The organism is Vagococcus teuberi, from assembly GCF_001870205.1.
GTDB lineage: Bacteria > Bacillota > Bacilli > Lactobacillales > Vagococcaceae > Vagococcus > Vagococcus teuberi.
Genome location: NZ_CP017267.1, coordinates 227,844 through 285,514, shown reverse-complemented (window position 1 = coordinate 285,514; position 57,671 = coordinate 227,844). Strand labels below are relative to the sequence as shown.

The window sequence follows — 57,671 nt, the reverse complement described above, 5'->3', positions numbered from 1 at the left end:
AACCAAAGCCATACACTGTATCGCTGTAAGCACTTAGACGTAATCCCCCAATAAGTAGGTACAAAATTCCAATGACACCAATAGCTAGTGAAACGACAATGATTGACGTAATAGGACGAATACCCAACAGTTCATCAATCCGAAAAATCTTATTAAATACTAATGATCCTGAATATAATACCACGGGTAAAAAAGATGTGATGTAAGTAATAATAAATAATGCTGAAATAATTCTCTTAATTTGTGTATCATAACGTATTTCAATAAAATCAGATACGGTATTAATCCCATATTTTAAATACTTTGGTAAGAAAACGGACGCTAACATAACGATTGCGATGGCTGATGTGACTTCCCATGCCATAACTTCCATTCCTGCGACATAACTTTGTCCATTTTGGCCCACAATTTGCTCTGTTGATAAATTCGTCATAATAATCGAACCAGCAATCGGTAGGGCAGTCAAACTTCGACCACCCATAAAGAATCCTTCTGCCCCATCAACATTGACGCCACGTGAGCGTTTATAAGCAAATAACCACACACAACTAATAATGACAACAAAACTTAAAATAGAAAATAGATTCATGACCGTCTCCCTTTATTACAGTTTCGTAACTGATTTGATGTATTCACGAGCATTTTTTGCATAAATAAATGGATTAGCTTTTGCTGGATCTTGTTCTGCTTCTACGACAATCCATCCTTCATAACCATCTTTTTCAATCTCTTCCCAAATTGGTGTAAAATCAATCATGCCATCTCCTGGAACAGTGAACACGCCTTCTTTAACGCCTTTTAAGAAACTAAATGTGTTTGTTTTGACTTCTTCCATTTTTTCTTTACGGATATCTTTAAAGTGAATATGTTTAATACGGTCTTTGTGTGTTTGATACACTTCAATCGGATCTTCACCAGAGAAAACTAAGTGACCAGTATCATATAATAGTGACACTTTTTTAGGATCTGTCTCAGCCATCAAACGATTGATTTCATCAGTTGTTTGGACACCTGTCCCCATATGGTGGTGGTAAACAATAGACATGTCTTTTTCATTTGCCAACTCGCCTAATTTATCTAACCCACTTGTTAATTTTTCCCATTCATCTTCTGTAAATTCAGGTTTTTTATCAAAAACAGGTGTCTCCATTTGACCTTGTACACTATGTCCTTGTTCTGACACAACGATGACTTTTGCTCCCATCGCATGTAAAAAGTCACGATGTAACATAAAAGCCTCTTCTGTTTCTTCAAATGGTTTGGTTGTTAAAAAAGCACTAAACCATGCACTAGCTACTGATAACCCACGTGGTTCTAAGTAACTTTTTAATTCTTCTGGATTTTTCGGATATTTGTTTCCAATTTCTGTTCCTGTGTACCCTGCTAATGCCATTTCACTGATACATTGTTCAAACGTATTTTCCTTACCTAATTCCGGCATATCATCATTTGTCCAAGCGATTGGTGCAATCCCTAACTTAATAATTGTCATAGTATCCTCCTAGCTCAAAAAAGAGCGCTTTCTTTGTTTTTAAAAGAAATATAGCTAACACCTTTATTTAGCTAGCTATATTCCCAAACCTTAATACTTCCACGCTTTTTCTAACTTCTGTTCTCTTTGTTTCCATGCTTGTGTCACATTAGGATTATCTGATACTTCTGATACTCCAACATTCCACCAACCACCATATCCATCAGTCATGGTTTTTGGCAATACTTTAATGTCAATCAATGTTGACACTGTTTGTTTTTTTGCATCTTCTAATGCGGCAACAAGTTCCTCACGTGTGTTAACACGATACACTTTTGCTCCATATCCTTTTGCAACCATTGCATAATCAATTGCCATAATTTGATTATCAGCATCACGTAATTCACAATTAAAACTTCCACCACCATTAGACATTTGTAAATTATTAATACAGCCATATCCAGCGTTATCAAACAAACAAATATTAATTTTTTGTTTGTACTGTAGGGCTGTTACTAACTCTGTATGTAACATCAAGAAACTACCATCGCCTAATACGGCATACACTTCTTGATTTGGATTAGCCAATTTTGCTCCTAACGCTCCTGCTACTTCATACCCCATACATGAGTAACCATACTCTAAATGATATGTATTGACTGTATCTGTTTCCCATAATCGTTGCACATCTCCTGGTAAAGAACCCGCTGAAGCAACGACAACACTGTCATCTGCTACTGTATCATTTAGTGTGATTAACGCATTGGTTTGGGTAAATTCTGTTTGCAACACATCAGCATAATCATTCATGATTTCTTGTGAAAAATGATCCGCAATTTCTGCTTTAAATGTTTCTCTATTAAAGACAATATTATGTAAACGTTGGCGTTCTTCTTGCCATTCTTTTTGCCATTCTTCTAACTCATGACCATAACTGGCTTTATAGTCATCCAAATGTTGACTAAACCATTCTAAGCTAGCCTTCGCGTCACCCACTACTTGTAAGGCATCAAATTTATAGGCTTGTACTCGACTCACATTGATATTAATAAAACGTGTTTTATCATAATTAAATGCTGTCTTTGATGACGTAGTAAAATCGGTATAACGAGTTCCAATTCCTATCACTAAATCAGTAGACTCAATCGCTTTATTGGCAGCTGATGTTCCTAAGATACCTGTACCACCTAAGTTATAAGCAAAACTATTTGGAATAGTTGACTTACCTGCATGCGTTTCAACTAATGGGATATTATGTTGCGTTGCAATCTGTTGGATTATCTCACCAGCACCAGAATATCTCGCACCACCACCCACAATCATCACTGGACGTTTGCTTTCTTTTATTCTATCTAGTGCATCATTCAAGGCTCTTTCAACAGGACTTGTACGATCTAAATAGTGAACACGTTTTTTAAAAAATGATGCATCAAAATCAAATGCTTCCCCTTCAGTATCTTGCGGTAAACAAATCGTTGCTGGTCCTGCTGTTGCAGGGTTTGTCATCACTTCAAACGCTCGAATTAACGCTGACATCAACTGTTCGGGACGCGTCACACGATCCCAATATCGTGATACCGCTTTAAATGCATCGTTTGTTGTTAGTGAAATACTAGATTCATGCTCTAGTTGTTGCAACACTGGATCTGGTTGACGTGTTGCAAAGGTATCTGCTGGTAAAAATAAAACAGGAATATTATTAGCATGTGCTGTCGCTGCTGCTGTAATCATGTTTGCTGATCCTGGCCCAGCTGAGGCTGTTACAGCATAAATTTTTTGTCGTTTCATTTGTTTGGCATAAGCAATCGCAGCATGCGCCATCCCTTGTTCATTTTTACCTTGCATTACGTTTAAATGCCCTGGATTTTCCTCTAAAGCATGACCTAAACCTAAGACATTACCATGTCCAAAAATATTAAATACTCCTTCAACAAAAGGTGTTTCTACACCATCAACATAGATATATTGTTGATTTAAAAACTTAACTAATGCTTGTGCTGTTGTTAATCGAATTGTTTCTCTCATTAGCTTACTTCCTTTTAGTTTGATTGTTCTTCCATTAACGCTTCAATTTGTTCCACTGTTGGCATGGCTTCAGATGAGCTATGTTTACTTACCACGATGGCTGCTGAGGCACTACCATATTGCAATGCTTCTTGAATTGTTTTTCCCTTACTTAAAGCATATAAAAAGGCTGCGGCATAAGAGTCCCCTGCGCCAAATGTTTTTAATACATTTGATTTATACGCTTTACCACGGAATGTTTCGCCCTCTTTTGTATAAGCATATGACCCTTCCACACCATGTTTAATCACGATTAATTCAGGCTCATGTTGGAATAAATACGCGACTGTTTTGTCGTTATTTCCTTCTGTTACGTTTTCCAACATATTAAATTCATCACGTGTTCCAATCACGACATCTGATTGTTCAGCTACGATTGAGTAGTAAACAGATACTTCTTCTGCATTTTTCCATGTGTAAGGACGATAATCTAATTCGAAAACCACTTTAACATTATTTTTTCTCGCTAGCGCAACCGACTTCAACACTGCTTCACGGCTAGGACTTTGTGCCAATCCTGTTCCTGATACAACCAACATTTTAGCTTGTTTAATATACTCTTCATCGACTTCACTTGGCTCTAAATATAAGTCAGCCACATCATCCCGATACATTAAAATACTGCATTCTGATGGACTTAGAATTTCGGTAAACGCTAACCCTGATTTGTGTCCATTTTTATCGATTGCCATTTGACTTGTATCAATTCCAACTTCTGACATGTAATTTGAGATAAATCGACCATGTTGATCATCAGGAATTTTCCCAATAAATCCACAAGATAATCCTAATTTTGAAGCACCAATTGCAATATTCGCTGGAGATCCTCCAACATATTTACTAAATGTTTCTGTCTCTTCCATTGGACGATTGTACTCGACTGCATTTAAATCAATACACGCTCGGCCAACAGCTATTAAATCATAAGTTGTCATAGTTAAACTCCTTTTTATTAATCTCTACTTAAAATCCATTCATGATCTTTGTCATTATGAAATTGCCATTTTTTGATTGGCCCTGCCATAATATTTAAATAGTAACCATCGTATCCATCAGGGACTGATACTGGATGATAACCTTTTGGTACTAGCACCACATTTTCATGTTCTACAGTCATGGTTTCATCTAACGAACGATCATCGGTATACACTCTTTGGAATACAAATCCATGTTTAGGGGTCATTTCATGATAATAGGTTTCTTCCAAGAAGGATTCATGTGGTAAATTATTTTGATCGTGTTTATGAGGGGGATAGCTAGACCAATTACCACTATCTGTATATACTTCAACCACAATCAATTTATCTGAAATGGGACTTTGATCATCCATAATATTATGCACTGTTCGTTTATTTTGATATTTACCACGATGTTCTACTGTATTATCAGAAGCTTTAATTAAAGCTGTTGGCAATGATTTATTACTTGGAGCGTAGGCTATTAATACTCTAGCATCCTCATTGGTCATAATATCGAACGTTTTACCACTTGAAACATAGACACTATCAGTTGGAACTCTATCAAAGACATCTTGACGATTCCCAATTTGTTTAAATGACTCTTCTCCAACTGTTACATCAATTTTCCCAGTCATCACGACAATACACGCTTCTAAATTCGTTAATTCTTCTGTGTAAATACCATCTTTAGATAGGTTTAACACGCGCATTTCAATATAGCGTAATCCGTCCGCCTCACGTGTCACGTGATGGCATTCCACCACGTGTTCAGAAAGTTCTTTTTTATACGGACGTCGTTTTAACTCAACCATTTTATTTCCTCCTCTACACATCACTGCGTGCATAACGTGCTGTTACGACTTTATTCCGTGTATAGAAATCTACTCCAGCTTTCCCATTTGCTGGTAGTGTGCCGTAGAATGATGATTTCCATCCTGAGAATGGGAACATTGCCATTGGAGCAGGAACACCTAAGTTAATACCTAACATTCCAGCATCAATGTTTTCTCTAAAGTAGCGAATAGCCGAAGCATTATTTGTAAAGAGGCAAGCACCGTTAGCAAACTCTGAGGCATTCGCGATGTTAATCCCTTCTTGTAAATCTTTAATTTTCATAATAGATAATACTGGAGCAAATAATTCATCTTTCCAGATAGTCATGTCTGTTGTCACACCTTCAAAAATAGTTGGTCCAACAAAGAATCCCGCCTCATCTAGTTGCTCACGACCATCACAGATTAAATTAGCACCTGCTTCAATGCCTTGCTCGATATAGTTTAGTGTACGATCTAAGTTTTCTTGACGAATAACTGGGCCCAAGAACACGCCATCATCTAATCCATTACCCATCTTGATATCTTTTGTGGCTTTTGTTAACTCAACCATGAATTCATCATAGATACCCTCTTCTACAGTTACCACTGCAGCAGCCATACAACGCTCACCCGCTGAACCAAACGCGGCACTTACAATAGCAGGAATACTGTCTTTAAGATTGGCATCATTTAACACAATCGTATGATTTTTAGCTCCTGTTAGGGATTGAACACGTTTTAAGTTTTTAGATCCTTCAGTATAAACATATTGTCCAACTGGTTGCGACCCAACAAATGAAATCGCTTTGATATCCGGGTGTTGCAATAAACCGTTTACAACATCATGTGCTCCAAAAACTACATTAAATACTCCTTTAGGTAGACCAGCTTCTTCTAATAAGCTCACCACTTTTTCCATTAACATAGGTGCTTTTTCAGAGGGTTTCAATACTACTGTATTTCCTGTAGCAATCGCCATCGGGAACATCCAGAATGGAACCATCATTGGAAAGTTAAATGGTGTTATTCCACCAACCACTCCGATTGGGTATTTATAAACACTTGCTTCAACATCTGTTGCGATAGAAGATAAATTATCCCCCATCATTAAAGTTGGTGCTCCAGCAGCAAATTCTACGTTTTCAATACCACGTTGAACTTCACCATATGCTTCAGATAAAGCCTTTCCATTTTCTAACGTAACTAATTTTGCTAACTCATCTTTGTTTTCAATTAATAATTGATGAAATTTATATAAAATTCTTGCTCGTCTTGGTACAGCGACTTCTTTCCATATTTGAAATGCTTCATGTGCTACTGTTGCTGCATGATCTAAATCCTCACGAGTTGATAACGGAACGTCACACATTGCTTCTTTTGTTGCAGGGTTAACTACTGTTTCGTATGTGGTTGTTCGACTTTCTACCCACTCACCGTTTATATAATTTTTTAATTTTCTAATTGACATTAATACCCCTCCATAGATTTACTTAAAACATACCATTTAAATTGTTACATCTTGGTTGTTTTGGTTAACTTCGATTTAATATTACCTTTAATCTAATCAACAGTCAATGTTTTTTGACATTTTTTTCAAAAAAATTGTTAACTTATATAAAAAATGGTTAAGTATTGATTAAGTTTAATATAAATGCTATCATGAAAGAAAAGATAGTGAACGGAGAAAAGATTATGAAAGAAAAACGTTTTGAATCGATTAAACAGTATATTTTAGACCATCATCACGTTAGCCTAAAAGAACTTGAAGAAGAATTCAATGTCTCGATGAATACCATCAGACGAGATGTAAACAAAATTTTAACTGACTCACGTTTTGAAAAAGTTTATGGTGGTATCAGTGTTAAAGAAGGAACACTCGTTGATTTTGAATATCGAAACATTGAAAATAAGGAAGAAAAAAAAGCCATTGCAAAAAGGGCAGCTTCTTTTATTGAACCTGATGATTTAGTTTATATAGACTCTGGAACAACAACAAAATATATTTTGGACTATATAGATGAAGATATGCCTCTTATTATCATCACAAATAGCTTAGACGTAGTACTAAAAGCAGAAAAACTAAGAAAGGTCACTATATTTCTAATTGGGCATATCTTTAAAAAACCCACTCGTTCATTTGTTGGAGTAGAAAACGATGAGTTATCAGTGAAGTACAATATTACCAAAGCGTTTATGGCAGCTACTGCAGTTTCCATTTGGAATGGATTAATGAACTCTGATATTATGGAATATGAGATAAAACGACAAGTGATGGACAAAGCTAATATGAAATTTTTATTAGCTGATAAAACAAAATTTGATCACTCCACTCTTTTAACTTATGCCAATTTAAGTGATGTTGATACATTAATCTCAAACAAATCATTTTCAGATCCTTATACGTCATATTTTTCGGATCATAATATTAACTTTATCGAGATATAAAAAAGTGATAGGAAACCATTAATGGTCCTATCACTTTTTTATTTACCCATCATAATCTTCCATTAAATCCTTAAATAACCCATAAACAAATTGATTTGGATTAAACTCTTCTAAATCAGTGATTTTTTCACCTAAACCAACTAGTTTCACTGGTAAATGTAACTCATTTCTAATAGCTAATACAATCCCACCTTTAGCAGTTCCATCTAGCTTAGTTAAAACTATCCCTGTAACGTCTGTGGTATTTTTAAATTCTTTTGCTTGAATCAAAGCGTTTTGACCAGTTGTTGCGTCTACTACTAACAAGACTTCATGAGGAGCAGAAGGATATTCTCGTTCAATAATACGCTTCATTTTTTCTAATTCTTTCATTAAGTTGACTTTATTTTGCAAACGTCCTGCTGTATCAACTAATAGAATATCATAATGCTCGTTTTTCATTTTTTCTACTGCATCAAATACAACAGCAGCAGGATCTCCACCAGCATTATGTCTAACCACATCCACACCAGCACGTTCTCCCCAAACAACCAATTGATCAATTGCTCCGGCTCTAAAGGTATCCGCAGCAGCTAACAAGACTTTCTTACCCTCATCCTTGTAACGTTTGGCTAATTTACCAATACTTGTTGTTTTACCAACACCATTCACACCAACAAATAGCATAATAGTCGGACTATCAGTTTGGATGTTTAACTCATTATTTTCTTCAATGCCTTCTGCTTCATAAATCTCAACTAATTTTTCGATAATCGTTGCTTGAACATCTTTTTTCTTCTTCACGTTTTTTAGTTTGACTTCTTCTTGTAACTCATCAGAAATACGCATTGCCGTTTCAAATCCAACATCGGCAGAAATCAACGCTTCTTCTAAGTCTTCAAAGAACTCATCATCAACCATTCTGAAATTAGCAAATAGTTCATTCATATACTGACCAAACGAACGTCTTGATTTCTCTAATCCTTTATCATATTTTTTAATGGTTTCTTCTTTTTTCTCTTCGACTACTGGTGGTTCTGGTACCTTAACTGGCTTTTTAACCTCTGGCACTTCTTCAACGATTGTTTCTTTTATTTCCTCTTTAGGTTGTTCTTGCTCACTCACTTCAACTAATTCTTCAACAATCGTTTCTTCTTTTTCTTCTGGTTCTTCCGTTACGACAACTGTGCCATGATTTTCTTCTTGAGAGAGTTCTTCGACCGTTTCCTCTAATTCTTCAACTAGTTCTTCTTTCGGTGCTTCTTCAACTTTTTTCTCACCTAAAACGGCTTTTTTTATCTTATCAAAAAATCCCATTTAACTTCCTCCTACTATTTTGTCAGCACAAATGTTTCAACCGCATGTGCGACTCCATCTTCTTCATTACTTTTCGTGATAAATTGGGCGATGTCTTTGACTTCTTGACTTCCATTATCCATCACGACTCCCATTCCTGCATACTCAATCATCGAAAAATCGTTGGCTTCATCACCAATTGCCATCACTTCAGATTGTTTAATGCCTAAATAGTTAGCTAACTCATCAATTCCAGCTGCTTTACTTGCTTCTTTATGGATGATTTCTAATAGATTCACACGAGACTTCATGATATTAAATTCTTCCAATAATTCTTTTGGTAATTGTGCTATTTTTTCATCAAGATAGCTTGTTTCAACTGCCACCACCATTTTATTAAATAAACGATCCTTATCTAATGTTTCGAGTGTGGCATGTTCTACCTTAAGCAATGGATTCATTGATTCATAGATTGATGTATGAGGTTCTTTAGCCGTATCCAGATGAATGACTGTATCCGCAGAAATAATATCTAGTGGTAAATTTAATTTTCTCATCACTTTTGCGACACGACTCACTTCATCAAACGATAATGAATGAGCTAATAATGTCTCTGCCGTATCGTTTTTTTGCACGGAGCTACCATTAAACGTGATGCTATAATCTCCTTCATCTCTTAACTCTAATCTATCTAGATAAGGCTCAATCGCAAATAATGGTCTTCCTGTGCAAAGAACGACTTTAACACCTTGTTCTTTAGCTTTAGTTAATACTTCTTTGTTTCTATCTGAAATTTGTTTATCATCTGTTAACAATGTACCATCTAAATCAATCGCGATTAATCTAATCATACCATTCTCCCCTGTCTATTTTAGTGTCTCTTCTAGTTTTTCCATCTCTTCTAAATGTACGGACACGACTTTCGAGATACCCGACTCTTGCATCGTCACCCCATACAACATTTTAGCTGACTCCATCGTTCCTTTACGATGAGTGATTACTATAAATTGCGTGGCATCTCCAAAGTGACGCAAGTAATTTCCAAATCGGGCAACGTTTGCTTCATCTAATGCTGCTTCAACCTCATCTAAAATACAAAACGGAATTGGGCGTGCTTGAATGATAGAAAACAGCAAGGCAATCGCAGTTAACGCCCTTTCTCCACCAGACAATAAACTTAATTGTTGTAATTTTTTACCAGGTGGTTGTGCGACAATATCTATTCCAGTATGAAGTAAATCTGTTTCATCACTTAATATCAAATCAGCATGTCCACCTCCAAACATTTTAGGAAACACTTGACGAAACTCTTCACGAATATCACAAAAGACTTCATGGAACTGTTTCATCACTAACATGTCCATCTCATCCATTGTCTCTTGTAACTCATCTTTCGCTTGATTCAAATCATCTCGTTGACTCGTTAAAAAGTCATATCGTTCTAATATTTCATCATGTTGCGCAATGGCTGATATATTGACTGGCCCTAGCTCTGAAATTTTAACTTTCAAATCACGAATGACTTGGCTCACTTGTGATGCATCTTGAATATCAAATGATCTTTCTTTTGCTGCTTCAAAAGTTAAACTATATTCTTCTTGTAAATAAGTCAATAAACTATCTAATTGATTATCACAAGTTCCCTGCATGATTTCAAGCTCGGTTTTCTGATTCACAAGTTCACGAATGACTGCATAACTTTTATCGACTATTACGTCGTGTTCTTTGATTGTTTTAGCATAGTGCTCTCGTTGTTTCTTTGCTTTACTAATTTGAGTCAAGACTTCTTCTCTTTTACGAGATGCTTCGCTCATTTGTTTTGCAATGTTTTCTTCGTCTTCTTTATAATGAGAACTGTCTTCCTCATGGGATTGACTTTCCTGTAACATTTCACTCATTTTTTGATCTGCTTCTTGTAACCGAGTATTTCGTTCTAATTGTTTTTCAGCTAACTGATTTAGTTTTTCTTTTGTAACAGCCAAATCGGCCTCTTTTTGAGCGAGTTCTTTTGTTAAAGTTTCTTTTTTCTCAGAATTCGTCGCCTCTAACTGATCCACATCAGCCATTCTTTTATCTAACTCTGCAATCTTTTGAACAAGTTCTTTTTGTTGTGCTTCATAATGTTCTTTTTCTTGTTGATACTCTGTAAGAAATTGATTTAATTCACTTTGCTCATACTCTAGTATTTTCTTTTCTTTTTCTAACTGCGTCACATCTTGCGTTAAAAGAGATACTTGTGATTGTAGTTTTTGCTCTGTTAGTCTGGCTTCTTCACCCAATTTACGCAGATTTTCAAGTGAGTCATCTATTAAAGAAACTTCTTTTTGCAATTCAGTCACGTCAGTTTCTTTTTGTTTGTATAGAGTGGTCATTTGAGATAATTGCTTTTCAATATCTTGTAACTCTTTTGATTGAGAAAACCAGTGCATCGACTGACCTTTTTTGCTCATCCCACCAGTCATAGAACCACCAGGATTCATCACATCTCCATCCAATGATACCACACGATACTGAAAGTTAATTTGTTTTGCGATATGAGTGGCTGCCTCTAATGAATCCGCCACAATAGTTAAGCCTAATAAGTTCTTAACAATGGCAGAAACCTCTTCATCATAACGAACTAACTCACTAGCTACTCCCACAAACCCTGACATATTTTGTACTTTATCTAAAACATCTTGCCTAATATATCGTGCTTTAACAGTAGTCAATGGCAGAAACGTCGCACGACCTAGTCTTTGTTTCTTCAAATAAGAAATAGCTTCTCTAGCACTTTGGTCATCCTTTGTTACAACATATTGAACACTTGCTCCAAGTGCTGTTTCAAGGGCTTGTTGATAAGATGATGGTATATCAATTAATTCCGCTACAGCACCGACTATACCTGGAAACTGTTGTTTTTCTTTTAGCACCGCTCGCACACCTTGATAGAAACCTGAATAGTTATCTTGCAATTCTTTCAAGCTTTTTTGCTTAGCTTGGGCTTGTTGTAAGATTCTTAAGGCATCCATTAACTGCGTGTTTAACTTTTTTAATTCCTGACTACGTTGCTCTTTAAGTTGTCTTTTTTGCTGATAGTCTTCTAAATAGGTGACAACATTTTCTTTTTTAACGTCATACACTTTTGTTAATTCATCTAGTTCTTTTTGTTTGTTAGTTATCGTTTCAACAAGCTCTTCATACTGATTCATTTCACGCGAGTTTTTATTGGTTTCTTGGTTAAATTGTTTTTCTAAATGTTTTAACTCGTTGTTCACATGACTTTGTTGTTGCATGTATTCTAGATAATCACTTCGCATATCATCTAATTGCTCTTTAGCTGATTTGCTGTATTGAACTAGTTCTTCTCGAATGCGTGAAATCAATTTCGTAAGAGATTTCTTTTCTTCAATTAAACTATTTTCTTCCTCTTCTAAAGAATGAATTTCTTGTTTAAGTGCTTCTTTTTCCGTATCTAAGTTACGTAACGTCTTTTGTTGCGCCTCTTTTGTTTGAACAGAAAATTTTTGTTTTTCCTCTAACACTCGCTTTTGTGTTTCAAGTTGTTCATATTGCGTGCTATAGTCAAGCAGGCGTTGCTGATGGCTATCAAGCATTTGCTCAAGAGTTGCTTGCTCAGATTTTAATCGTTCAAGCTTTTCTTCTAGTTCATTTTTTTCAGTTTCTTTCTGATTTATCAACTGATTTTTTTCTTCAAGTTGTTTTTTATTATCATTCCATTTGTTTTTTGTTTCTTCAATTAAATGAGTTGTCATACTCACATCTTGCTCAGATAACTGCTCTTTTAATGCTAAATAGGTCTTCGCATTATCGCTTTGTTGTTTCAATGGTGCTAGTTGAATTTCCAGCTCATAAATAATATCTTGCACACGACTAAGGTTATCGTCTGTCTCTCCTAGATGTTTTTCTGCCTGTTTCTTGCGGTTTTTATATTTCAATACTCCAGCAGCTTCTTCAAAAATCGCACGACGTTCTTCAGGTTTACTGTTAAAAATTTCTTCTACTTTCCCTTGAGAAATAATCGAAAAAGAATCTCTACCTAAACCTGAATCCATGAATAAACTAATCACGTCTTTTAGGCGACAACGTTGTTTATTGATGAAAAAATCACTCTCGCCGTCACGTGTTAGTCGTCTTGTGACACTGACTTCAGTGTACTCAATCGGTAAAAAATGGTCCTCATTATCTAGTACTAACGTCACTTCTGCTATATTTAACGGTGAACGCGAAGAAGAGCCAGCAAAAATAACGTCTGGCATTTTCCCCCCACGTAAACTTTTTGCTGACTGCTCCCCTAAAACCCATCGAATGGCTTCTGTAATATTACTTTTTCCACTTCCATTAGGACCAACTATTGCCGTCAAGCCTTCATTAAATTCAATTACTGTTCGATCTGCAAAGGATTTAAATCCTGCAATTTCAATTCGTTTCAAATACACAAACAATAAGTCCCCTTCCTAGGATTCTTCTGCTAAAATGTTGGCTAATGCTGCTTCTGCCGCTTTTTGTTCTGCCACTTTTTTAGACTTTCCAGACCCCTTACCTAGAGGCGTTCCTCCACCACATACTTCAACATGGAAGATTCTTGCATGGGCAGGTCCTTCTTCTGCTATTAAATGATACTCAATCAAGATATCACCATTTTTTTGTAATACTTCTTGTAGAGTGGTTTTATGATCCATCTCATGTGAAAAAGCACCAGTTTCAATTTTTGCTACGACTACTTGGTAGATAAATTCTTTCGATTTTTTAGCTCCTTGATCCAAATATAGAGCTCCTAAAAAAGCTTCGAATAAATCACACAACAATGATGAACGACTTCTACCATTTGAATTTTCCTCTCCCTTACCAAGTTTAACAAATTGATCAAAACCACATTCTTTAGCAAACATTGCTAAACTATCTTCTCTAACAATTGTCGAACGTAGTTTTGTTAATTTCCCTTCTGGTAAATCTTGAAAATGACGGTATAAATAATCAGATACTTCTAACTCTAAGACAGCATCTCCTAGAAATTCTAATCGTTCATTATCTTGTAGTTCAAAATGTCGATGCTCATTCACATAGGATGAATGGGTAAACGCTTGTTCCAATAACGAGATGTCTTTAAAAATGATGTTATAGTCTGTCTTTAATAACTGTGTTAACGTTTGTTCCATTGAATGTGCCTCTCCCTTTTAACCATAGATACTCTTATTATACGTTTTTTTTGTTTGAAAGAAAACAAAAACTATCAATTTGACCAAATAGCCAAATTGATAGTCATTAATCTTTATTTTTTATCTGTTACACCAACATGAGACCATGGGTTACTTGTTACATCATAAGCCCAGTCAAATCCAGTTACTTTGTCACTCACTGGCAATACAGCGTCTCTGAATAATGTTGGAATGACAAATGCTTCGTCAGCAACATATTCTTGCCATTCTTTAAATTTATCTGTACGGTATTTACCATCAAATGATTTCTCAGAATCAATTTCGTTCAATAGCTTAGTATTTTCATCACTGACAAAACGAGTGTAGTTAAACGCTGCTTTAGGTCCGTATAATCCTGATTGAGATGGATCTGAACTTAATCCCCAAGCCGCTTGATAAACATCAACGTCTGGTGAATCATTTTTCAATTTATCATAGAATGATTGGAATTCAATTAAACGACCAGTTGATAATTTAACATCTAAACCAATTTCTTTCCAGCAGTCCATGTAGTATTCGGCTAATGGTTGGGCAGTTTCGCCACCTGACATAGAAGCAAAGTTAATTTCTAGCTTTTCACCTTTTGGATCGCGACGGAATTCTTCACCATCTTTTTTCTTGTATCCTGCTTCATCTAATAATTTATTTGCTTTATCAATATCTTGTTTAGAGTAACCAACTAAGCTCTTATCACTAAACTCATCAAAGATTGGTGGTACAATCGCATTAGCAGGTTGACGTAATCCATTGTAGAATTTGTTCGCTACAGCTGCGTTATCAATGGCATACCCCATTGCTTGACGTAATGATTTGTTTGCCATTTTTGAATCTGGATTGTAAACAGATTCACCTTTAGCACCATCCCATTTACCTAATTTGAATCCAATATAAGTATAAGCTAAATCTTGACGACCTAAGATTTCATATCCTTCTATATCTTTGTAGTTTGGATAGTTATCAGTTGGCATACTGAATACCATGTCATATTTTTTAGCTTTCAATGATTCTACAATTGAACTCGATGGTGCGACACGCATTGTGATTTTACTTAATTTGGGTTTTTCACCGTAGTAGTACTCATTTGGTGTGTACTCTACAGATTCACCTGTATTAATTTTTTCCATTTTGTATGGTCCAAAAGTCACAATATTTTTACGTACGGCATCACTTGATTCCATTCCTTTTACTGGAATATCTTTAAAGATATGAGAAGGCATTGCTGAAGTCCAAACAGTTTCACTTGTTTGTTTCATCCCTGGATTCATTTCTTTGTAAGAAATTTCGACCGTTTTGTCATCTACTTTTTTAATTCCTGAGATAGTGTCAGCTTTTCCATCATGGTACTCATCCATACCTACGATATTTTGGAAATCTTCACCATAACGGATACCTGAATAATCTTTGTTACCAATGATTAAGTATGGTTGGATAATATCATCTGCTACTAATGGTTTACCATCTGACCATTTGGCATCTTTAGTAATTGTAATTGTAATTTTCTTACCATCAACATCGATGTCTTTTTTTGCTACTCCGTCATCTGTTGTCTCAAAGTTACCATTACTTGTAAATAATGATTCATGAGATGGTTGCATAAATTGAGCATCATAGTTGTCTTCAGAAAAGGTTTCAGAGAACATTCCTTTAAACTGCGTATCCATAACAACCGCTGCTTCTAACGTTCCGCCTTCTTTGGCTTTTTCTTGATTAGACGTTTTTACTGGGAATTTTGATACATCTTCCGTTTTTTCTGTTTTCCCACCATTTGATTTTTTGTCAGATTTTCCTCCGCCACAAGCTGATAACCCGACTGTTACTGCAGCACCAAGTGCTACGACGCTAAATAATTTTTTGTACTTCATTCCTTCATCCCCCTTAGATTTTTTTATCCTAAACGTTGACGTGCATCAGCTGAACGCTTCAATGCTTGACCAACGTAGTTGATACATAACATCATGACAAGAATTAAAATAGACGCTGGCGCCCACACCCATGTCATATCTGATAAAACGACACCATTTGACGCATACCCAATCAATGTACCTAAACTTGGTGTTGATTGTGGTAATCCGAATCCTAAGTATGACAATGTTGTTTCAATCCCGATGTTGCCTGCAAAGTTCATCGTCAAATTTGTAATAATTAATGAGCTTAAGTTTGGCATTAACTCGCCAAACATAATCTTGAAGTCACTTGTTCCCAATGTTTTTGAGGCACTGATGTAATCACGACGTACTTCAGATAATGTCTTTCCTCTAAAGAGACGTGCTTTTGCGACCCAATAGAATGAACTCATAATCATAATAAAAGAAAATACATTATAGCTTGGAACAATTGTAACAAACACAATGATAATCATCATAATTGGTAAAATCATGATAAAATCAACAATTCGCATAATGATACTATCTACCATACCACCATAGTATCCTGCAACAATCCCTAATCCCACACCAATGATTGATGTCAAAATAGTAATTGAAAACCCAATAACAACAGAGTTACGAGCACCAATGATCAATTGTCCAAAAACATCACGCCCACCTTCGTCAGCACCTAGTAGGTAGCCATCTCCTGGAGCCGCGTATTTATCTAAAATACTTACTTTCATTACAGCATCTTTATCTAAAATAAGTGCTCCAATAAAAATAACTGCAAAGATAATAACTAATAACGATAATGAAAATAATGCTAATTTATCTTTTTTAAATTCTCGAGCAATCATTTTAAAACCTGTTGGTGGAACACTAACAGCTTCTACAGTTGCTTCTTTTTTTTCTTTACTCATAGCGAGTCTCCTTTCTTAATTATTGGTTTGTTACTGAATACGAATACGAGGATCGACGATACTCATGACAATATCTGAAATTAGATTCCCGATAATTGTGACAATACCTAGTATTAATACTATGGCTGTAATCACTGAGTAGTCACGTCCATTGATTGCATCAATAAACAATTTACCAATACCTGGATAAGCAAAGGTTTGTTCAATAACAACTGACCCACTAATTAAAGCAGTAATTTCATAACTTAATTGGGCTGCTATTGGTAAAGAGGCATTTCTAAAAATATGATGTGTAAAGACTTTATTAGTCGGTACACCTTTTGCTCTTGCTGTACGAACGAAATCTAATTGTTTGGCATCAATCACTTCATTACGTAAGTATTGAATCGTTACAGCTGTTGCAAGTAAGGCTTGTGTGATGGCTGGTAAAATCATATGATATAAGCGACTCATCACATATTGTAATGACCCCGGTTCTAATCCTGTTGCCACTGATCCCGTTGTTGGGAACCATTCTAAACGGTAACCAAAGACAAATAGCATCAGTAACGCGAAGATAAAGATTGGAACAGCAAAGCTGACAAAGTTATAAACGACAACTGCTTTATCAAACCAAGAGTTTTGATAACGACCTGAGACTAATCCTAAAGGTAAGGCAATTGCATATGTAATAATAACTGTTAATAATGACAAGTAAATGGTATTCCCAACACGAGAACCAATAATATCACTTACAGGTAGTTTATATAAGAAACTTTGTCCAAAATCACCTTTAAATGCATTGGTTATCCAATCAAAATACTGAATATACCAAGGATTATTTAATCCTGCTGCTTCACGCATTCGATCGATTGTCGCAGGGTCCATATTAGGATTAATTAATCCAGTAAACGGATCTCCCGGCATAGCTTTTGCTAATAAAAAGATAAACAGACTCAACACAAAAATTTGTGGAATCATTAGTAGTACACGTCTTAATATTGTTTTCCACATATCATTGTCCTCCCCCTTCAGTTGTCTTAATTGCTGCCTGATGAGTTGGACTAATAGTTTTCAAGTCATATACACGACCATTTTCATCGTAATACTGGCTGTATAAGTCTTGGAAATCTTTTTCAACTTTACGACGCTCTTCTTTATGCTGTTCACGATTTCCAACATCAATTTTAGGAATGGCAGACAGTAAGCGTTTTGTGTAAATATGTTGTGGGTTATTATAAATGTCTTCTCTTGTTCCTATTTCAACAAAACGACCATGATTCATAATCGCAATGTTATCACACATATGTTTTACCACACCTAAATCATGAGAAATAAATAAATAACTTAAATTATACTCTTCTTGAATACGTTTCATGAAGTTTAATACTTGCGCTTGAACTGATAAGTCAAGAGCAGATACTGGCTCATCAGCAATGATTAATTTAGGATTTGTCGCAACAGCTCGCGCCACTCCTAAACGTTGTCTTTGCCCACCAGAAAACTCATGTGGATACTTATACAATGCATCTGTTGGCATCCCAACAATATCTAACAAACTTTGAACACGTTTCTTTTCTTCTTGAACTGATAAGTTTTCAAAATTTCGAATAGGTTCAGCAATAATATCCAATACACGTTTTTTAGGATTTAAACTTGACATAGAATCTTGGAAAATCATTTGGACATCTTTATTATAGCCAATTGATTTTCTAGCTCTTTTCGAGATAACATTTGTATTTTCAAATAAAATTTCTCCAGCTGTGGCTTTTTCTAGCCCTACAATTGTTTTACCAATTGTTGATTTTCCAGAACCGGATTCTCCAACTAAACCGTACGTTTTTCCAGCCTCAATTTGAAAATCAACGCCATCAACAGCATAAACATAATCAACTACTTTGTTTAAAAAGCCTCCACGAATTGGGTAATGTACTTTTAAATCTTTTATTTCTATCAATCCCATTATGCGTCACCTTCTTCTCTAAAGTGGAAATGTTTGTAACATGTACATCGAACAAAGTGTCCTGGTTCGATTTCATGCAATGTTGGTTGCTCTTCATGAGCGTCTTCAGGTATCCAAGGAATACGAGCTGCAAACCGACAACCAGTTCTTGGCATATTTTTCAATGAAGGAACCACTCCCTCGATAACATGTAATTCAGAATCGTGCGCATCTTCTTGTGGAATTGAATTCAGTAACGAGCGTGTATAAGGATGTTGTGGATTAGAGAATAAAACATCAACAGGTGCTTCTTCTACAATTTGACCACCATACATAACAGCAACTCTATCTGCTGTCTCAGCTACTACACCTAAATCGTGAGTAATTAAAATAATACCGGCTTCTGTTTCCTCTTGTAAATCGCCTAATAAGTCTAAAATTTGAGCTTGAATTGTTACATCAAGTGCTGTTGTTGGCTCATCAGCGATAATAATTGGTGGTTTACAAGAAATAGCAATCGCGATAATAACACGTTGCCTCATCCCACCAGACAATTCATGTGGGTATTGCTTTGCCACACGTTCAGGATTAACAATCCCTACTTGGTTTAGCAACTCAATAGCGCGAGCAGTTCGTTGTTTTTCATCTAAATCTGTATGATAGAACAACGCTTCAGCAATTTGGTCTCCGATACGCATCAATGGATTCAACGCTGATAACGGATCTTGGAAAATCATCCCTATATCATTTCCTCTAATCTTGTTATAAAGCGTTTCAGATAGACCTACAAGATTTAAATCGTTGTAGATGATATCTCCTGTAATTCTAGTATTTTTTGGATCTTGTAATCCCATTATGGTCATTGCTAATGTACTTTTACCACAACCAGATTCTCCAACAATTGCTAAAATTTCATTTTTGTCTAATGTAATTGACACGTCATCTACTGCATCATAAAAATTGTCTTTGATTCGAAATCCAGTATGTAAATTTCTCACGTCTAATAATTTGTTGTCAACAAACAATAGAATTCTCCTTTCTTATCTTATTCCCGTACTGATTTTATTGATTCATAAAACTCTTCATTTTTAATAATATCTATATGCTTAACAGATAAAAACTATCAAGATATCTTATAATTATATTAGAAAAGAATCTATTAAGCAATAGTTTTAATAGTAACTAAATTACTTTGAGATTAAAAATAAATGGCATACATCTCATTATAAACTATAACTTCTATAAATTAAAGACATTTTATAAATCTTAGCAAACATTAATTCAATAAAACACTTTTAATATTAGATTTTCTTAATATTATTGCAAAATTTCGTTTATTTTTTTACAAAAAACACAGCTTTATTTAAAAATGTATAATAATAGAGGGGTTATTAATAGTTAATCAATTGTTTCATAAAAGTTCCCCATAATTGTTACGTTCTCAGAAATACTCACAAACGCTTTTGGATCAGCATGCTGCATTGCATGCTGCAACATCGGAATCTGATCACGGGTTAATACCGTTAGTAATACTTTTTGTTCGTTATGAGAAAACGCCCCTTCAGCATCATTTAAAATTGTAATACCTCGACGTATTCTAGACTGTAACTCATCTACTACCTTTTGTGGTTTTGTCGTGATAATCATCACTTGCATTTTCTTTTGTTTAGTATAAACCATATCAACTACTTTACCATTAACAAAAATTGAAAAAGCACTATAAAAAGAGTAAGGCCAACCAAATAAATAACCTGATGTCAAAATAATACACGCATTAAAAATAATATTTAATGAGCCTACATTTCGACCAGTTAATTTTCGAATCGTCATGCTAACGATATCCAATCCCCCTGAAGACAATCCACTACGTAATGCTAAACCAACACCAAGTCCACAAACTCCCCCGCCAAAAATGGCACAGATAATTGGGTCTGTAGATAGAACAGTAGTTGGAATAATTTGGACGAAAAAGGCTGTCATAAAGACGGATACCATAGTAAAGACTGTAAATTTTCGGCTTAGCATCTTCCACGCTAAAATAAATAATGGAATATTTAAGCAGTACAATACAACTCCCATAGGTAACTCAACGCCAGATGCTTTTTCAGCTAACGTGACGATAATTTGTCCTAGCCCTGTGATACCACTGGCATAAATATGTCCTGGTCTCCAAAATAAATTCAGTGCAATAGCTTGTAAAATGCCATTAACAACGGCCATTGAAACCTTTTCCATGTAACCGTTATCCGTCATATACTCTTTACATGTTTTTAGTTTTTCCACTGGTTGCATCTCCTCGATTTTCTTGACTACTTAACAGAAAACGATCAATCTTCTAACTCAACACTTAGCGATAATTCTTCTAATTGCTCTTTTGAAGCTATACTTGGAGCCGAAGTCATCAAATCAGCAGCTTTACTATTTTTAGGGAAAGCAATCACTTCACGGATATTATCTTTTTTCGCAAGCAACATGACTAAACGATCTAACCCTAAGGCAATTCCTCCATGTGGTGGGAATCCATAATCTAATGCATCTAAAAGAAAACCAAATTGAGATTCAGCTGATTCTTTTGTAAATCCTAATGCTTTAAACATCTTCTCCTGTAAATCTCGTTGGTAAATTCTTAAAGAGCCCCCACCAAGCTCATATCCATTTAATACCACATCATAGGCTTTGGCGTAAACTTTTTCAGGTGATGTTTCTAATAATTCAATGTCACTTTCCTTTGGCATTGTAAATGGATGATGTGCTGCGACAAAACGGTCTTCTTCTTCAGAGTATTCAAATAACGGCCAATCCACTACCCATAAGAAATTAAACTGATCTGAATCAATCAAATCTAATTCTTTCCCTAGACGATTTCTTAACGCTCCGAGTGATGCTGCGACAACTGAATCAGTATCTGCACAGAACAATAATAAATCTCCTACTTCAGCATTTGTTGTCTCAATTATTTTGTCACTTGCATCAACTAAAAACTTCGCGATTGGTCCTTTAAGACCATCTTCTTCTACTTTGACCCAAGCTAATCCTTTTGCACCAAATTGCGCTAACCACTCACCTAGCTTATCTAAATCTTTACGTGAATACTTATCTGCAGCTTGTTTAGCATTTAATACTTTGACAGCTCCACCTGAACTTAAAGCCTGTTGAAATACTTTAAACTCCACATCTTTTACTGCTTCTTTCATATCAATTAGTTCCATATCAAAACGTGTATCTGGTTTATCACTACCAAATCGAGCCATGGCATCATCATACGTCATGCGTGGAAATGGTATTGAAATATCAATTTCCATTACTTCTTTCATCACTTTCGATAACATGTTTTCAGTATACGCTTGGATGTCTTCTTCTGTTAAGAAACTTGTTTCAATATCCACTTGGGTGAATTCCGGTTGGCGATCCCCTCGTAGATCTTCATCTCTAAAACAACGAACTACCTGATAATAACGATCAATTCCAGCTCCCATTAACAATTGCTTAGTTGTTTGAGGTGATTGAGGTAACGCGTAAAAATGTCCTGGATGAACTCGTGAAGGAACCAGATAATCTCTTGCCCCTTCTGGTGTCGATTTATTTAAATAAGGTGTCTCCACATCTAAAAAGCCATTATCATTTAAAAATTCGCGAATGACACGTGTTACATGATGTCTTAATTTTAGATTATTTAACATTGATGGACGTCTAATATCCATGTAACGATATTTCATACGCACATCATCACTAATCGTTTGATCGTCTTCGATGACAAATGGTGGTGTCTTTGCTTCATTGTATACGATGATGTCTTCAGCGATAATTTCAACTTTACCTGTCTTCATTCGAGGGTTAATAGCTGAACCTGTTCTCTCTACTACCTTACCTCTCACACCAATCACGTATTCACTACGACAAGAGTCTGCAATGTTTAAAGCTTCTTGTGACACTTCAGGGTTGAAAACTACTTGAACAAGTCCTTCTCTATCTCTTAAATCGATAAAGATTAATCCTCCTAAGTCACGACGCTTTTGCACCCACCCTTTTACTACAACCTCTTGACCTAAATCTTTTTCTGATACTAGACCACAATATGTTGTTCTTTCCTGCATGATATCTATCTCCTTTTAATCATTTATTCATAAAAAAAAGCCCTTGTTAAATTATAACAAGGACGAATAATTTCTTACACGTGGTACCACCTATTTTTAAAAAGTTTCAAAAAACTTTTTCTCTAAACGATATAACGCTCGTTAGCGGGATATATTACTACCCATCTCCAGAGTGTCTGTCCTCTTTAAATGAATGATTTCACCAAATTCATTCTCTCTTTTTTGTAAAAAAGGCACGTCTCCTTCATCGATACTCATCCTTAAAATACTAAAAATTGTACAAAAAGTCAAGATATAATAGGATAACTCACTACTCAACTTCTAAAATTTTTGCTATAATATCCCTTATCAATTAATCAATGAGGTAATCCATGTGAAAAACACAAACTCAATAAATCGCACGATAAAAATGTTTATCATTAATATTTTAGTTGTTGCTTTGGTTTTTATCGGCTTTAATTATATGCGAGGGAATAGCCAAATTGCCACTGTGGGAACAATTGCTCTAAATGTCCGTGAAAAACCTGATGCGTATTCTTCTGTTATTACTCAAGTCCATAAAGAAGATAAAGTCACTATTACGGATGAAAAAAATGATTGGTACAAAATACAAACAGCTGATAAAACAGTTGGTTGGGTACCTAATTGGCTATTATTTGATGGTACTAGTGGTCCATATACTAACTTAACTGCTTCTGTTGCTAAACGAAATACAGAACTGAAAAAAGATAACTCAGAAAGCAGCAAGGTAATCAAAACGTTAAAGAAGAATGAACACGTGAACGCGACTCTTGAGCTAAACGGTTGGGTACGTGTTTATAGTGACGGAAAATACGGTTGGGTGCCAAGTGATAGCTTAATCATCCAAAAAAACCGGGACAATAAATACAAAGAAAATCAAGTGCTTCATGTTGCCACTACTTCTGCTTACTTAATGAGCAATAATTCAACATCAAGTAATAAAGGTGATTTTTTAAAATATGGTGCTACTTTAACGTATTTATCTGAGACAGAGGATGGGTGGATGAAAGTTAAAACCAAAGATGGTAAAACTGGATTCTTAAATTCTTGGCAAGTCACTTCTCGTAAGATATCTAGTAAGGAAGAAAAACCTGGTATTCCAATGCCTGAATTTACGGTTATGTTAGACCCAGGACATGGTGGAGATGACCCTGGTGCTCAAACTATTGATGGAAAAACTTTAGAAAAAGAAGTAACGCTAAAAACAGCCTTAGCAGTTCGAAAAGAACTCCAATCTCATGGGTTTAATGTTTTAATGACACGTGATAAAGATAAATTTGTTTCCTTGACTGATATAGGAAAAATAAGTTCCTCTAGTCAAGCAAATGCTTTTATCAGTTTTCATTATGATTCAAGTGCACAAGCTAATACAGCTTCTGGAACAACCACATTCTACCGAAAAGACAGTGGTAAACCACTTGCTCAAGCTATTAACGATAGTATTGCGAACATTCTGCCTCTAGAAAACAGAGGCTTTGGTAATCAAGATTATCAAGTACTGCGTGAAAATTCAAAGCCTGCTGTCTTATTAGAGTTAGGTTACATCAATAATGATTATGATGCTGCTTACATAAAAAATAAAAATTATCATCAAAAAGTAGCAGATTCTGTCTACGATGGACTAATGGTTTATATAGAAGAGAAAAGTAACAAGGGTGCCGAAAATTAAAAAAGTATCAAACAACTAAGTGTTAAAGTTGTTTGATACTTTTTGTTTTTTTATTGAATCGTTACTGTTACAGTACGTCTTCCCCAATTTCTACACTCAGTCACTGTATTAAAATGAACATCAATAATATTGCCTCTTATAGCTCCACCAGTATCTCCAGCTACCGCAAATCCATAACCAGATACTTCAACTAATGAATTTAAAGGAATCACACTTGGATCAACCGCAATCACGCGAGAATTTTTTCTTAAATCAATTCCTGTTGCTGTGTATGGTGTTAATCCACCCTCTGTATAAGAATAAGCTGTCGATTGCATCGTTAAGGTACGTCCATTACTACTTGCTGCTGGTTTCTCTGTTGAGACAGGCGTACTAACAGTTGATCCACTCGATGCTGATTGAATGTTATTTGAAGTGTTGCTACTGCCGTTAGATTCTGTTGAAACAGGGGTCGTTCCCTCTTTTTTCAATTCTTCTGCTTTTTTTGCCATCTCTTTTTCTTTCGCAGCTTGTGCTTCTTTTATCACTCGCTCTTCAGATAATTTTTTTAAAGTTGCTTCATTATTAGCTAATTCTTTCTTCAAATCACTAACTTGAGATTCTAGAGCGGCTTTATCGTTTTCAATTTTAGTTTGTTTTTCAACTAAAATTTGTTGATCCATAACTAATTCTTCTCTTAATCTCTCTAATTTATCTTTATCTGTTTCTAGGGTTTCAATTTTTGATTTTTCCGCTGTTTGTAAAACGGTCATAGCAACCGCACGATTAACAAAATCAGATACACTATTAGCATTTAACAACGTATCAACCATCGTTGTGCTTTGCTCGTTGGTTTGGATTGTTTTCATACGAGAGGCAACCATCTCTTTGCGTTTTTCCATACTGCGTTTTGTTTTTTCGATTTGTTGTTGTGTTGTTAAAATTTTTGATTCAGTATCCAACACATCTGATTTTAAATTTTCTAAATCTCTATAATTTTTATTTACATTATCAAGTGCACTATCGATTTTTTCACTAATCTCAACACTTTGTTTTTTCACGTCTTCTTCTTTCGTTGCTGCAAATAACGAAACTGGCATGCTTGTTAGCATGACAAAGCATAATAGACCAGTTATAGTTTTCCTATAATTCAACAATCGCCAACACCTTTCAATTAATAACGTTCACTTTTTATCTTTCCTAATTATACAAGAATGACTCTTGCTTAATATGACATTCTCTTTACAAATTATTACAAATTAAGGTATTGTATTATATAAATGTAATAGTAAGGAGTGGTTTGATGACAAATATATACTTTGCTAGTCCCTTATTCTCAACAATGGAAAAAAATTACAACGAGTGGCTTGTAAAACAAATCAGAGAATCTTACAAAGAGGTTTCTGTGTATTTACCTCAGGAACAAATGGAGATAAATGATAAAAATAGTTATGCAGACTCAAAAATGATAGCAACTTATGATACAAAAGCTCTATTAGATAGCGATTTAATGATTGCTATTCTTGATGGTCAAAGCATAGATGTTGGTGTAGCAACAGAAATCGGTGTGGCTTATCAAGCTGGCATACCAATAATCGGTTTGTTCACAGACAGTAGACAACAAGGTGCTGATAACCAACAAAAAATAACAGCATTGCAGGATGTAGCGGAGTCTCAATTCCCTTATGTTAACCTTTACACGATTGGGTTAATTAAACTAAATGGCGTCGTGGTTAATTCTGAAGAATTGTTATTAAAAACTGTCGCCACATACATCTAATTTAGCGAGCATCTTTTACCGTATTTAGGTATAGGATGTTCGCTAAAATCATGTTAACCTAATTAAAGAAAGGAAGTGCTTAACTTGTCTGTATTTTCTTATGCTAAAAAATATAAAAAACAATTAATACTTGGTCCTGCTTTTAAATTAATGGAAGCAATCTTCGAATTAACACTCCCACTATTTATGGCTTATTTAATTGATTCAGGGATTCGAGAAAAAAATATATCAATGGTCTACGCTGCTACTTTATACATGTTAGGTTTGTCTATACTTGGGCTTTTATGCGTCCTAGTTTGCCAATATTATGCAGCTGTTGCATCTCAAGGTTTTGGAACGGAACTACGTTTAGCTGTTGTAAAAAAAATCACGCAGTTTTCTCATACTGAAATTGATGAATTTGGATCTGACACGTTTTTAACTAGAACCATTAACGACGTCAATCAATTACAACTAGCGTTAGCCATGCTCATTCGTCTAGTTATTCGTGCACCATTTCTTAGTATCGGCTCTATCGTAATGGCCTTTACCATCAATACATCAATGGGGTTTATTTTTTTATTAACTGTTCCTATTTTTTCATTTATTCTATACATTTTAATGAGTAAAACAGTACCAAAATACCAACAAGTGTTATCATCCATCGATGAATTAAATACCATTACTAGTGAACAACTTACCGGCGTCAAAGTTATTCGTGCCTTTGCCAACGAAAAAAAAATGGAGGATAAGTCAGCTGAAGTCATTGAAAAGTTAGCCAATCGCTACATTGATATGACAAAACTATCTGCTCTTATGTCTCCTCTAACCTTATTTATGACAAATATGATTATTGCTTTAATCTTATGGGTTGGTGATATTAATGTATCTGTCGGACAACTTCAAACAGGAGATATTGTAGCTTTAATCAATTATATGCTACAACTACTAGCTGCCTTAATTGTTGTAGCAAATTTAGTGACCATTTTCGTGCGAGCTTTTTCAGCTAAAAAACGGGTCGAAGAAATACTTAATACAACACCGAAAGTTCAAACACAACCTCTAGATAAAGTATTACCATTTGAATCAGAAAACACGTTATCTTTTCAAGATGTATCCTTTCATTACCCTAGTTCATCTCAAGATGTGTTAAAAAAGATTCAATTCGATTTAAAAAAAGGGACACAACTTGGGATCGTTGGTCCTTCATCTCAAGATGTGTTAAAAAAGATTCAATTCGATTTAAAAAAAGGGACACAACTTGGGATCGTTGGTCCTACTGGAAGTGGTAAGACAACGTTAATTGAATTAATTCAAAAATTTTATCTTCCAACTGATGGGACAATTTTCTTAGATAATATGAATCTACTTGATTTAACCACAGGAGAAGTCAGACATTCTATCAGTTATGTATCACAAAAAAGTGTCCTTTTTTCAGGAACGATTGAGAGTAACTTAAAAATGGGATTCCCAAATGCAACGGAAAAAGATTGTTGGAGAGCACTAGAGTGGGCTGACTGTTTAGAGTTCGTTGATGACTTAAGTATGTCAACTGCTGAAAACGGGACAAATTTTTCAGGAGGACAAAGACAACGTTTAGCAATTGCCAGAGCGTTGATTTCTCAACCGAGTATTCTGATTTTAGATGATGCTCTAAGTGCTTTAGATTATAAAACGGATTTAGCTATTCGACAAACGTTAGCAAGACTTGATTTTATAAAAAATAGCATTATCGTATCGCAACGCATCTCTTCTGTTAAAGAAGCAGACCATTTAATAGTCTTAAATCAAGGTGAAATTGTCGCTCAAGGAACGCATCAAAACCTGATGAAGCAATCAATATTTTACCAACAAATTGTGACATCTCAAGAAAAGGAGGATAACTAAATGTTTAAACAAACACTTTCAACTTTCTCTCCTTATCTAAAACCTTTCAAAAAAGCGATTATTTTAAATGCTTGTTTGAGTTTTCTATACGGCCTGAGTAGTGTGTTGGTCACCATGTATATTGGTAAAGCGATTGATAGTATGACGCTATCATCTAAGACGGGGTTAGTAACACAGATTTTTCTCATTATCGTTTTGACTTGTCTAGCGGCAAGTAGTTTTTATTTCTTACAGCGAATCAGCCAGCATATCGCCTATACTTCTATGAAGGAAGTAAGAAAAAAAGGATACCATAAGCTAAATAAATTACCGATAAATTATTTTGATACACATTCACATGGCGACACGATGAACCGATTTAGTACGGATTTAGATTATATTTCAGAAGCCCTACTAACTTTATTTAATCAACTATTTCCAAGCATAACGATTATCATCGTGGCACTCGGTATCATGCTATCTTTAAACGTTATATTAACTGGTGTGATCCTCTTGATAACAGCAGGTATGTTTTTAGTTAATGTGATGATAGCAAAAAAAGGACAGAGATATTTCAACGCACAACAACAATTACTAGGAAAAGTGTCTGGCTATATCAATGAACAATTTAGCCATTTAAAAACGATTAAGTCATATGAATATGAAGAAACCGTTATTCAACAATTCCAAGACATGAATCTTGAATTGCAACAAACTGGGCAACAAGCACAATTCATTTCTTCTCTGACAAATCCTTTATCTCGTTTTATCGATCACATTGGCTACTTATTAATTGGGTTAGTGAGCGGACTACTTATTGTTAATTTTTCATTACCATTATCTTTAGGAATGTTATCTAGTTTTATTATTTATTCAGGACAGTTTTCAAAACCGTTAATCGAACTATCAAGTATCACAACGCAACTCCAAACAGCTTTTTCGAGTATTAAACGTATCAACGACTTACTAGATGAACCAGAAGAAGATACATACGTCAGAAAACTAACCCAGCCTTTCACACCTATTGGAGATGTAGCCTTTTCGCATGTTTACTTCTCATATGATCCAGCGTCACCATTAATTGAAGATTTCAATTTAACCGTTAAACAAGGACAAACAGTGGCGATTGTAGGGAAAACAGGAGCGGGTAAATCTACCTTAGTTAATCTTTTAATGAATTTTTATCCGTTAGATAAAGGTGTTATTACGGTTGATTCCGTCCCAATCACTGATATACCAAAAGATGAATTACGACGCTCATTTGGAATGGTGTTACAAGAAACTTGGTTATTCCAAGGTACTATTTGGGACAATCTAACGTTTGGTAATCCACAAGCAACAAAACAAAATGTGATAAAAGCCTGTGAAGAAGCGAATATCTATCAGTTTATTCAACAATTACCTTGTGGGTTTAATACGATGATTGGGCAATCAGGTGTGTTGTTATCTGAAGGACAAAAGCAATTATTTACGATTGCGAGAACGATGATCAGTCAGCCTCCTATGCTTATACTAGATGAAGCCACAAGTTCTATCGATACCTTGACAGAACAACATATCCAAACAGCTTTTGATAACATGATGTCAGGAAAAACTAGTTTTATCATCGCTCATCGCCTATCAACAATAAAAAAAGCAGATATTATTCTTGTGATGGATAAAGGAAAAATCATCGAGACAGGAACTCACGACTCCTTATTAAAAAACAAAGATGGTGCTTATTCTAGTCTCTACCACTCACAATTTAGTCATTAAAAAAACTCACTCTAGCTAATTGCTTACTACTTAGCAATTAAACTAGAATGAGTTTTTTTATTTTAGTGTATTAACGTTAGCTTCTACTTTTTTGACTGAATCTAATGCCAGCATTAATCCGATTGTTTCAGCCTCGTTTGATTTTTCAAAAACTGTTACTTCATAAGCATCACCTAAAGCGGTCCATCTATTTCTCACTTTAGACACCTTACGATAACCTGACATCACATCAAAATCCATTGACCACCAATCATCATGTACTTCTAAATCATCACTAATTATTTGAAAAGACATTTTAGAAATTGACTCTGATTGTGCTACCGTAAATATAATACGTTCACCAACGACCACATCTAAGCAAGGTAATGTTGACCCAATGTGTCTTTCCACACGCGCAATTTCTTCTCGTCTATCATCATAAACATTATAACAAGTCAATCCATCGTCTTCAAAACACTCAATGGTATAAATTTTATCCCCGTTTCTAGTGATAATTTCTCTTTTGTTTTCATTAGTATAATCGTCTTTTAACATAAATAGTTGACGCATAAACGTGCACCTCTTTAATAGTTTATTATACCAATCAAACAACTTCCCCAAACACTGTTACTTTTCTTCCAACTACACGAGTGCCAATACATCTTTTAAAGAATCCACTTTATGCGTGTATTTTTTTTCTGATGTTTCTGCCCCATTACTAAACCATATTGAATCAATACCTACTCGACTTGCTCCCTCAATATCTGAGGATAAACTATCACCAATCATAACAACTTGAGATAAATCTTTTAGTTGAGCATCATTAAAAATATAATCAAAAAAACGAACATCTGGTTTTTCAAAGCCAACTTCCTCAGAAATGTATAAGTCATCAAATAAATCAGTCATCCCAGCACTAGCCAAACGTTTTCTTTGTGTTCGACCAACGCCATTGGTTCCTGCAAAAACTGTATATCCATCTGATTTTAGTTGTGTTAATAGATCAATGGCTCCACCCATTACATCATTTCTTTTTTCAAGAAAACCACGATATTGTTTATCAACCAATACGCCGTCAACAACAATGTTATTTGCTAAAAAGAATCGTTTAAAACGCTCCTTTAAAACAACATCCTTACTGATTTTACCATCTTCTAATTGGTCCCACAAGTCATGATTGATTTCTTTATATTGATTAAATGTTTTTTCATTAAAAACTACACCATAAGTAGCGAATACTTTTTGGAGTGCATAATATTCTGATCGACTAAAATCAAGTAATGTATTATCAATATCAAATATAATATACTGATATTTTTTCATGTATACCCTCCTTTTTTCTTACTATTATAATTTATAACATAAAAAAAAGCAGCGTGTCCATATACACTCTGCTTTTTGTATGATTTTTTTATGAAGCAAATTTAACTAATTGCTTTTGTATGACTTTTACATTTGCTAACCAATAAGTCCCTACAACATGAATCACTAATAAAATAAGTGAACTCACAATACGACTTGGAATATTGGCAACAATTCCTGGTCCATACATTAAGTATAACCAAAATGTGTTCATCCCCAAATTCACTACAATTGTCACAATCACATTAACTGTAATAATTCGTTTTAGTGTCATGTCTTTTTTATAATAGAATAACCCATATAAAAAGGCTGACAAAAAAGCTGACAACGTAAATCCTGGGAAAAATCCTGCTGTCACTGGAAATAACGTAATTCCAATAAAATCAGCTAAAGCATTTCCTATCCCTGCCACAAGTGGCGAGAACATCATACACATCAACACAACCGCTACAAACGTAAAACTAATACGAACAAACGGTGTTTGAATCGAAATAAATCGCGTCAATACGATTTGTAATCCCATTAATACCCCCATCAATGCGATCGACTTTGGCGTAAAATCATTTTTGCTCATTCTAGCATCTCCTTTTTCTTTAGAGTTGCTACATCCATTATGCAGCGAATGCAGAAATATGGCCGCAAGCACTCCACTTGTGCTTTTCGTCCACTAGGCAACATCCCATCCTAGTAGCACTTGACGCTATATTTCCTACTCTGTTAATTGTTTTACACATCGTACTATATCATAATGAAAAAAAATTACAATAAAGACTATCGCAGTCAAATTTCCGCCAAATTCTCTAATTCTTTAAAAAGTAACATCGCTGTGCTTTTATTTGTCGCTAGAGGGATTTCATAGACATCACTTAGACGAATCAACGCAGTCACGTCTGGTTCGTGTGGCTGAGCGGTCAATGGATCACGTAAAAAGATAATCATATCCACCTCTCCTTCCGAAACACGTGCACCTATTTGTTGGTCGCCTCCTAAAGGGCCTGATTTAAATCGATAAACAGATAAATCTGTTGCTTCTTGAATCTGAAGTCCTGTTGTCCCTGTCGCAAATAATTCGTGTTTACTCAACAGCTTTTCAAATTTTTTGCTTAATGCTACCATTTCATCTTTCTTTTTATCGTGAGCTATCAGTGCGATTTTCATCTTTTTCTCTCCTTTTCGTCATATTGCCCAAAAGTCTAGGCATGTTTACATTGTAAGCGTATTACTTATTTCATTATACTGTATTTAATAAAACAAATGAAAGAAGGAAATACACTATGGTAGAAATTGCTTTAAAACACATTTATAAAAAATATGATGGAAACCCTAATTATTCAGTAACTGATTTTAATTTACATATTGAAGATCGTGAATTTATTGTATTTGTCGGACCTTCTGGTTGTGGTAAATCCACTACTTTACGTATGGTTGCTGGTCTTGAAGATATTTCAGAAGGTGAACTTTGGATTGGCGACAAATTAGTTAATGATGTGGCACCAAAAGATCGTGATATCGCGATGGTTTTCCAAAATTATGCCTTATACCCTCATATGACGGTATTTGATAATATGGCATTTGGTTTGAAACTTCGTAAATATGATAAAGCTGAAATCAAAAAACGTGTGGAAAACGCTGGTGAAATTCTTGGTTTAACAGATTACTTACAACGAAAACCAGCTGCTTTATCAGGCGGACAACGGCAACGTGTGGCATTAGGTCGTGCGATTGTGCGTGATGCGAAAGTATTCTTGATGGATGAGCCATTATCAAACTTAGATGCAAAACTTCGTGTGGCAATGCGTGCAGAAATCGCAAAACTTCATCGTCGTTTAGAAACAACCACTATTTATGTTACCCATGACCAAACTGAAGCGATGACCATGGCGGATCGCATTGTTATCATGAAAGATGGTTTCATCCAACAAATTGGGACACCAAAAGAAGTGTATGATACTCCTAATAATGTCTTTGTTGCTGGTTTTATTGGTTCACCTGCTATGAATTTATTTAACGTTGAATTAACAGATAATGGTCATATCACTGATGGTCATGATTTAAACGTTAAGTTGCCGGAAGGAAAATTCAAAGTATTACGGGAACAAGGCTATGTTAATAAACCATTAATCTTTGGTATCCGTCCAGAAGACATTCATAGTGAATTATTAGCAAAAGAAGCTTCTCCAAATAGTATCATTAACTCTGAAGTTGTGGTATCAGAATTACTTGGTGCAGAAACTATGCTTTATACCAAAACAGGTGAAACAGAGTTCATATCAAAAGTCGATGCAAGATCGACTTATCGTCCAGGAGAAGTGATTGAATTAGCTTTCAACTTAAACAAGGCTCACTTCTTTGATCCTCAAACAGAACAAGTTATTAGATAAGAAATAACAAAGACCAAATTTTCATTTGATAGAAAATTTGGTCTTTTATTTATTTATTTTTTGCTGCTAAATAAACTGGAAATGAAAATCTTGTCCCTATTTTTTGAGCAATCATATACGCAATAGAAAAATCAATCAAACTATGGACAAAACCACCCAATCCTACTAACACAATGACTGACTGGAAGAATCCCATTGTATAACTTGCCTCACCTAATCCATCTGTCATAAAAAATACTGTCACAATCAGTGTTTCAAATAAAGCATGTACTAGTCCTAAAACAATATTAAATACCATCATTTTTTTAGGTGAATGTATGATAGTAGGTCTTTTTTGTAAATACAATGCACCAAAAAAAGCAAAAATCACATGAGATAAGGCTCTCATCCCAATAATAAAAGGTGTCGTCATAAAGAAACCAAACGCTGTCCCTAATGCCACAAGCACTGCAACTAATGGAGAAACGAACATTGCTAGCATGACTGGTACATGGCTGGCTAAAGTATAAGACGCAGGTCCTATCACGATTTTTACTGGCATAACCATTGGAATAACAATCCCCAACGCAATTAAAAAAGCTGCATAAGTCATATTTAATACTGAATTATTTTTCATTTTTTATTTTCACTCCGTTTATCATTTGTTTATATGATAAACAATGTACAAAGTTTTGTCAATGAACGATCTATTCGTTATATCTATTTTTATTCGTGATTAACACGTTTGATAATTTTCCAAATTCTGCAATGCTTAATGTCTCACCACGACGTTTTGGGTCTATGTCACTCTCTTCCAATGATTTTTCTAACCACTGTTTTGTTTGGTCATCTTTTCCAAAATGACTCGTTAAATTGTTCCATAATGTTTTACGACGTTGTGTGAACGAAGCACGTGTTAATTCAAAAAAGAATGTTTCATCTATAACATCAACAATCGGCGTTTCTCTTTTTTCTAACTTAATAATCGCTGAATCCACATTGGGCTGTGGCACAAAAGCTGTTTTTGGCACAATAAATGCGAGTTTTGCTTCCATATAAAATTGGACAGCAATTGATAACGAACCATAAGCCTTCGTTGAAGGTTTTGCAGTCATTCTATCTGCTACTTCTTTTTGCATCATAACAACCATTGTCGTGATATCTAGTGGTGACATCAATAAATGCATCATGATGGGTGTCGTAATATAGTAAGGCAAGTTGGCAACGACTTTGATTGGTTGCTCTTCATCAAATACTTTTTTTGCTTCGGCCACGACATCAGCTTTTAAAATATCTTCATTAACGACTGTAATATTATCATAAGGTGACAACGTATCTTCTAATACCGGAATTAAACGTTGGTCGATTTCAAATGCTAGCACTTTTCCAGCATGTCGTGCTAAATGTTCCGTTAAAGCACCAATACCTGGACCGATTTCAATCACACCATCTTCTTTTGACAAGTCTCCTGCTTCGGCAATTTTTCTTAAGATATTAGGTTCTGTTAAAAAATTTTGTCCTAAACTCTTTTTAAATGAGAACCCATGTTTTTTTAGTATTTCTTTCGTTCGACTAGGTGTTGCTATGTCTTTGTATTCATTCATTCGTTTCACCTTCTATTATCTCTTTCATTGCCTCTAAGAATGTTTCTTTTGTTATTTGAAACATACTTAATCGTTTTTTTAATTGTTTTCCATTTGTATAGCCGATATTAAGTAACTCACCTAGTTTTTCTCGTCTAACTCTCGAGCCATTTCCGGCTATTAACCCAAATTGAATTAAATCTTCCACCGTGATGTCAGATTCAAAATGATTGGTTGTGGGTGTTGAAACATCTTTTAGCGCTTGAATAATTGCTTCATTACTTGCATGTTCTACGCCCAAACTACCATGTTTCTTTTTTGGTGCTCCTTTTTCTCTAGATATAAAAGCATGTTTAGCATCAGGGATGACAGCCATAATCTGCTTACGGATTTTTTCACCAGGAAAATCTGGATCAGTAAACACAATCACTCCACGCACACGTTGCGCGTGTTTAATTTTATCCAACGTTTCGTTATTTAACGCCGAACCATTCGTTTCTATCGTGTCAACGTCTAACACTTGCTGTAATCGTTTTGTATCGTCTTTTCCTTCTACAACCACGATTTCTGATATTTTTTCTTTAGTCATTTTCTTCTAACCTAAACAATCTATGTGCATTTTTTGTTGTTTCTTTTGCCACTGTTTGATAAGGTAAATTTCTTAATTCAGAAATTTTATCAACGACATAATGTGTGTACCCAGGTTCATTACGTTTCCCACGATATGGCACAGGTGCTAAATACGGTGCATCAGTTTCCACTAATAATTTATCCATTGGGACAATTTTTGCTGCTTCTTGAACTTCTAATGTTTTCTTAAATGTGACAACACCACTAAACGAAATATGCATCCCTAAATCTAAAAAACGTTTCGCCCACTCGCTATCGCCACCAAAACTATGCATGATGCCTCCAATATCTTGAATGCCTTCTGATTTTAAAATCTTATAAGTATCTTCCATCGCATCTCTTGTATGGATGCTAATTGGTAGATTCATCTCTTTAGCAATCGCAATTTGGCGACGAAAGACTTTTTCTTGTACATCAGGTTCGTCATTCATCCAATAATAATCCAACCCAATTTCTCCCAACGTCACAACATGTGGATTCGTTAATTTTTCTTGTAAATCTTTTTCAATCTCTTTTGTGTACCTTCCTGCTTCAGTCGGATGCCACCCAATAATACTATGAATAAAAGGGTATAGTTCACTTAACTCTAACGAGCGTTCAATCGTTGGTGTATCAAATCCTACTACTGCCATTTCAGTTACGCCAAGCTGTTTTGCTCGCTCAATGACTTCTTTATAATCGTCATTAAATTGTTCTGCATTTAAATGTGTGTGTGTATCAAAAATCATAGTTTTCACTCCTATCACGATGATTTTAACATAAAAAGAGATTGAAAAAGACCACTTTTCCAATCTCTTTAACATTTTCTATCCAACGATACTGCCGTTTTCTGCTCCTTTTGGTGCTTCAACAACATATAATTTTCCATCTGAATTTTCAGCTGATAAAATCATTCCTTGACTGATATGTCCACGGATTTTTCTTGGTTTCAAGTTAGCGACAATCACTACTTTTTTACCAATTAAATCCATTGGTTCAGGATAAAATTCTGCAATTCCTGATAAAATTTGGCGATTTCCTTTGTCACCAGCATCTAATCTAAATTGCAATAATTTATCTGCCCCTTTAACTTTTTGACAGTCTAAAATTTCAGCAACTTTTAACTCAACTTCATCAAACGTTTCAAATTTTACTTCTTTATCTTTAACAGAAACAAGCTCCACATCTTCTGGTTTCCATTCTTCTTCTTCTGTCTGTTGATTCATACTTTGAGCCATCTGTTCTTTAATGTAAGCTACTTCTTCTTCAACATCTAGACGTGGGAAAATAGGCGTTCCTTTGCTGACAACTCTGGTACCAGAAGGGAACTCTCCAAAACGAATATCAATCATAGAGACTGTTTCATCATCCAATCCTAATTGGCTAAAGATTTCTTTTGGTGCTTGCGTCATAATTGGTTGCAATAAGATAGCAGAAATACGTAAACTTTCGGCTAAATGAACCATAACACTATTTAATTCTGTTTGTTTTTCTTCATCTTTTGCTAAGTTCCACGGCTCAGTCTCATCAATGTATTTATTTGCACGAGAAATTAGACGCCATACTTCACTTAACGCAAAAACTCAATGTTCCTCATCAATGTATTTTGCACGAGAAATTAGACGCCATACTTCACTTAACGCAATGTTAAACTCTAATTTTTCCATTGCTTTGTTGTATTTACCGATCACATCTGCAGCAGTTGTTGATAATTCACTATCAAAATCTGTTACTTGAGACGCATAGTTCGGTACCACACCATCACAATATTTATTAATCATCGCAACCGTACGATTTAATAAATTACCTAAGTCATTGGCTAAATCATAATTCACACGAGAAACAAAATCTTCTGGTGTAAACACACCATCTGAACCAAACGGAATTGCACGCATTAAATAGTAACGTAGTGCATCTAATCCGTAACGTCGTACTAACATCTCAGGGTAAACCACATTCCCTTTTGATTTAGACATTTTGCCATCTTGCATCACTAACCAACCATGAGCAAAAATTTGTTTTGGTAATGGCAAATCAAGTGCCATTAACATAATTGGCCAATAAATGGTATGGAAACGGACGATTTCTTTACCAACCATATGAACATCAGCTGGCCAGTATTTTTGGAAGTTGCTGTCGTCGTCTGTACCATAACCTAAGGCTGTAATATAGTTTGACAACGCATCTATCCATACATAGACCACATGTTTTGGATCGCTTTCAACAGGAATTCCCCATTTGAAAGATGTGCGACTAACAGCTAAGTCTTCTAAACCTGGTTTAATAAAGTTATTAATCATTTCATTTTTACGAGAAACTGGTTCGATAAAATCTGGGTGTTCTTCGTAATATTCTAATAAACGGTCTGCATACTTACTCATTTTAAAGAAGTAGCTTTGTTCTTTAACAAGTTCTACTTCATGGCCACTCGGAGCTAATCCACCAATAACTTTTCCATCTTCATTTCTAAAGACTTCAGCTAATTGATTTTCAGTGAAATATTCTTCATCTGATACTGAGTACCAACCTTCATATTCGCCTAAATAAATATCTCCTTGGTCTAATAAACGCTGGAAAATCTTTTGAACAGATTGTTTATGATCTAAATCTGTTGTACGGATAAATTTGGTATAATCTATATCCAATAATTTCCACAACTTTTTAACGTCCATTGCCATGTCATCCACATATTCTTGTGGTTTTACACCTAATTCTTCGGCTTTTTGTTCAATTTTTTGACCATGTTCATCTAAACCAGTCAAATAAAAGACATCAAACCCTTTCATTCGTTTATAACGAGCCATTGCATCACAGGCTATTGTAGTGTATGAGCTTCCTATATGTAATTTTCCACTTGGGTAATAAATCGGAGTGGTGATATAAAAAGTTTTCTTATCTTCCACTGTTCATCCTCCTTTAAGTCACTTAGAGCAAACCTCTGCGACACATAATCACCGTTCATTATAGCATAATTCACAAAAAAAAATTAGTATTAGTGAAAATTTCAATCTATCTAGTTTGCTTATTCCCTATTCGTTCGTTAGTTTACAACAATCTTGATAAATTGGTATAAGTGACAAATAGGTTTCTAATATGTAAGCAAATAATTCTTCTGTCGTTTTAGTGTCAAACGTTTCTTTATGAATGACACGCCCAATTTGAAATTCACCTTTTTTAACTTCTTTCCAACGTGTTAAATCTTTTACTAATTGTTCTGATTCTAAAGCATGATAATTATTTTTCGTGTGATCAGTATTCACCACAAAACCTTTTGGAAGTTGCTCAAACCACTGTATATTATCTAAACACTCTTGAGCCATAAGTGCTTCATTTTGTGGGTTATCAATAAAGGACAACCAAATCACCGCATATTCTGGCGTAATCCCTAATTGAAAATGCGGGTATTTTTTGTAGCCACGATTATCTCCACCCATTGCACTCCACGTAAAATCTGGTGCATTTGTTGTACGTCGTCTATGTTGGGCTATATGGATAGGCAATTTTTCACCCAGCAAAGGCTCTAACTCAACAACAACTTTCTCATCAATTGATTGAAAAACAGGTTGAATTTTTTCACGAACACCAATCATTCGATTGTCTAACCCTTCTATATTAAACACATCAAAACATGATTCATCAAACATTAACATATGCTTACTCCTAACAATTATTCTCCACTTAAAAAGTGGTCTTAATAGATTACTTTAAATCTATCAGACCACTTTTGTTCTGTCTATTTATTTGTTGTTGGATATTTAATTTTAGTTAAAATATCAAATAAGTCTTTTGTCGAACTGTTTTCAATATCTTTTACGACTTCTTTTAATTTTTCAGCCAATATTGAACCAATATATCCTTTTGTTAAACGATCAAATTTATCGACTGAGCCTTTCCAAGTGAATGGTCGACAAGGCTGCTTACCTCATGAGTAGTAACAGTACCATCCATTTGTGTAATGGTAATACGTGCACAAACAAAGAGGGTTTTAAAGACAACATCAAAAATAGATTGAATGATCCTCTTCGATAATGATGTCCTTTGATCGGAGGATGAAATATTTAACTTAATGATTATGGTAGCAAGTATACGTCAGTAATCAAACAAGTAACATAGAAAAAAACTGTGAAAGAATTACGAGCATTTAATTGGTACAATGTAGATAGAAAAGCTTAGCAAGTCGATAACGGTCACTATTATATATTATTTCGTTCTTCTTCGAGAAATATCAAACTAAGCGAAGCCATTCATTTGACATTTGGTACTGACATTTTCGTTCAATGGCAATGATGGGGATTACTGATGAAAAAATTAATAAGTCTCTGAAATTAATTAAGTAAAACTATTAAATACTGATAAATAAAGACTTTCAAAAAAAGCAAGAGACCATTTTCACCCTCTTTTTGAAAGTTTTTTTAATTTATTTTCATTTTCTGAGCAACAGAAGTGACAACTTGTAACTTTTTGTGATATGATTTTTTTAAGTAAAAAATGAAAGGAGGATATTGTATGCCAAAGGATACATTCCTGAATCTACCTGTCCCCAAAAAAGAAAAAATAGATATGATTTTGCTTGATACATTTTATAACCAATCTGTCAGCCAAGTAAAGGTGTCACATATCGTCGAGCAGATGGAAATGTCTAGAGGAGCATTTTATAAATACTTTGTTGATTTGAAAGATGCTTACGATTACATTGTTAAACAGCAATCTATTCTAATTCATCAAGATATTATTGATTACATTAATCAGCATAAAAGTAATTTTTTCCACGGAATTGAACAATACCTTGTTTTTTGTTCCCATCTAAAAACGGATAGTGCTTATTGGAAAGGACTATTACTTCTAACTCGAGCTGATTATCAACGAACAATGAAGCGTTTAAATCTAGATGACTCTTCACACATGCTAATGGAATGGATCAAGTTATTGGAAAACAACGAATTCACAATCCATGAAACTCAAGAAGCTGTCAGTTTCCTTTACTTTATTATGGAAATTGTCATGAATTCCTTAACTGATTTCATTATCAATAATTGGACACCAGAGGAGTTAATATTGGATTATCACTATAAAATAAAATGGATTACTAAAGGAATTAAATAGGGGGAGTATTTTCATGCAAAAATTAGCAAGAGCAAGTTTAAGTTATATGATTATTGGATTAATTAGTGGCGTTTATTTCCGTGAAATGACAAAATTCAATGATTTTGAAGGTTGGACACAGTTAAGTGTTATCCATACACATACACTTATTTTAGGAATGTTTTTCTTCTTAATCGTTCTACTACTGGAAAAAAGTTTCAATTTAACTAAGCACAAGAATTTCAAAAAGTTTTATGTCATTTATAACATTGGGTTAGGTATAACGTTGTTGATGATGTTAACACATGGAACAATGACTATCTTAGGTATTGAAAGTTCCGCAGCAATTAGTGGAATCGCTGGTTTGGGACATATTATTTTAACAGTTGGATTGGGTTTCTTTTTTCAAGTGTTATTGCAATCAGTAAAAAATAGTTAATTACTTTTATAACTACCAAGTGACATAATGTTACTTGGTAATCAGAAACGGAGGAAAAATTTATGTTTTTAGCCTTAAAGGAAATGGGTTATTCAAAATTACGATATAGTTTAATCGTCGGTATTATGTTTCTAATTGGATTAGTAGTATTTTTATTATCTGGTCTAGCAGATGGATTGTCACAAGAATTTAGGCAAGTAGTAGATGATTGGGACGCAAAAGAAATTGTCCTATCAGATGATGCCAATAATATTTTAGCTGCATCACAATTAAAAATAGAAGATGAAAAAGATATTTCATCAAATGACAAAGCCCCACTGTCACTTTATAGTGGTGCTATCGGTAAAAAAGGCGATAAAGTAAATATCAGCTTGTTTGGGACAGATAAAGATGCTTTCTTTTTACCTGAAATAACAAGTGGTACTACATTAAAAAATGACAACGAGGTCATTATTTCGCAAAATCTTGCAGATAAAGGATTTAAAGTAGATGATACAATAAAAGTTGGAAGTAACGATTTGAAAGTTAAAGTCGTTGGGATCTTCCCTGCTACGTCTTATGTTGCGACCCCAGTAATGTATTCAACTGTCAAAACTGCAACTGAAATCAAATTCGGTGAAGATATGGTAAAAAATACAGATAACTATCCAATCAATGCTATATTAAGCAATGATAAAGATACAACATTATCCAGTGATTCATTAACTAAACTATCAACTGATGAATTTATTGATAACTTACCTGGATATACTGAGCAAAGTTTAACGCTTGATTCTATGATTTATGTCTTGTTTGTTATTGCATCAGCTGTTATCGGTATCTTCATGTATGTTATCACACTACAAAAAACTGCTATTTTTGGTGTCATGAAAGTTCAAGGCATTAATTCTTGGTTTATTTCTAAATCAATATTAGCTCAATCATTTTTAGTGGGTGTATTTGGAGTAATACTCTCTGGTGTTGCTACTTATTTCTTAAGCTTAGTATTACCTGACGCGATGCCATTTGCTATTAACATTACACAATGGTGTATCTATGGTGCCATTCTTGTCGTTGTATCAACAATCGGTGGCTTATTCTCAATCGTCACTGTAAATAAAGTTGACCCTATTAACGCAATTGGAGGTTAGGAAAAATGAAAACTATTTTAAATATGTCTCATATCACTAAAAAATTTGGTAAAGGTCATAATGAAGTGACAGCCTTAAATGACTTAAATTTTGAAGTTAAAGAAGGGGAATTTATCAGCGTCATTGGTCCTTCTGGTTCTGGAAAAAGTACTTTCTTAACGATAGCAGGTGGTTTACAAAGTACAACAACAGGTAATATTACTATTAATGATATTGATTTTACAGCTTTACCTGAAAAAAAACGTGCTAAATTACGTTTTGAAGAAATAGGTTTTATTCTACAAAGCTCAAACCTCATTCCTTTCTTAACTATAGAGGATCAATTTACTTTAGTTGGCAAAGTAAAAAAAGAAAAAGTTAATAAAGAAAAACTAGACGACTTACTTAAATCTCTTGATATTGATCACTTAAGAAAAAGTTACCCAAGTGATTTATCCGGTGGTGAACGCCAACGTGTGGCGATTGCTCGCTCTTTATACAATAATCCTAGTCTTATTTTAGCAGATGAACCCACTGCTAGTTTAGATACGGAACATGCTTATAACGTCGTGAAACTACTTGTCAAAGAAGCTCACGACAAGAAAAAAGCAACAGTTATGGTAACCCATGACATTCGTATGATTAAATGGAGTGACCGAGTATTTCAAATGGAAGATGGAACACTTAAAGAAGTACATGACTTTTAATTATAATACCTTAGTCTTATAATAGACTAGGGTATTTTTTGTCTAACTTATTATATAGACTATCTTTTCATACTCATTTCATTTAAAATATATTTATTGCACTTTTAGGTAATTATCTACTAATAAAAAGGAGTATATTATGACTAAAAAAATGCTTTCCATTGTGGTCCCTTGTTACAACGAACAAGACACGATCAATCCCTATATTACTCGTATGATGGATATAGAAAAATTATTACCAAATTTAACGTTTGAATACTGGTTTGTCAACGACGGATCAAAAGATAATACATTAGAGGTTTTAAAAAAAGAGACAGCTTCATCTAATAAATACAACTACCTTTCTTTTTCCCGAAACTTTGGAAAAGAATCTGCTCTTTATGCCGGCCTTGAACATACTCGAGGAGATTATATCACTGTCATGGATGTTGATTTGCAAGACCCTCCAGAGCTTTTACCTAAAATGGTTGAACTAATAGAACAAGGAGAACATGACTGCATTGGTACTAGACGTGTTACACGTGCTGGGGAACCTAAAATCAGATCATTTTTCGCAAAACAATTTTATAAAATTATCAATAAAATATCTGATGTTGAAATTGTTGACGGCGCAAGAGATTACCGACTTATGTCTCGTCAAATGGTCGATGCGATACTAGAACTTAAAGAATACAACCGATTTTCAAAAGGAATATTTAGCTGGGTTGGATTTGATACTCATTACTTAGAATTTGAAAATATTGAACGTGTTGAAGGTGAAACGTCTTGGTCTTTTTGGGACTTATTACAATACTCTATTGATGGCATCATCTCATTTTCAGAATTCCCACTAAAACTCTCAACTATTCTTGGATTTATGTCATTTATCGCGTCCATTATCGCTTTGATTTTTATTGTAATACGTGCTCTTATTTTCGGGGATCCAACATCAGGATGGCCATCTCTTGTTTGTATTATATTAGCACTAGGTGGTCTACAACTTCTCTGTTTAGGAGTTGTGGGACAATATTTAGGTAAAACATTTCTCGAAACGAAAAGAAGGCCTATTTACATCGTCAAAGATCAAAAGATTTCACCTTTAGAGGAGGATTAGTTGTGCTAAGTGCTAAACGTGTTATAAAAAAAAGACTTCCTTTTATAACCATTACCTTAGTAGCTTTATTTATTTTATTACCGCAAATCAATACGCGGTTTATCCCTGTTGGATCTGATATATCATTTCATTATAATCGGTTCTATGATTTAGCTGAACAAATCAAATCAGGAAACTATAACTACTATATGGCTTTATATGGCTTTAATAGTAGTGGCAGAATTATCAATGCCCTGTACGGGTATGATATCGCCTTTTTGAATGGTTTAATATTATTTTTTACACAGTCATGGTTAAAATTCCAACTCGTCTCATCATTCACGTGCCTTATCATAGCCGGTAGCGGTATGTATGGTCTCATGAGAACACTAGATTGTACAAAAACATTAGCCACGATAGGCGCAGCGATTTACATGGCAAGTGCCCCAGTGATGTATTATGTTCGGGCTTTAGGTTTTTCTAGTTGGGGTGCGGCATTTTTACCATTTATTTTTATTCAAGCCATCCGCTCAGTAAAAAATAGAGATAAACCGATTAACTTTGTCTTTTTAGCCTTATCTATGAGTTTACTAGTTAATACTCATACACTCAGTGCTGTATTAGCAACTTTAGCGATTATTCCTTTTTTCCTTGTCAGTTTCATTCAATCAGACAGAAAACTTAATTGGATAAAAGATATGATATTAGCTATTTTATTATTTGTCTTCTTATCACTAAATACATTAACGGCTTATTTGGAAGTCTTTTTATCAAATAATATTTTACAACCCTTTATTCCAAAATCATTTGTGACAAATGCTACCTATATCTCTATAACAGAAATGTATGGCAATCGAAATATTGGTATCTTTTTTGGGGCTATATTTATTTTCCAACTCATTTATTTTATTCGTAATATTAAACAGACGTCTTTACTAGAGAGATTAATGACCATTGTTGGTGGAACATTCTTGCTCTTATCAACATCATTATTTCCATGGGATAATATAGTAGCAACACTACCTTTTCTATCTATTATCCAGTTTCCATTTCGTTTTTCTGTAATTTCATATGTGCTACTAATTCCTATGTTTTTAAAAACAATCACAGCATTTGAGAGAAATCTTTCTAGTAAACAATCAAAAATCATGTCGACTTTCCTACTTATCCTAGTCGGCTTCATATTAGTCGAAGCTAACAGCAACATGGTCAAAAATGCGCAACGTTGGCAAGATGATCCTGTCGCTATGGGGAACAATCGATCTAATCTGATTGAAACAGAGCCAGATAATATTAGAAATAACCTTAGATCGCCTGACTTAACGAAAGTATTTGACACAATAGAAAAGGGAACACCAGATTACCTTCCTATATCAAAAAATACAACTAGCCAAGAGCTATATAGTGAAATAGAGCCATATGAAGTTTATGAAAAAGAAATATTTGATAATCAAAAAAACATTACAACGACTATACTAGATAATGGAACGATCCAATTAGTTTGGGACAATAAAAAACACTCATCAAAGAAAAAACAATTCCCCCTCATCGTCTATGAACATAGCGTGATTGAGTTAAATGGCAAAATACTAGATAAATCAGAGTACGACACATCTGATATTGGTAGTTTAATTATCCAACCAAAAAATGGTGAAAATACCATCATATTATCTTACAAACCAGTTATGAATATGACTTATGTACTCATAATTAAATTGATTGCGATCTCACTGACGATTGGTTATTGTTCTATAAGAGCCTATTATAAATTGTTTATTAGAAAAGAGAGAGTCTATGAATAAATTAAAACATTTTTTTACTAAAACATTAGGACTATCTGACACACTATTTGAGTTATTTATGTATGTCGTGATGGGTGTTATGACAACGATTATTAATATTGTCGTGTTCTATCTCATTGAAGGGGTCCTACAACTTAATTATATTTTCGCAAACGTCGTTGCATGGATTTTTTCTGTGCTATTTGCCTATATATCCAATAAAAAGTATGTTTTCGCTCATGAAGACAATCAAGAGACTATCAACGTAAAAGAGATGATGTCCTTCTTTTCGTTCCGCTTATTATCTTTAGGCATTGATACTGTTGTTTTATTTGTCTTAGTCAAGTGGTTACATCAGCAGCCAATGATTGCTAAAATTATCAGTAATGTGGTTGTCTTAATTGCTAACTATGTATTTAGTAAATTTATTATCTTTAAAAAACCATCCAATTAAGTCCTTAGACCCAATTGGATGGTTGTTATTTTTTACTAGTACGACGCTTGTATTCATCTACTAACGTTCTAGATTCTCTAATATTTTCCATGTTTTCATCGTATTCTTTTAAAACATATACATGGAACAATAAATCGATCAAAATAAATTGAGACATCAATGAACTCGTAGCAGCACTTCTTAATTCTGCTTCTTTGGATTTCACCGTTTGAATAGATAAATCAACTTGTTTGCTCAATGTATTCATCCCAAATTGTGAAATACCAATTGTCTTGATGCCATGCTCTCTTGCAATGTGATTAATTTCTAGTACTTCTGATGTTTCCCCCGAATTTGAAATACCAATAAAAATAGAACCAGGTACAGCTGAAGTTAGACTGGCTATAAGCAAGTGAACATCTGCAATACAGATACAAACTTTCCCAATTCGATTCCACTTTTGAGCAATATTTTCTGCGACAAGGTAAGATGAGCCTATCCCGTAAACATAGACAAATGGCGCTGAAGAAATCATCTGTACCGCATCATCTAACACATCTTCACTAACTAATTGAATCGTTTCTTGCATAGATTGATAAGCATTGCCTAAAAGTTTTGCTTTCACATCCGATATTTTCTCATTTGGTAATATGTCTGAATACTCTTTGGGAACATCCCACTGTCTTTCAGCTGATAATGCTATTTTTAATTCTGGAAAACTCGGAATATTTATTGATTTACAAAAACGAATGACTGAAGCTGGACTAGTTTGTGACTCTTTTGCTAACTCACTTGCAGTCATTTTCATCACATCTTCCGGTCTTTCTAATACCAAATTGGCTATTTTTTGTTCCGAATGTGTTAAATCATTATAAAGACTCTCCACCCTTTGATGAATATGTTTACTTTTCATATTTACCCTTCCCTTTTAACTTATTTGCCTACCATGTTATTTTCCCCAAAATAACTTCTTTAGTCGCACCAGTAGCACTTGGCACGTTACTTGTTTTGCCTATAAGCGTTCGATGTCCCAACACAACCATAGCAACAGCTTCTTTTGCTTCTGATGATTGGCCTAAATCTTCTTGTGTTTTAACTGACACAAAAGACGGCACTTCTTCTTGAATCATTGAAAGTAACGTTGGATTATAGCTTCCACCCCCACCAATGATTAAGTCAGTATCGTTTACGAAAAACGAGGCCAATGATAACGCAATCGCTTTTGCAGTAAATTTTGTTGCTGTTGTAATCCAATCATTAGCTGGTAATTCATACGTATCAAGCAATGCGGTGACATAGTGCTGTCCAAAATCTTCTCTTCCTGTTGTCCGTGGCATAGGGCGACTAAAAAAGGAATGTGACATCATGTGTTCTAAAACTGTTTCTGACACACGACCTTGCTTAGCATATTGGCCATTATCATCATACTCTTCCTGATAAAAATGGCGCACTAATTCATCAATTATCATATTACCTGGCCCTGTATCAAAAGCTGTTATCTCCTGTATTGTAGCATTTTTCGGAATAATTGTGGCGTTTGAAATACCGCCAATATTTTGTAAAATTCGCTGTTTTTCTCTGTCGTTATACAAAATAAATTCTGAGTAAGGAACAATCGGTGCCCCTTGTCCGCCAACAGCCATGTCCCGGTATCTAAAATCAGATACCACTTTAACTCCAGTCACCTCAGCAATCACACTTGACTCTCCTACTTGCAAGGTGGATGCGATTAAATTATCTTCTGAAATAGGTTGATGGTATAAAGTTTGCCCGTGAGACGCAACAAAGTCTATTTTTTTACCTAACCTTTGATGTTTTTCTATCATTTTTTTAACTGCTTCACCAAAAAAATAACCTAACTCGATATTTAAGCTGCAAATTAAGGCAACATTTGATTGATTTATATCAATAGCATCTGTGACTTTTTTCTTTAACTCATCAGAAAAAGGAACGGTAAAAAAATCCTCTAACTCATAACTAGACATGCCTTCATCATACTTAACCAGTGCTACATCTACACCGTCCAGTGATGTGCCTGACATCAATCCTATTGCATATCCCACGGTAACCCCTCCAACTCTCGCATTTTATAATAATAATAAGCTCCTTTAGCACAGGATGACTGTTTATGACAATAAGTCACATTTATTTCACTGTCTTCTAAATAGTTGTGAAAACTAGAAAAAACTTGCGCATTTTTTTCTATGACACTTCCATTTAATCCAATTTCTAATGATTCTTTAGATAACTTACTCTTTCTGAGCATTTGTTCTACTGCTATTCCTAATTGTATACCTGCTTGTTTCAATAAAAGAGTGGCTTCTTGATTTCCTTCTTCGTTCATCTGTGCAACAATGGTTGTCAGTGAAGCAATATCTGTTTTAGACAACGTGTAAAGGTATTTAGTTAAAGAAAACACATCTTTTACATCAAAAAATTTAAATATAGCAAACGTTAAATCACTTGGCTGAAAACTATTATCTTCGTCACTCAACGCTAATTTTATTGCTTGTTTAGCTATCCAATAAGCACTACCTTCATCACCAAATAAATGCCCCCATCCACCAACTCTGTACCATTTATGTTGATGTAAACCTAACACCACAGAGCCAGTTCCAGCAGTCACACAAATGCCATCTCTTCCTTTTAATATAGAAAAATGAGCTAATTGTCCGTCATTAAAAATATAAATAGTTGGATGTATTATCATCAAATCATTGGATACTTTTTCTTTTAGCCCACCTGCATCAACTCCTGCAATACCTAGAACAATCCCCTTACAATGACTTTCTTCAAGTAATTCAAAAATAGATACTATACTTGACGTGATGTGGCTCATACCTAAATCATAATCCACTACCAGATTACCAAAACCAGAAATCGCACTTGCGACTTCCTCACCTGTTTTTACATTATAAGCAAAAGCTTCTGTTTTTGTTCCACCGCAATCTAAGCCAATGATATACTCCATTATTTCACCTAATTTCTACTCACATTTTATTTATGAAAAAACAAACGATTGTCGTGTTGGACGAATCGTTTGCCTCTTACTATTTCTCTCGTAACTCGTTAATTTCTTTTTGCATGATAATCATTTGTTCAATCAATGTCTGTTCTGACATAGTGGTCATCAATTGGTCTTGTGCGTGAATCATTAGTAAGCTAATTTCTACACTTTCTCCTCGAACATCCTTTTGAACTAATTCCGTTTGAGTATTATGCGCTAGCACCATTTCGTCTTTAGATTGTTTCAATAGCTCGTCTACTTTTTCGTATTCTCCCTTGCGACATGCTTCAAGTGCTTCATAAGCAAAACCTCTAGCATTTCCACCGTGTACAATAATATTAAAAATTTGTTCTTCCATTAGTTGTTCCTTCTTTCAATTAATTGATTAAATTCGTTTATAATTTGACTTAACTGTCCATCCCAATAATCCCAATTATGTTCTCCTTCAGACACATAAAAAGAATAGTTAGGTAAAAAACTGCCTATTTTATTAGAGAAATCCAAGCTATCCTCAATCATAAAATCATCTTTCCCACAACAGTGAATGAGATGCGTTTCTAATCCAAGATGATGTAAATCTGATTGGACTAGATTAGGCCATGCCTCTTTTTGAAAAACAGTTCCCAATTCTTTTTTAGTTTGAGGAATGTGGTTGACTAATGTATCCATTACTAATAGTGGAGATAACATCGCTGATCCTCTATATCTATCAGGATATTTCTCTAATAATTTGAGTACGCCGTATCCACCCATTGATATACCAATGATAAACTCATTTTTAATATTAAAGGGATGAATTCGTTGCATCATAATAGGAAATTCCTGACTCACAAAAGTTAAGACATCACCAAACGCATCAGAGTTAGCATAATAGGAATTCCCCACGTCCACAGAAAAAGCGATGAAAGACGTTCCTTGAATAAACCGTTCGATTGTTGTCTGATTTAAAAAACTTTTGGCATTGCCACCTCGTCCGTGAAGCAAGTAAATGACTGAAACCTCTGTCCCTAATTCATTAGGAAAAAAACCACAATAAGTCACATTTTTGGCTAGTACAGTTGAGTAACTATCCCCTACTACTATACTCATTGTGAGACTTCGTTAAACCCAAATTTTTGCCAAGGTTGAATGTATGATAACAATACTCTATCATTTGGTGTAATATAGCCTACAACATTTGATTTACCTGAATTTTCCATTGGTAATAGAGCAATTTGCAGTTCACCTGCATAATGAGCATATAAAGATGTTTCAATAATAATATCGCCCTTAGCCATATCTTCTGTATTAAATGGTTTAAAGTCATGTCCTTTATATTTCACACGACTTTGTGTCGAACGAATCACATAATCAGACACATCTCCACGATTAAAATGAAACTCTTCTAAAATTATTTTTCTCTCTAACGCAGGTGTGTCTTCTCTTATCACACAATCTAATGTTAATTTATAAGGATTAATCTCGCTTAATGCTTTCAATTCTTCCTCTGAGGCAAAAGCATTGGCGATAATCACATCATCAATCAAATCCGTTGCCCAAAGATGTTTTGTTTGTGTCGTAATTGGCCATTCCCGATGCATTTCTAACGTACATAATCCCTCTTCCACGGGCCATGGACCTGTTTTTGCTGTTGGCGAATTAACAAATGCAGCTGTTCTAATGCCATTTTCTTTATAAACCTTTGTTGTTTCAATAAAATGATCATAGCTCAGTCCTGTATAACGATGCGGATAAAAATTATGACACCCTAAGAGTTTATTATCATTGGCTTGATAACTTAGAATATTTTCTAAATAACGTGTTCCTGAACTAATGTTTAACTCAATATCTAGATTTTGAGGATTAAATGTCATGATTGATTCTTCATTCCCTGTAAATCCCATATCTAAACGAATCCCATCAGCACCAATCTCTTTAAAAAATTCTAAATTATCATAACTAATCCCCAACTCACCAAATACTTTAGGACTAACATCAGCCACTACTTTCATGCCTAGTGACTTAGCAAAAAAAATGGTCTCAGAAAAATCACTCACGATTCTTTCCTTTTCTTCTGGATCCACTGATAACAAACAAGTGAATACACGTTTAAAACCATATTTTGCTGCTAATTTCATATACTCTTTAATGTCTTCAACCGATTGATGATTCGGATAAACAGAAATACCTAATGTTCTCATAAATATGCTCCTATCTATTTCTTTTTAGTAGAGGGTGGTTTCACCATTCCTCTATGTTGACCTCTTTCGACCATCAAACGAGAGGTTTCAAAAAACATAATGGCAAATAAACCACATAACCCATATAAAATATTCAACACAAAGGGTGGAATATTAGAAAATATCATTAAAGGAATCAAGATAATAAAAAATGAAATAAATCCTGAAATCCATCGATTCGGTAATTTATTTTTCTTATCTAACCATCTAGTGATTCCAACACAAGCTAATACATAAGCTATAACGAATACAATATAAATCATTTTTATCATCTTTTCTCTCCCTTAATACCAAAAGCTGACTAGATGAACTAATCAGCTTTTAACTATCAAACCTTTTAACCTTCTGTCGCCATCTCTTCTTGTTCTTGTTTAATTAAAGTATTGTCATATGCTTTAACAAATGGATAATATAATGCTAGTGCAATTAAAATATTAATTACTACCAATACAACCGCACGCCAGTCATTTCCTGTTGATAAAAATGCCCCAATTGGTGCTGGTAGTGTCCATGTTACATTCAATACAAAACCATTTACTAATCCAAATTTCACAGCAAAATAGCTAATTGTTGTTGTAATGAGTGGGATACAAATGAATGGTAATGCTAAAACTGGGTTCATAATTAATGGAACACCAAAAATAAGTGGCTCATTAATATTGAAAATCCCTGGGATAAACGAGAATTTCCCAACTTCTTTTAAATACGTTGATTTTGTAGCAAACATTAATAATAAACAAAGTGATAATGTCGCTCCTGCCCCACCAATCGTCACTGTCCATTGATAAAATTGTTCTGGTGCAATATATGGTAGTTTTGTTGCTGAGACGCCATCAGATAATGCTTGTGCATTAGCATCTAACATTAATAACCACATTGGTCTAACAATTGACCCAATCACACTCATACCATGTACACCCGCTGCCCATAATACGTGAATTAAGAACATCGGTAATAAAACACCTAATAAATTATTTCCTAAAACTTCTGTAATAGGAGAGAAAATACCTAATAATAGCTCATTAATATCCAATCCTAAAAGAACGCGTAAAATCCATGTTGTTGTGATAATAACAGCACCTGGTATCAATGCTTCAAAACTTCGTGATACAGATTCGGGTACTTGTTCTGGCATTTTAATCATTAAATTCTTTTCTTTAAATAATCTCAGCACTTCCACAGCAAAAATCATCGCAAGAATTGCTGAGAACATTCCAGCTCCACCAAGGTACCCCATTGGCATAACCCAACCGATTCCTTGACCTTCAGGAAGTAGTTGATCGACATTTAATGGTACCGTTAACATTAAGAATGTCGCTAAAGAAAGGACACCACCACTAATACCATCCAACTTGTATGATTTCGCTAAACTATACCCCATACCATACGCTGCATAAATACTCATAAGTCCCATTGTAATACGGAAAGGCACAACAATTTGTGCTGAATATGGCGCAATCGCTGCTGCCCATGATGGCACCGGCGGATTTGCAATAACTAAAAAGAAACTACCAATAAGAATTAACGATAATGTTGAAATAACTCCATCTCTAATAGCTTTCAAATGCCTTTGTTCAGCTAATTTTGCCATTGGAGGCATAAATTTTGTTTCTACCCAATTTAAAAATTTCTCCATTGTCTTCTCCTTATACTCAACCTATTTATGTTTTTTTATTTGTTCTAATGTTTTTGGTGCACCAATTGGTGTGTAACCTGTAGGAGCAACTAATTCAATTGGAATATTTTTTTCTTTTGCCAACTCTTCATAACGACTAAATTGATGTTTTACTTGAGGTGCAACTAATAGTAACTCATAATCTCCTTGATTTAATGTTTCTTCTACTTCACCTGAACCCACTGCAATCATATCTAAGTCAAATCCTTGTTTCTCTGCTTCTTTAAGAATTGCTTTAACCACTATTGCACTTGACATTCCACCTGAACATACCATTACTACTTTCATACTTATTGCCTCCTATAATGTTGTCTATTGTTTTCGTAAAACAATTCGACTATATTTTAGTTAACTCAACTTCGTTACTTTGAAATCAAATTACATTTTTATTATACAGTTATCGAAATAAAATTTCAATAGATTATAAATGTTATTTTTATGAATAAAAAAAGAGGGCTTTATGCCCCCTATACATACTGACTATTTATAAGCTGATTCGACATCTTCCATCATCATTTGCGTAGCTTTAATCCCTCCACCTGCTAAGTACCATACATCAGGTGTTAAACTAATTACTTTTCCTTCTTTACCAGCTGTCGTCTCTTTTACTAAAGCATTATCTGCTACATTATTTTTACTGTCATCTCCGCCAATTGCTTTGGTACGGTCAACAACAAATAAAATATCTGGATTTTTCTCTAATACATACTCATAAGATACTTCTTGCCCATGTGGTGATGGTTCAATTGCTTCATCTGCAGGTATTACACCAAATCCTTCATAGATGATACCAAAACGTGATTCTGGACCAAATACTGATAATGATCCTTCATTCACCAAGCTCATCAATCCTTTTTTACCACTTTCTTTGGTAGTTTTTTCTAATGCTTCACGTTTTGTTGTCAGTTCATCAACTTTTTCTTTTGCCACATCTTCTTTACCAAAAACTGTTCCCAATGTTTCAATATTTTCTACTGTCGATTCCCATGCCTTTTTGTTATCTACTGATAAGTAAAGCGTTGGTGCAATGTTTTCTAACTCTTTTTTCATGTCTTCTTGACGACCTGATATGATGATTAAATCAGGTTGCATCGCATTAATTTTTTCCATATCTGGCTCTTTAATTCCACCAGCTGATTCTAAATTTTTAAAGCTAGATAAATAACTTGGTAAAGTTTTTGTTGGTGCACCAACAACTTTATCTGCTTCACCTAATTCTTTAATCGTATCAAGAGCTCCCATATCAAATACCACGACTTTTTTAGGATGTGATTTTAACTCTACAGTCTCTCCGTTACTATCAGTTACCTTCACTGCTTCTTGTGGCTCACTTGATGATTTTTCTGTGTCTTTTGTCGCACTTGATGAGCCACATGCCCCCAACATCATAACTCCTGCAACAACTAAACTTGCTAGACTCCATTTTTTTACTCGTTTCATCTATCCTTCTCCTTTTTATTATTCATTAAAATATAAACAAAATCGTTTCCCTTCTAACTCACATACGCGCATGTTCATATCATACAATTCATCCAATACCTCTTTGGTAATGATGTCATCGGTAGGTCCTGCTTTAAATATCTCACCTGACTTCATCGCGACGATATTATCAGCGTAGCTTGCAGCAAAATTTATATCGTGCAAGACAATCACCACTGTTTTTTTTGCCTCATCCACCAAACGACGAATGGTCTTCATCAACAGAACCGCATGATTCATATCTAAATTATTTAGAGGCTCGTCTAAAAAGATGTACTCAGTATCCTGAGCGAGTACCATCGCAATATACGCACGTTGCAATTGCCCACCTGACAACGTATCAATGGTTTCTTCCGCCAAATCATCTAAACCTAGATAAGAAAGAGATTCATTGATTTTTTCTTCATCAAGTTTTGTTAACCGTCCCTTACTATGTGGAAACCGACCGAATGCAACTAATTCCCTTACAGTTAGACGTAATTGAACCCCATTGGCTTGCTTTAAAATTGATAATTTTTTAGCAAGTTCATGTTGCTTCCAAGCTTTCACCTCCTGCCCTTCTAAATAAATTCCCCCTTGGTCTTTATCTAACAAGCGACTCATCATACCAAGAAGCGTGCTTTTACCGGCACCATTTGGCCCAATAAATGCAGTAAGTGTGTGCGGAACCACATCATAATCCACCGTATCGACAACTTTTTTGCTTCCATACTGTTTAACTACTTTTTCGATGTTCATTGAAGTATTTTCCCCCTTTCAGAGAGTAATTTCCAAATAAAGTACACACCACCACTAAATTCAATCACGACACTTAATGTCGTATTCATGTGGAATATATGTTCCACTAAAAATTGACCTAATACTAGCATCAAAATACTTAATAAAGCACTAGAAACAAATAAATAACGATGCTTATACACAGGTAATATTTGATACGTTATGTTGGCTACAATAAATCCTAAAAATGTAATCGGACCAATTAACGCCGTCGATAGTCCCACGCTTAAACTGATTAAAAATAAAATGAACCAACGAAATCGTTGTACATTAATTCCTAAGTTAATCGCCTGACATGTTCCTAAATGAAACACATCTAAAGTCGGTGACACAATCCAAAATAATAAAATAATCCCTAGCACAATTGGTATTACCATATAAAGAAGGGATACATCCACATTTGAAAAACTCGCAAATAGTTTCCCTTGTAACTTATCGTATTCGTTTGGATCCATCAGAACTTGTAAAAATGTACTGACACTTCTAAAAAATGTTCCGAGAACCATCCCTATCATCAATAATAAAAACAAATCTTGTGTTTCTTTTCTAAGTAAAAAACCAAATAGTACAACGCTAAATAGCACCATTAATCCAACATTTAGTCCAAACATCATCATAGGATGAGTGGGTGTTTGACCAAAATAAAAGAATAACGTGGTCTGAACTAAAACATAAAGTGAATCAAACCCTAAAATGCTTGGCGTTAAAAAATGACTTTGGGTAATAGTTTGAAAACTAATCGTTGAAAAACTTGTTAACAAACCCACAATTACAAACGCTAATAGTTTTTTCCCTCTAAGCGTCAAAGCAAATTGCCAATTGCCATAAGTTTGATATGTCATGAATAATCCAATGCTGATTAATACGAGCAATATTAACGTTACTAATCTAAAATAAATCTGTTTATTTTTCATTTCTTTGCCCCCTTAACAAGTAAAATGACAAAGATAAAACTTCCTAAAGCTCCTACGATTAAACTAACTGGTAACTCATATGGCGGATAAATCACACGAGATAAAATATCGGCTATGACTAAAAAAATACTACCTGCGACAGCCGTCATCCAAAGCGTATCTTTCATATGATCACCTAACATCAACGACACAACATTTGGAATAATCACACCAAGAAATGGTAGTCCACCAATCGTGACTAACACCACACTACTAGCAACTGAAATTAGTAATAGACCGATTAAATGAACAATTTTATAATTCATCCCAACAGAAATAGAAAATTCCTCTCCCATTCCTACTATTGTAAATTGATAAGCATATAGGTAACAAATTATCAATACAGGTACCGTCACATAAATCAGCTCGTAATTTCCTTTTGAAATAGTGGAAAAACTTCCCTGTAACCAAGAAGTCATGTTTTGAATCAATTGATATTGATAAGCAAAAAATGTGACAATCGCCCCCACAATATTCCCAAACATCACCCCTACAAGAGGCACCATCAATTGATTTTTACCTGGTAACACACGTATCAACTGAATAAATAATACTGTACCTAAAAAAGCAAAGATAAAGGCAACTAACGATTTTACTAGAATAGTGCCACTTGGAAAAAACAGCATAGCCACAAGCATACCAAGCCTTGCACTATCCATTGTTCCAGCCGTTGTCGGTGAAACAAATTTATTTTGTGTCAGATGTTGCATGATGAGTCCTGACACACTAATTGTTGCACCTGCAATAACTAAACTAATCGTTCTTGGTACTCTTGTTGTCCACAGCACAAGAGATTGTGTCTCATTAAGCTGAAAGATATCTTGAATAGGAATGCTTTGAACGCCAATAAATAAAGATAAAATAGTTAATAATACTAAGCTTATTATCGGGATACTCTTTTTCATCAAAACTCTCCTAATTGATAATGATTTTCATTTACAGTTAATTTTATCCAAGTTTTACTCT

General features: G+C 34.6%; 53 protein-coding genes, 1 pseudogene and 1 riboswitch (1 of these 55 only partly in view). Of the genes and pseudogenes, 13 read left to right on the top strand and 41 right to left on the bottom strand.

All coding sequences use genetic code 11. The annotated features are described in order from the left end of the window. The 6 genes from BHY08_RS01335 to BHY08_RS01310 form a co-directional block, all read right to left on the bottom strand. Positions 1–589 carry the beginning of a solute:sodium symporter family transporter gene (locus tag BHY08_RS01335; RefSeq protein WP_084657144.1) on the bottom strand. Its footprint begins 1,007 nt before the window's first position, so only the first 589 of its 1,596 coding nucleotides appear in the window; its start codon is at positions 587–589; its stop codon lies off the left edge, out of view. Between the two features lie 15 nt (positions 590–604). Beyond that, positions 605–1,492, bottom strand: a complete 888-nt coding sequence (iolE, locus tag BHY08_RS01330; protein WP_071456155.1) for a myo-inosose-2 dehydratase — start codon at positions 1,490–1,492, stop codon at positions 605–607. Positions 1,493–1,582: 90 nt separating this feature from the next. Next, entirely contained in the window at positions 1,583–3,496 is a 1,914-nt protein-coding gene (gene iolD, locus BHY08_RS01325) for a 3D-(3,5/4)-trihydroxycyclohexane-1,2-dione acylhydrolase (decyclizing) (protein ID WP_071456154.1), read from the bottom strand. A 14-nt stretch (positions 3,497–3,510) separates the two neighbouring features. Next, positions 3,511–4,470: a 5-dehydro-2-deoxygluconokinase gene (gene iolC, locus BHY08_RS01320; protein WP_071456153.1), complete on the bottom strand. Its 960-nt coding sequence runs from the start codon at positions 4,468–4,470 to the stop codon at positions 3,511–3,513. 17 nt (positions 4,471–4,487) lie between these two features. Beyond that, entirely contained in the window at positions 4,488–5,306 is an 819-nt protein-coding gene (iolB, locus tag BHY08_RS01315; protein ID WP_071456152.1) for a 5-deoxy-glucuronate isomerase, read from the bottom strand. A 13-nt stretch (positions 5,307–5,319) separates the two neighbouring features. After that, positions 5,320–6,777, bottom strand: a complete 1,458-nt coding sequence (locus BHY08_RS01310; RefSeq protein WP_071456151.1) for a CoA-acylating methylmalonate-semialdehyde dehydrogenase — start codon at positions 6,775–6,777, stop codon at positions 5,320–5,322. A gap of 224 nt (positions 6,778–7,001) precedes the next feature. On the opposite strand from BHY08_RS01310, the gene BHY08_RS01305 reads away from it, so the two are divergent. Beyond that, positions 7,002–7,754: a DeoR/GlpR family DNA-binding transcription regulator gene (locus BHY08_RS01305; protein ID WP_071456150.1), complete on the top strand. Its 753-nt coding sequence runs from the start codon at positions 7,002–7,004 to the stop codon at positions 7,752–7,754. Between the two features lie 42 nt (positions 7,755–7,796). Here the strand turns inward: BHY08_RS01305 and ftsY are convergent, their stop codons facing one another. From ftsY to aspS, 11 genes are all read right to left on the bottom strand, one after another. Further along, complete coding sequence (gene ftsY / locus BHY08_RS01300; RefSeq protein ID WP_071456149.1) at positions 7,797–9,050, bottom strand: signal recognition particle-docking protein FtsY; 1,254 nt, start codon at positions 9,048–9,050, stop codon at positions 7,797–7,799. 14 nt (positions 9,051–9,064) lie between these two features. Beyond that, the gene (locus tag BHY08_RS01295; protein WP_071456148.1) at positions 9,065–9,880 is read right to left on the bottom strand and encodes a Cof-type HAD-IIB family hydrolase; all 816 of its coding nucleotides are present in this window, start codon (positions 9,878–9,880) and stop codon (positions 9,065–9,067) included. A gap of 15 nt (positions 9,881–9,895) precedes the next feature. Continuing rightward, the gene (gene smc, locus BHY08_RS01290; RefSeq protein ID WP_071457799.1) at positions 9,896–13,468 is read right to left on the bottom strand and encodes a chromosome segregation protein SMC; all 3,573 of its coding nucleotides are present in this window, start codon (positions 13,466–13,468) and stop codon (positions 9,896–9,898) included. Between the two features lie 18 nt (positions 13,469–13,486). Continuing rightward, positions 13,487–14,188: a ribonuclease III gene (gene rnc / locus BHY08_RS01285; protein WP_071456147.1), complete on the bottom strand. Its 702-nt coding sequence runs from the start codon at positions 14,186–14,188 to the stop codon at positions 13,487–13,489. A gap of 113 nt (positions 14,189–14,301) precedes the next feature. After that, positions 14,302–16,089: an oligopeptide ABC transporter substrate-binding protein gene (locus tag BHY08_RS01280; RefSeq protein ID WP_071456146.1), complete on the bottom strand. Its 1,788-nt coding sequence runs from the start codon at positions 16,087–16,089 to the stop codon at positions 14,302–14,304. Positions 16,090–16,112: 23 nt separating this feature from the next. Next, entirely contained in the window at positions 16,113–17,015 is a 903-nt protein-coding gene (locus BHY08_RS01275; protein WP_071456145.1) for an ABC transporter permease, read from the bottom strand. 30 nt (positions 17,016–17,045) lie between these two features. Beyond that, on the bottom strand, positions 17,046–18,008 hold the full coding sequence (gene opp4B / locus BHY08_RS01270; protein WP_071456144.1) for an oligopeptide ABC transporter permease: 963 nt from the start codon (positions 18,006–18,008) through the stop codon (positions 17,046–17,048). A 1-nt stretch (position 18,009) separates the two neighbouring features. Then, entirely contained in the window at positions 18,010–18,960 is a 951-nt protein-coding gene (locus tag BHY08_RS01265; protein ID WP_118250858.1) for an ATP-binding cassette domain-containing protein, read from the bottom strand. After that, complete coding sequence (locus BHY08_RS01260) at positions 18,957–19,961, bottom strand: ABC transporter ATP-binding protein (protein ID WP_071456142.1); 1,005 nt, start codon at positions 19,959–19,961, stop codon at positions 18,957–18,959. Before BHY08_RS01260 ends, BHY08_RS01265 begins: the two co-directional genes overlap by 4 nt. Before the next feature lie 373 nt (positions 19,962–20,334). Continuing rightward, complete coding sequence (locus tag BHY08_RS01255) at positions 20,335–21,189, bottom strand: YitT family protein (RefSeq protein ID WP_118250880.1); 855 nt, start codon at positions 21,187–21,189, stop codon at positions 20,335–20,337. A 74-nt stretch (positions 21,190–21,263) separates the two neighbouring features. Beyond that, a complete protein-coding gene (gene aspS, locus BHY08_RS01250; RefSeq protein WP_071456140.1) occupies positions 21,264–23,030 on the bottom strand; it encodes an aspartate--tRNA ligase in 1,767 nt (588 codons plus the stop codon). Positions 23,031–23,403: 373 nt separating this feature from the next. On the opposite strand from aspS, the gene BHY08_RS01245 reads away from it, so the two are divergent. Then, positions 23,404–24,720: an N-acetylmuramoyl-L-alanine amidase family protein gene (locus BHY08_RS01245; protein WP_071456139.1), complete on the top strand. Its 1,317-nt coding sequence runs from the start codon at positions 23,404–23,406 to the stop codon at positions 24,718–24,720. A gap of 50 nt (positions 24,721–24,770) precedes the next feature. Here the strand turns inward: BHY08_RS01245 and BHY08_RS01240 are convergent, their stop codons facing one another. Beyond that, the gene (locus tag BHY08_RS01240) at positions 24,771–25,853 is read right to left on the bottom strand and encodes a 3D domain-containing protein (protein WP_157093615.1); all 1,083 of its coding nucleotides are present in this window, start codon (positions 25,851–25,853) and stop codon (positions 24,771–24,773) included. A 149-nt stretch (positions 25,854–26,002) separates the two neighbouring features. On the opposite strand from BHY08_RS01240, the gene BHY08_RS01235 reads away from it, so the two are divergent. The 3 genes from BHY08_RS01235 to BHY08_RS01225 all read left to right on the top strand — a co-directional run bounded on the left by BHY08_RS01235 (position 26,003) and on the right by BHY08_RS01225 (position 30,079). Beyond that, on the top strand, positions 26,003–26,479 hold the full coding sequence (locus BHY08_RS01235; protein WP_071456137.1) for a nucleoside 2-deoxyribosyltransferase: 477 nt from the start codon (positions 26,003–26,005) through the stop codon (positions 26,477–26,479). A gap of 84 nt (positions 26,480–26,563) precedes the next feature. After that, on the top strand, positions 26,564–28,345 hold the full coding sequence (locus BHY08_RS01230; RefSeq protein ID WP_071456136.1) for an ABC transporter ATP-binding protein: 1,782 nt from the start codon (positions 26,564–26,566) through the stop codon (positions 28,343–28,345). Further along, positions 28,346–30,079, top strand: a complete 1,734-nt coding sequence (locus tag BHY08_RS01225; RefSeq protein WP_071456135.1) for an ABC transporter ATP-binding protein — start codon at positions 28,346–28,348, stop codon at positions 30,077–30,079. Between the two features lie 57 nt (positions 30,080–30,136). Here BHY08_RS01225 and BHY08_RS01220 read toward each other — a convergent pair whose 3' ends face one another. The 4 genes from BHY08_RS01220 to mgsA form a co-directional block, all read right to left on the bottom strand. After that, positions 30,137–30,628, bottom strand: a complete 492-nt coding sequence (locus tag BHY08_RS01220; RefSeq protein ID WP_071456134.1) for an LURP-one-related family protein — start codon at positions 30,626–30,628, stop codon at positions 30,137–30,139. 72 nt (positions 30,629–30,700) lie between these two features. Continuing rightward, complete coding sequence (locus BHY08_RS01215) at positions 30,701–31,381, bottom strand: YjjG family noncanonical pyrimidine nucleotidase (protein WP_071456133.1); 681 nt, start codon at positions 31,379–31,381, stop codon at positions 30,701–30,703. 88 nt (positions 31,382–31,469) lie between these two features. After that, complete coding sequence (locus BHY08_RS01210; RefSeq protein WP_071456132.1) at positions 31,470–31,994, bottom strand: folate family ECF transporter S component; 525 nt, start codon at positions 31,992–31,994, stop codon at positions 31,470–31,472. A 40-nt stretch (positions 31,995–32,034) separates the two neighbouring features. After that, positions 32,035–32,139: riboswitch (THF riboswitch) on the bottom strand. 61 nt (positions 32,140–32,200) lie between these two features. After that, positions 32,201–32,578, bottom strand: coding sequence for a methylglyoxal synthase (gene mgsA / locus BHY08_RS01205; RefSeq protein WP_071456131.1), 378 nt, complete (start codon positions 32,576–32,578; stop codon positions 32,201–32,203). 116 nt (positions 32,579–32,694) lie between these two features. Here mgsA and BHY08_RS01200 point away from each other — a divergent pair, with 116 nt between their 5' ends. Continuing rightward, positions 32,695–33,801 carry an ABC transporter ATP-binding protein gene (locus BHY08_RS01200; protein ID WP_071456130.1) on the top strand — a complete coding sequence of 369 codons (1,107 nt, stop codon included), beginning with the start codon at positions 32,695–32,697 and terminating at the stop codon, positions 33,799–33,801. Between the two features lie 49 nt (positions 33,802–33,850). On the opposite strand, the gene BHY08_RS01195 is transcribed toward BHY08_RS01200, so the two are convergent. From BHY08_RS01195 to BHY08_RS01170, 6 genes and pseudogenes are all read right to left on the bottom strand, one after another. Next, positions 33,851–34,417 (bottom strand): hypothetical protein, encoded by a 567-nt coding sequence (locus BHY08_RS01195; protein ID WP_071456129.1) that lies wholly within the window; start codon positions 34,415–34,417, stop codon positions 33,851–33,853. Between the two features lie 70 nt (positions 34,418–34,487). Beyond that, entirely contained in the window at positions 34,488–35,384 is an 897-nt protein-coding gene (gene rsmA / locus BHY08_RS01190; protein ID WP_071456128.1) for a 16S rRNA (adenine(1518)-N(6)/adenine(1519)-N(6))-dimethyltransferase RsmA, read from the bottom strand. Next, positions 35,377–35,952: a ribonuclease M5 gene (rnmV, locus tag BHY08_RS01185; RefSeq protein WP_071456127.1), complete on the bottom strand. Its 576-nt coding sequence runs from the start codon at positions 35,950–35,952 to the stop codon at positions 35,377–35,379. The genes rsmA and rnmV overlap by 8 nt, the downstream gene beginning before the upstream one ends. Then, positions 35,945–36,721, bottom strand: a complete 777-nt coding sequence (locus BHY08_RS01180) for a TatD family hydrolase (protein ID WP_071456126.1) — start codon at positions 36,719–36,721, stop codon at positions 35,945–35,947. The genes rnmV and BHY08_RS01180 overlap by 8 nt, the downstream gene beginning before the upstream one ends. Positions 36,722–36,799: 78 nt before the next feature. Beyond that, a pseudogene (gene metG, locus BHY08_RS01175) lies at positions 36,800–38,875 on the bottom strand (methionine--tRNA ligase). 126 nt (positions 38,876–39,001) lie between these two features. Then, positions 39,002–39,622 carry a DUF1054 family protein gene (locus BHY08_RS01170; protein WP_338062407.1) on the bottom strand — a complete coding sequence of 207 codons (621 nt, stop codon included), beginning with the start codon at positions 39,620–39,622 and terminating at the stop codon, positions 39,002–39,004. 856 nt (positions 39,623–40,478) lie between these two features. Between BHY08_RS01170 and BHY08_RS01165 the strand changes: the two genes are divergently transcribed. The 7 genes from BHY08_RS01165 (at position 40,479) to BHY08_RS01135 (ending at position 46,616) form a co-directional block, all read left to right on the top strand. Beyond that, positions 40,479–41,075, top strand: coding sequence for a TetR/AcrR family transcriptional regulator (locus BHY08_RS01165; RefSeq protein ID WP_071456125.1), 597 nt, complete (start codon positions 40,479–40,481; stop codon positions 41,073–41,075). 13 nt (positions 41,076–41,088) lie between these two features. Beyond that, a complete protein-coding gene (locus BHY08_RS01160) occupies positions 41,089–41,493 on the top strand; it encodes a DUF2871 domain-containing protein (protein WP_071456124.1) in 405 nt (134 codons plus the stop codon). Positions 41,494–41,555: 62 nt separating this feature from the next. Beyond that, entirely contained in the window at positions 41,556–42,623 is a 1,068-nt protein-coding gene (locus BHY08_RS01155) for an ABC transporter permease (RefSeq protein ID WP_071456123.1), read from the top strand. A 5-nt stretch (positions 42,624–42,628) separates the two neighbouring features. After that, positions 42,629–43,309, top strand: a complete 681-nt coding sequence (locus tag BHY08_RS01150; RefSeq protein WP_071456122.1) for an ABC transporter ATP-binding protein — start codon at positions 42,629–42,631, stop codon at positions 43,307–43,309. A 139-nt stretch (positions 43,310–43,448) separates the two neighbouring features. Continuing rightward, positions 43,449–44,402, top strand: coding sequence for a glycosyltransferase family 2 protein (locus BHY08_RS01145; protein ID WP_071456121.1), 954 nt, complete (start codon positions 43,449–43,451; stop codon positions 44,400–44,402). Positions 44,403–44,404: 2 nt separating this feature from the next. Continuing rightward, positions 44,405–46,183, top strand: a complete 1,779-nt coding sequence (locus BHY08_RS01140) for a hypothetical protein (RefSeq protein WP_071456120.1) — start codon at positions 44,405–44,407, stop codon at positions 46,181–46,183. After that, positions 46,176–46,616: a GtrA family protein gene (locus BHY08_RS01135; protein ID WP_071456119.1), complete on the top strand. Its 441-nt coding sequence runs from the start codon at positions 46,176–46,178 to the stop codon at positions 46,614–46,616. The genes BHY08_RS01140 and BHY08_RS01135 overlap by 8 nt, the downstream gene beginning before the upstream one ends. Before the next feature lie 25 nt (positions 46,617–46,641). Here the strand turns inward: BHY08_RS01135 and BHY08_RS01130 are convergent, their stop codons facing one another. The 13 genes from BHY08_RS01130 to BHY08_RS01070 form a co-directional block, all read right to left on the bottom strand. After that, on the bottom strand, positions 46,642–47,508 hold the full coding sequence (locus tag BHY08_RS01130) for a MurR/RpiR family transcriptional regulator (RefSeq protein ID WP_071456118.1): 867 nt from the start codon (positions 47,506–47,508) through the stop codon (positions 46,642–46,644). Positions 47,509–47,536: 28 nt separating this feature from the next. Beyond that, positions 47,537–48,658: an anhydro-N-acetylmuramic acid kinase AnmK gene (gene anmK, locus BHY08_RS01125; RefSeq protein ID WP_071456117.1), complete on the bottom strand. Its 1,122-nt coding sequence runs from the start codon at positions 48,656–48,658 to the stop codon at positions 47,537–47,539. Next, positions 48,643–49,566: a BadF/BadG/BcrA/BcrD ATPase family protein gene (locus BHY08_RS01120; RefSeq protein WP_071456116.1), complete on the bottom strand. Its 924-nt coding sequence runs from the start codon at positions 49,564–49,566 to the stop codon at positions 48,643–48,645. The genes anmK and BHY08_RS01120 overlap by 16 nt, the downstream gene beginning before the upstream one ends. 79 nt (positions 49,567–49,645) lie before the next feature. Continuing rightward, on the bottom strand, positions 49,646–49,960 hold the full coding sequence (locus BHY08_RS01115) for a PTS lactose/cellobiose transporter subunit IIA (protein WP_071456115.1): 315 nt from the start codon (positions 49,958–49,960) through the stop codon (positions 49,646–49,648). Beyond that, entirely contained in the window at positions 49,960–50,691 is a 732-nt protein-coding gene (locus BHY08_RS01110) for an alpha/beta hydrolase (RefSeq protein WP_071456114.1), read from the bottom strand. Before BHY08_RS01110 ends, BHY08_RS01115 begins: the two co-directional genes overlap by 1 nt. Further along, a complete protein-coding gene (locus BHY08_RS01105; RefSeq protein ID WP_071456113.1) occupies positions 50,688–51,782 on the bottom strand; it encodes a DUF871 domain-containing protein in 1,095 nt (364 codons plus the stop codon). Before BHY08_RS01105 ends, BHY08_RS01110 begins: the two co-directional genes overlap by 4 nt. A 14-nt stretch (positions 51,783–51,796) precedes the next feature. Next, positions 51,797–52,093: a hypothetical protein gene (locus BHY08_RS01100; protein ID WP_071456112.1), complete on the bottom strand. Its 297-nt coding sequence runs from the start codon at positions 52,091–52,093 to the stop codon at positions 51,797–51,799. A gap of 65 nt (positions 52,094–52,158) precedes the next feature. After that, entirely contained in the window at positions 52,159–53,457 is a 1,299-nt protein-coding gene (locus BHY08_RS01095) for a PTS sugar transporter subunit IIC (protein WP_071456111.1), read from the bottom strand. Between the two features lie 21 nt (positions 53,458–53,478). Beyond that, complete coding sequence (locus tag BHY08_RS01090; RefSeq protein ID WP_071456110.1) at positions 53,479–53,784, bottom strand: PTS sugar transporter subunit IIB; 306 nt, start codon at positions 53,782–53,784, stop codon at positions 53,479–53,481. 192 nt (positions 53,785–53,976) lie between these two features. Continuing rightward, positions 53,977–54,936, bottom strand: a complete 960-nt coding sequence (locus BHY08_RS01085; RefSeq protein ID WP_071456109.1) for a siderophore ABC transporter substrate-binding protein — start codon at positions 54,934–54,936, stop codon at positions 53,977–53,979. An 18-nt stretch (positions 54,937–54,954) separates the two neighbouring features. Further along, on the bottom strand, positions 54,955–55,713 hold the full coding sequence (locus BHY08_RS01080; RefSeq protein WP_071456108.1) for an iron ABC transporter ATP-binding protein: 759 nt from the start codon (positions 55,711–55,713) through the stop codon (positions 54,955–54,957). Further along, positions 55,710–56,666, bottom strand: a complete 957-nt coding sequence (locus BHY08_RS01075) for an iron chelate uptake ABC transporter family permease subunit (protein ID WP_071456107.1) — start codon at positions 56,664–56,666, stop codon at positions 55,710–55,712. Before BHY08_RS01075 ends, BHY08_RS01080 begins: the two co-directional genes overlap by 4 nt. Beyond that, positions 56,663–57,610 carry an ABC transporter permease gene (locus BHY08_RS01070; protein ID WP_071456106.1) on the bottom strand — a complete coding sequence of 316 codons (948 nt, stop codon included), beginning with the start codon at positions 57,608–57,610 and terminating at the stop codon, positions 56,663–56,665. Before BHY08_RS01070 ends, BHY08_RS01075 begins: the two co-directional genes overlap by 4 nt. Positions 57,611–57,671 lie beyond the last annotated feature (61 nt).

Excerpts from the sequence above, each read along its gene's own strand:
- BHY08_RS01295 (WP_071456148.1), bottom strand. The coding sequence starts at position 9,880 with ATGATTAGATTAATCGCGATTGATTTAGATGGTACATTGTTAACAGAT.
- BHY08_RS01115 (WP_071456115.1), bottom strand. The coding sequence starts at position 49,960 with ATGGAAGAACAAATTTTTAATATTATTGTACACGGTGGAAATGCTAGA.
- BHY08_RS01235 (WP_071456137.1), top strand. The coding sequence starts at position 26,003 with ATGACAAATATATACTTTGCTAGTCCCTTATTCTCAACAATGGAAAAA.
- BHY08_RS01310 (WP_071456151.1), bottom strand. The coding sequence starts at position 6,777 with ATGTCAATTAGAAAATTAAAAAATTATATAAACGGTGAGTGGGTAGAA.
- BHY08_RS01100 (WP_071456112.1), bottom strand. The coding sequence starts at position 52,093 with ATGATAAAAATGATTTATATTGTATTCGTTATAGCTTATGTATTAGCT.
- opp4B (WP_071456144.1), bottom strand. The coding sequence starts at position 18,008 with ATGTGGAAAACAATATTAAGACGTGTACTACTAATGATTCCACAAATT.
- rsmA (WP_071456128.1), bottom strand. The coding sequence starts at position 35,384 with ATGAATGAATACAAAGACATAGCAACACCTAGTCGAACGAAAGAAATA.
- BHY08_RS01305 (WP_071456150.1), top strand. The coding sequence starts at position 7,002 with ATGAAAGAAAAACGTTTTGAATCGATTAAACAGTATATTTTAGACCAT.
- BHY08_RS01070 (WP_071456106.1), bottom strand. The coding sequence starts at position 57,610 with ATGAAAAAGAGTATCCCGATAATAAGCTTAGTATTATTAACTATTTTA.
- BHY08_RS01110 (WP_071456114.1), bottom strand. The coding sequence starts at position 50,691 with ATGAGTATAGTAGTAGGGGATAGTTACTCAACTGTACTAGCCAAAAAT.
- BHY08_RS01130 (WP_071456118.1), bottom strand. The coding sequence starts at position 47,508 with ATGAAAAGTAAACATATTCATCAAAGGGTGGAGAGTCTTTATAATGAT.
- iolE (WP_071456155.1), bottom strand. The coding sequence starts at position 1,492 with ATGACAATTATTAAGTTAGGGATTGCACCAATCGCTTGGACAAATGAT.
- BHY08_RS01220 (WP_071456134.1), bottom strand. The coding sequence starts at position 30,628 with ATGCGTCAACTATTTATGTTAAAAGACGATTATACTAATGAAAACAAA.
- BHY08_RS01105 (WP_071456113.1), bottom strand. The coding sequence starts at position 51,782 with ATGAGAACATTAGGTATTTCTGTTTATCCGAATCATCAATCGGTTGAA.
- BHY08_RS01080 (WP_071456108.1), bottom strand. The coding sequence starts at position 55,713 with ATGAACATCGAAAAAGTAGTTAAACAGTATGGAAGCAAAAAAGTTGTC.
- aspS (WP_071456140.1), bottom strand. The coding sequence starts at position 23,030 with ATGCAGGAAAGAACAACATATTGTGGTCTAGTATCAGAAAAAGATTTA.
- BHY08_RS01095 (WP_071456111.1), bottom strand. The coding sequence starts at position 53,457 with ATGGAGAAATTTTTAAATTGGGTAGAAACAAAATTTATGCCTCCAATG.
- BHY08_RS01075 (WP_071456107.1), bottom strand. The coding sequence starts at position 56,666 with ATGAAAAATAAACAGATTTATTTTAGATTAGTAACGTTAATATTGCTC.
- iolB (WP_071456152.1), bottom strand. The coding sequence starts at position 5,306 with ATGGTTGAGTTAAAACGACGTCCGTATAAAAAAGAACTTTCTGAACAC.
- BHY08_RS01215 (WP_071456133.1), bottom strand. The coding sequence starts at position 31,381 with ATGAAAAAATATCAGTATATTATATTTGATATTGATAATACATTACTT.
- BHY08_RS01210 (WP_071456132.1), bottom strand. The coding sequence starts at position 31,994 with ATGAGCAAAAATGATTTTACGCCAAAGTCGATCGCATTGATGGGGGTA.
- BHY08_RS01145 (WP_071456121.1), top strand. The coding sequence starts at position 43,449 with ATGACTAAAAAAATGCTTTCCATTGTGGTCCCTTGTTACAACGAACAA.
- iolD (WP_071456154.1), bottom strand. The coding sequence starts at position 3,496 with ATGAGAGAAACAATTCGATTAACAACAGCACAAGCATTAGTTAAGTTT.
- BHY08_RS01120 (WP_071456116.1), bottom strand. The coding sequence starts at position 49,566 with ATGGAGTATATCATTGGCTTAGATTGCGGTGGAACAAAAACAGAAGCT.
- BHY08_RS01135 (WP_071456119.1), top strand. The coding sequence starts at position 46,176 with ATGAATAAATTAAAACATTTTTTTACTAAAACATTAGGACTATCTGAC.
- BHY08_RS01255 (WP_118250880.1), bottom strand. The coding sequence starts at position 21,189 with ATGACGGATAACGGTTACATGGAAAAGGTTTCAATGGCCGTTGTTAAT.
- BHY08_RS01160 (WP_071456124.1), top strand. The coding sequence starts at position 41,089 with ATGCAAAAATTAGCAAGAGCAAGTTTAAGTTATATGATTATTGGATTA.
- BHY08_RS01200 (WP_071456130.1), top strand. The coding sequence starts at position 32,695 with ATGGTAGAAATTGCTTTAAAACACATTTATAAAAAATATGATGGAAAC.
- BHY08_RS01280 (WP_071456146.1), bottom strand. The coding sequence starts at position 16,089 with ATGAAGTACAAAAAATTATTTAGCGTCGTAGCACTTGGTGCTGCAGTA.
- ftsY (WP_071456149.1), bottom strand. The coding sequence starts at position 9,050 with ATGGGATTTTTTGATAAGATAAAAAAAGCCGTTTTAGGTGAGAAAAAA.
- BHY08_RS01090 (WP_071456110.1), bottom strand. The coding sequence starts at position 53,784 with ATGAAAGTAGTAATGGTATGTTCAGGTGGAATGTCAAGTGCAATAGTG.
- BHY08_RS01155 (WP_071456123.1), top strand. The coding sequence starts at position 41,556 with ATGTTTTTAGCCTTAAAGGAAATGGGTTATTCAAAATTACGATATAGT.
- BHY08_RS01275 (WP_071456145.1), bottom strand. The coding sequence starts at position 17,015 with ATGAGTAAAGAAAAAAAAGAAGCAACTGTAGAAGCTGTTAGTGTTCCA.
- iolC (WP_071456153.1), bottom strand. The coding sequence starts at position 4,470 with ATGACAACTTATGATTTAATAGCTGTTGGCCGAGCGTGTATTGATTTA.
- rnc (WP_071456147.1), bottom strand. The coding sequence starts at position 14,188 with ATGGAACAAACGTTAACACAGTTATTAAAGACAGACTATAACATCATT.
- rnmV (WP_071456127.1), bottom strand. The coding sequence starts at position 35,952 with ATGACTAAAGAAAAAATATCAGAAATCGTGGTTGTAGAAGGAAAAGAC.
- BHY08_RS01150 (WP_071456122.1), top strand. The coding sequence starts at position 42,629 with ATGAAAACTATTTTAAATATGTCTCATATCACTAAAAAATTTGGTAAA.
- BHY08_RS01225 (WP_071456135.1), top strand. The coding sequence starts at position 28,346 with ATGTTTAAACAAACACTTTCAACTTTCTCTCCTTATCTAAAACCTTTC.
- BHY08_RS01170 (WP_338062407.1), bottom strand. The coding sequence starts at position 39,622 with ATGTTAATGTTTGATGAATCATGTTTTGATGTGTTTAATATAGAAGGG.
- BHY08_RS01085 (WP_071456109.1), bottom strand. The coding sequence starts at position 54,936 with ATGAAACGAGTAAAAAAATGGAGTCTAGCAAGTTTAGTTGTTGCAGGA.
- BHY08_RS01195 (WP_071456129.1), bottom strand. The coding sequence starts at position 34,417 with ATGAAAAATAATTCAGTATTAAATATGACTTATGCAGCTTTTTTAATT.
- BHY08_RS01180 (WP_071456126.1), bottom strand. The coding sequence starts at position 36,721 with ATGATTTTTGATACACACACACATTTAAATGCAGAACAATTTAATGAC.
- mgsA (WP_071456131.1), bottom strand. The coding sequence starts at position 32,578 with ATGAAAATCGCACTGATAGCTCACGATAAAAAGAAAGATGAAATGGTA.
- BHY08_RS01165 (WP_071456125.1), top strand. The coding sequence starts at position 40,479 with ATGCCAAAGGATACATTCCTGAATCTACCTGTCCCCAAAAAAGAAAAA.